Genomic DNA, 57,671 nt, shown 5'->3' with positions numbered 1-57,671 from the left:
AATATCTTTCACCAGCGTTTGCGAACCAAACGAGATAGCCAGACCTAATGCCCCGGCACCTGCCAGCAATGGCGCGATATTGACGCCGATTTCCGACAACACAATCATGATGGTGATGGTACTGATAATCACCGCCAGCGCGTTACGAAACAGCGTAAGCAGGGTACGCGTGCGGGCGCTGGGTAGCGGGCGGCCATGAATATCCGAAGCCAGCCGGTTTTCGATCAAACTGGCGAGCACCGTCCAGCCAACCGCCGAGAAGAAAAGAATGAGTGCGATACGGATCAGGATATCTACGGTTTTCTGCCCCGCGCCGTTTTGCAGCCAGTTCCAGAAATCGAACAATCCCCATGCGCTCAACAGCAGCATTACCGCCACGCAGACGGTCAGAATACGCGCCGTTTTCAGCGCCGCCGAAAGCCAGCCATTCAGCCGTTTTTGCAACTCCGGATAGTTACGCTGAGTATGTGGCGAGAGAGTGATGGTTTTTGCCAGCCAGCGGGAAAACATACCGGAAACAAATGCTGCGATACCAATAATCGCCAGGCTGCGCACTGTTGCACCCATCATAAATTTCAGGCTGTTGCCCGGATCGAACAACGAAAAGAAAAACAGCACGATAAAATAGGCGCTTGCCAGCCAGTGCCACACCAGCGCAAAGGCGCGGATAAACAGGCTGAAAAAGGCCAGCGAATGCTCCGCAAAGTTGAGCAAATGCTGGGTAATCTCTTTTTTATTACGAAAGATCAGGTACAACGCCCAGACGGTCATGCACAGCATAATGATGACGTTCGCCAGCGCACCTATCTGTACATTCACCTGATTAGAGATAATCGGCACGGCCACAATCAGGCCATAACCTATCAAACTGCTTAACCAGCTCAGGCGACGACTCCAGTAACGGGCGCTCTCGTCCTGAATCGTGAACGGGCGCAGTTCCGCCACGTTTGGGCAAAAAATCAGGCGTAGTACGGCTTTGAAAAATTCAATCAGGGCAAAGGCGTTGAGAAACAAACTTTGTTGGAAAGCGATGGTGCGACTGCCTGCATTCAGGTTGTCGCTTAATACCTGGCCGACAAATAATGTCAGGGCCAGTAACAGCAGGTCGATAATAAACGCCCCGATAATCATCGCCGGAAGCTGCAACCAGTTACTGCGCTCACGATTTTTTTGCCGCGCCCACTGGCCCATTTTGCGATACAGCGGCAGTGCGCACAGACGAATCAGCCAGTAAAAACCAAACACTAATACCGCTAACATTGAAAAATGGGTCAGCGCATTACTGAAGGTTTGTGGATTAAACGGCTTATGCGGGGAGCCGGTGATATTGCGATAAAGCTGCCCGAAGCGGGCGGAAAGGGCCTCACCATAATGGCGGCTGAATTCGGTGACCTTTTGCAGCACGGTTTGCTCTTCAACCAGCGTCGGCGGCACGATCTTCGGGACCGGTTCAGCAGGTGGCGTCGCGGCGACGGTGCGCAACTGGTCGATCAACTCTTTACGCGAGGTGTCATTATCCAGCACATCCGCCAGTGCGCCATAGGCCGCTTTTTTTTGTTCGATATCCGGTTCCGGGGCCGGTTCAGTCGTTGAGTCCGTTGTCGTTGTGGTTGTAACGCCGGGTATGGATACCGCGTGGGCAGGTGCGCCCAGCAGGCAGAAGAGGATGAACAGGATCCACCGCATGACTCCTCCAGTGAGAAAACAGAGCAAAAAGATAAGTATAGATGCTGGGGGAGGGGCGATTTTAAATGAGAGGAATCTGGTGTACCTCCCTTTCGGGTGAAAGGGAGGCTGAGAAGTTAAGAGACGTGTTGCAAAAATTCCTGCAAGCGCTGGCTCGGCGGATTTTTGATCAACACCTGCGGATCGCCATCTTCCGCAATCCGGCCTTTGTCGATAAAGATCAGGCGCGAAGCTACTTTCTCGGCAAAACCGATTTCGTGGGTCACGATCACCATCGTCATCCCTTCTTCAGCCAGATCTTGCATAACCTTCAGCACTTCATGGCGCAGTTCCGGGTCAAGAGCGGAAGTCGGTTCATCAAACAGCATCATTTTCGGCTTCACCGCCAGCGCGCGGGCAATCGCCACACGCTGCTGTTGACCACCAGAAAGTTCGGAAGGGTAGTGATGTGCACGTTCTGCCAGACCGACTTTCGCCAGCAGCTCACGCGCCAGTTTTTCCGCCTCTTCTTTGTTCGCGCCACGCACGCGTAGCGGGCCAAACATGACGTTTTCCAGCGCCGTCAGATGCGGGAAGAGGTAAAACTGCTGGAACACCATACCTGCTTCCTGGCGAATCAGGCGCTCGTCAACTTTCGGATCGTTAACCTTCAGGCCATCGACAATCAGATCGCCGGAGGTGATTTCTTCCAGTTTGTTGATGCAGCGCAGCAGGGTCGATTTACCGGAACCGGACGGCCCGATAATCACCACGACTTCGCCCTGGGCAATGTTCAAATCGATATTGTGCAGCACCTGGGTTGGGCCAAAGTGCTTGGAGACGTTTTTAAATTCAATCACAGGATTTTCATCCTTCTTTCCAGACGACGCAGAATAAAGCTCAGCACCAGGGTAATAATCAGATAGAACACCGCCACGGCGCTCCAGATCTCAAGGGCGCGGAAGTTACCGGCAATAATTTCTTGCCCCTGACGGGTCAGTTCCGCCACGCCGATAACAATAAACAGCGAGGTGTCTTTAATGCTGATGATCCACTGGTTACCCAGCGGCGGCAGCATACGACGCAGTGCCAGCGGTAAAATGACGTAGCGAATGGTTTCCCAACGTGAAAGACCGAGCGCCAGTCCTGCTTCACGAAAACCTTTGTGGATAGACAGCACCGCACCACGCGTGATTTCCGCAATGTACGCGCCGGAGTTGATCATGATGGTGACCACCGCCGCAGTAAATGGGTCGATGCGTAAGTCGTTAAACGCCATCGGCAGGGCGAAATAGATAAACATCACCTGGACGACGATAGGTGTGCCGCGGATCACTTCAATAAAGACCAGCGCGACGTGGTTGGCTATCCAACCACCGAAGGTGCGTGCAAAACCTGCCAGCAATCCGATTACCAGACCGCCAGCCAGACCGAGGACCGATATCCACAGGGTCATTTTGGCACCTTCAATCAGAAGCGGAATGGCAGGCCAGATAGCACTCCAGTCAAACTGCATATGTTGTTCCTGTTACCGTGGTGTAAATAATCAAATTCAGGGTAATTAATGGCCCCGGAGCGGGTTTGCGCCCCTCACCCTAATCCTCTCCCCAGAGGGGAGAGGGAACTGCCAGTGCGCTTTACAGGTGTAGCGTTATTATTTCGGTTCAGTACCGAACCATTTTTTGTAGATTTCGTTGTAAGTTCCGTTCTCGCGCAGGGTTTTCAACGCGCCGTTGACTTTGTCACGCAGCTCGTCGCTACCTTTCGGGAACGCAATACCGTATTGCTGCGCTTCCAGAGAGTCACCTACCGCTTTGAACTGACCGTTACCGGCGGTTTTGATGAAGTACAGAATGTTTGGCGTATCGTGCAGAACGGCGTCTGCGCGGTTGGTGCCCAGTTCCATATAGGCGTTATCGATGTTCGGGAACTGACGCAGATCTTTAGTTTTGATGTTTGCTTTCGCGTAATCAACGGAGCCAGTGCCGCTCTTCACCGCAACCACTTTCCCGTCGAGATCTTTCACGCTTTTCACATCGTTATTGTTAGCTTTCACCATCACTAACAGGCCGCTTTTGTAGTAGCCGTCAGAGAAATCGATCGCTTTTTTACGCTCGTCGGTGATGGTAATGCCCGCCAGCGCCAGATCGACGTTTTTGGTTTGCAGTGCCGGAATGATCCCACTGAAATCCATCGGCTTCAGTTCGTAATCCAGCTTCAGCTCTTTAGCGATGGCAGCCCACAGATCAACGTCAAAGCCCACATATTTATCGCCCTGTTTAAATTCAAACGGAACGAAGGCGGTATCCGTCGCGACAACTAATTTTTTATCCGCGGCATGAGAAGAAACCGCAAAAGCCAGGGTCAGTGCAGCCAGTGAAACTTTTAATACAGACTTCATAGCATTTCCTTTTTTCTATCCACGGGACGATCCCCTGCGTGACATTCACATATATGAAAAAATCGTGCCAGTTTTGCAACTCATTGATTTTTCGAGATGCGGCAAAAACGTGATGCACGATTTATAGGGCAATACCCTGAAGATGCACCATTCTGGGGCACCAAACTGGTGCGCTAAAAATGTGCACTCAATACAGTGATTATTTAGCGTAAAACCTGATGAAAAAACAATCTTTATGTAACGATTGTGTGATGATGTGGATACAAAAAATTTACTTAATCAGCTGGGGATAGCAGATGGATGCACTAAATAAGTGCGTTGAGGCGGGCTGCAAAACAAAACGGCCTCCTGTCAGGAAGCCGCTTTTACCGTGTACTAAAGTTCTGCACCATCAGCGATGGATTTATTCGATGTTAGACTCGATAAACCACAGGAATTTATCCAGGTCGCGAGACGCGGCGGTCAGGATATCTGCGGTGTCGTCATCTTTCGCTTCGCCAATCGCTTTGCGTACGTCATTAGCGACGATTGCGTAACGGTCAGCCAGTTCTTTCAGGTGATCCTGAACGTTGTGGATGTCCAGCGGGTAACTTTTCAGCGGGGTTTTGCTGTTGATAACTTGAGTGGTCCCCAGAGCTACACCGCCCAGCTGCACGGCACGTTCTGCCATGGTATCCAGATGATCGATCAGTGCAGTGCGGAAGCCATCCAGCATTTCATGTACGGCAATGAAGTTAGCGCCGCGCATGTTCCAGTGCGCTTGTTTGGTAATCAAAGAAAGATCAATAAACTGGATAACCTGGCGATTCAGCAACTCTACTGTTGCTTTTTTCTCGCTGTCAGAGACATCGTTGCGGGTATAAAGCAGATTGGTCGCTTTTGATTTAACTAATTTAGCGGTACTCATAATTTCATATCCTCTTGATGTTATGTCCCAGTAATTAACGAGACTAAGTATAGCACCGGCTATGTGTTCCGCTATTCTGGCTGTTCCTATCACACTAATAGTGGTAACAAGCGTGAAAAACAAAACTAATAAAGATTCAATGAGTTAGATATATTGATAAGAACAATTCTTATTTATTTACTCGCCAGGAATTTTCGGAATAAATATGCTTTTGCATAATTCGATATATAAAGACGGTGTAGAGGAAAAGTAGCGAGAAATTCTGCATGGTTATGCATAACCATGCAGAAATGTAAATTTAATTAATGTCTAATTCTTTTATTTTGCTCTCTTTGCGTACTGTCAGCGTAGAACCCATTGAAGCGGCGATAATTGCGCCGAGCGCCAGCAGCTGTATGGGTGTCAGTGTTTCTCCGAGGAAAATCATCCCGGAAACGGCAGCCAGCGCCGGTTCCATGCTCATCAGCGTACCAAATGTCCGTGTTGGCAAACGGGTGAGGGCAATCATTTCCAGCGAATAAGGCAGAGCGGTCGAGAGAATAGCGACCGCCAGACCCAATGGAATAACCGACCAGTGCCAGAGTGCTTCACCAGCCTGAAGCGCTCCAATTGGCACGAAAATTAACGCTGCAATCAACGAACCAATTGCCACCGTCGCAGGGCCATGTTCCGCTCCTGCGCGTTGCCCACTTAAAATGTAAATAGCCCAACAAGCCCCGGCCCCCAGTGCCAGCGCACAGCCGGTTAAATCGACATGGGAAACGTCTTGCCCCAGCGGTAGCAGGAACCACAGACCAAGAACCGCCAGCACAACCCAGACGAAATCTACCGGGCGACGAGAAGAGAACAGCGCCACCGCCAGTGGTCCGGTGAACTCCAGCGCCACCGCAATACCCAGCGGTACCGTCTGAATAGAGAGATAAAAAAGATAATTCATCCCACCCAGCGAAACGCCGTAAAACAACAGCGGTAACCGTTGCTCTTTGGCAAAGCGCAGTCGCCATGGCTTAAAGAACGCGATGAGGATCAGCGTTCCTAATGCCAGGCGCAGTGCAGTGACACCCGGTGCGCCCACCAGAGGAAAAAGTGACTTAGCTAACGAGGCTCCACCCTGAATAGACGCCATGGCAACGAGCAATATGACTATTGGTAACCAGACCGGCATTTTACGTAATGAACCAGGCATCCTTTCTCCCACAAATATCTAGACTTAAGTAAAGCGTGGAGTGTACTGGATATACCCAATGCTGGTTGAGCATTTGTTGAAAAAATTTTCCCCCGTTTTGACTAAAATGCGCCAGGATTGATGGAATCATTAGTCTGGTGATTAGGAATAATCTGGATGAATGACAGGGAAAACATGCGTAATACTTACGCAGTTCTCTGAAAAAGTGATTTAAATTTAGATGGATAGCGGTGTATGGAAACGTTCTGTTACATGAAATGGCCCGTTAGACATCACAAATCGCGAAGAGTTTCCCATTAATTTTTGATATATTTAAAACTTAGGACTTATTTGAATCACATTTGAGGTGGTTATGAAAAAAATTGCATGTCTTTCAGCACTGGCCGCAGTTCTGGCTTTCACCGCAGGTACTTCCGTAGCTGCGACTTCTACCGTAACTGGCGGTTACGCACAGAGCGACGCTCAGGGCCAAATGAACAAAATGGGCGGTTTCAACCTGAAATACCGCTATGAAGAAGACAACAGCCCGCTGGGTGTGATCGGTTCTTTCACTTACACCGAGAAAAGCCGTACTGCAAGCTCTGGTGACTACAACAAAAACCAGTACTACGGCATCACTGCTGGTCCGGCTTACCGCATTAACGACTGGGCAAGCATCTACGGTGTAGTGGGTGTGGGTTATGGTAAATTCCAGACCACTGAATACCCGACCTACAAACACGACACTAGCGACTACGGTTTCTCCTACGGTGCTGGTCTGCAGTTCAACCCGATGGAAAACGTTGCTCTGGACTTCTCTTACGAGCAGAGCCGTATTCGTAGCGTTGACGTAGGCACCTGGATTGCCGGTGTTGGTTACCGCTTCTAATCGCTTTGGTGATATAAAAAATCCGCCTCTCGGGGCGGATTTTTTGTTTTAAGGTTTCGGGTCGAAAATATCGGTTCCGAGATGGTTATAATCCACCTTCTGTAACTGGAAGTTGGTGATGTATATTGGCCCGGCTTTCTTCTCAGATATAAACGGGTATTTGATGTTAATTTCCTTCGCTTTAATTCCCGTCCACTGCGAGAAAAAGCCTAAGAAGTCATTGGCTGAGCGGCGGGCTTTAATCACCCGATGCGCTTTATCGTCGCTGGAAATGACCATAAAAGGCACCTGGAAATTTTGCTGATACTTATCATCATGGGCAAGGTATTGCACGTCTTTGCCGCGCTCTTTAAAGGCCAGACCGTGGTCAGAAAAGTAAACCAGCGAGAAGCTGCTGCCGCTGTTGCGTAACTGATCGTACAGCTTGCGCAGTAAATCGTCCGTTTGCGTCATAGTATAGAGATAGCACGACGTTTCTTTCGATTGTACAAAGGTTTCATATTTGCCTTGTGTCCGGTCGCAGGCCTGCGGATGCGAGCCCATCAGATGCAGAACAATCAGCTGCGGTTGCGAGTGCTCTTGCGCCAGCACTTGAGCGGTCATATCCAGTAACGCTTCGTCTTTCGTGTTTTTATCTGCTTCAAAATTACCTTCTTTCAGGAAGTACACTTCATCTGCTCGTTTGGCGATGCTGGCGATAGCGGTATCGTATTCGCCGATTTGACCCTGGTTGGAAAACCACCAGGTCTGGAAGCCCGCGCGATTTGCCAGGGTGACAAAGTTATCCTGAAACTGTGGCTTGCCATCGACAACGCGATTGAGCGTTAAGCCAAGCGATTTCTGCGTGGAGCCACTGGCGGCAATGTAGTCAGCAAATATCAAACCGTTAACGCTGCTGGCAAACGGGGTATTGTCCCAGTGACCGCCAAAGGCACCGAGGGCATCGCGACGCGCGCTTTCACCGATCACCACCACATAGGTCTGATACTTCGGCTTAACGGCAGTGACCGTCCAGGTATCTTTCATTCCGGAAAGTTTTGCCATCCGTTCTTGCTCTTCAATCACCTCGTTATTATTGACGATGACATCCTTAGCAAAACGAAATACCGGATAGCCAGTATCTTTCAGTTTAAATACGCCACCCCAGGCCAGGTTTTGCACGGGAGCAACAAAAAATGTCGCCACACTGAATACCAGACACAGGCTGTCGAAGGTATTCCAGCGCGCTTTTTCATTCTCTTTTTTTCGCCTGATTGCTATTACGCCGAGCGCAAAAATAAATAAGCCGACCAGGTAGCTGTACCACGGAAAAATCGTCAGGATTTCGGTCGACTCTTCCATATTGGTGGAGTGCAATGCCAGCAATGTATTGAAATTAGGCGCGCCGTAGGCCTGAGCAAAAGGGAAATAACAAGCCGCCACCAGCGAACTGACACCGACCAGAACTTTTTGTACGCGAGGCAATGTTCGCCATAGCAAAAGCAAAATAGCCGTAAACGCAGCGGTGTAGAGCAAACTGAAGGGGTAACCTAAGCCGAGGTTAATTAATAGCGACTGTAAAAAGTAGAACGCAGTCCACGGGCTAAATACCCGGCTACGGGTAACAAGCGATTCTTTGAGGGTTAAATTCATATGCCACTATCGTAACAAACGCCATGTGCTTACCCTGGCGTCAAGGGTCAATACCTGCAAGAGTGCGTGAAGAGGGGAAAGGGGTCCGCATCCGCGAGCCGCAATATACGCAGGGCTGCAAGAAGATAGAGCGAGCCGCCGTTCAGGTCAACTACTGACGAACAAATCTTTTGCGAAGGGGATTGCAAATCCGACAAAAAGTGGGGTTTTTCAGACCAAAACGCGTTATGCCTGCATGAAAGCAGGAGGGAAGCGGCGTACCGCGACGCCGCTATTTATCGGAAGGTTTATCTTGCTGCGGTTTGTTGTTGACCATATCGCACAACATAGAGAGCAGCATTAACCGTACTTTAAAGGGAGAATGACTAAACACGCGCATACACCTCTTGAACTCATTCATAAGACCTCCTGACTTGCTAATCCCGTCGATCCTTGAGGGATGATTGCATTACATACAGATATAGCACAGGCTATATTATTTAGCTATTGCTAAAACGTTAATTTTTTGTACCTTCGCAACTCTGGTTTACAATGTGCGCACGAAATGAGAACGCTATGTATGCGTCACCATAATGAGGAAGCACAATGAGTCGTCGCGCAGGTACGCCAACAGCAAAAAAAGTGACGCAGTTAGTGAACGTGGAAGAGCACGTTGAAGGGTTCCGCCAGGTCAGAGAGGCGCATCGGCGCGAGCTTATTGATGATTACGTTGAGCTGATTTCTGACTTGATCAGGGAAGTGGGGGAAGCTCGTCAGGTAGACATGGCTGCTCGTTTGGGAGTTTCGCAACCGACGGTGGCTAAAATGCTTAAGCGACTGGCAACTATGGGGCTGATTGAAATGATCCCCTGGCGTGGCGTGTTTTTAACGGCAGAAGGAGAGAAGCTGGCGCAGGAAAGCCGCGAGCGACATCAGATAGTCGAAAATTTCTTGTTGGTGTTGGGCGTCAGTCCGGAAATCGCCCGTCGCGACGCGGAAGGCATGGAGCACCATGTTAGTGAAGAGACGCTCGACGCTTTTCGTTTGTTTACCCAGAAACACGGTGCCAAATGAGCCTGCCTTTTTTACGCACGCTGCAAGGCGATCGTTTTTTTCAGTTATTAATTCTTGTTGGTATCGGATTAAGTTTTTTCGTTCCCTTTGCACCGAAATCCTGGCCTGCTGCTATCGACTGGCACACCATCATCACCTTAAGCGGCCTGATGCTGCTGACCAAAGGTGTGGAGTTAAGCGGTTATTTTGATGTGCTGGGGCGCAAAATGGTGCGCCGCTTTGCTACGGAGCGTCGGCTGGCGATGTTTATGGTGCTGGCGGCGGCGCTGCTTTCTACCTTTCTGACCAACGATGTCGCGCTGTTTATTGTTGTTCCGCTGACTATCACGCTAAAAAGACTGTGTGAGATCCCGGTTAATCGGCTGATTATTTTTGAGGCGCTGGCAGTCAATGCTGGTTCGCTACTGACGCCAATTGGCAACCCGCAAAATATTCTTATCTGGGGACGTTCTGGTCTTTCGTTTGCCGGATTTATTGCCCAAATGGCACCGCTGGCTGGTGCAATGATGCTGACACTCCTGCTGTTGTGCTGGTGTTGTTTCCCTGGAAAGGCGCTGCAATACCATACGGGGGTGCAAACGCCGGAGTGGAAACCGCGGCTGGTGTGGAGTTGTCTGGGACTGTATATCGTCTTTCTGACGGCGCTGGAGTTAAAACAAGAGCTGTGGGGACTGGTGATTGTGGCGGTGGGCTTTGCGCTGCTGGCACGTCGCGTGGTGTTGAGTGTGGACTGGACGCTGCTGCTGGTGTTTATGGCGATGTTTATCGACGTCCATTTACTGACCCAGCTTCCAGCGTTGCAAGGCGTGTTGGGTAACGTGAGTCATTTATCTGAACCCGGATTATGGTTAACGGCAATCGGTTTATCGCAGGTGATCAGTAACGTGCCGAGTACCATATTGTTGCTGAACTATGTGCCGCCGTCTTTATTACTGGCATGGGCGGTAAACGTAGGTGGCTTTGGGTTATTACCCGGATCGCTGGCAAATTTGATTGCGCTACGTATGGCGAACGATCGCCGCATCTGGTGGCGTTTCCATCTCTATTCAATACCGATGCTGTTGTGGGCGGCGCTGGTGGGATATGTTTTGTTGGTTATGATCCCGGCCTGGTAAGGTCTGGCAAATAAAAAAGGCGGATTATGAGTCCGCCTTTGTTTTACGTTTTGACGATTAATTCAGACGAACCGGCATCCCGGAACGATTTTTGATCGCTTCATCAAGAACAACCTGGTCAACATCTGGCTGACCGGTCACTGTCTGCACGCTCTTCGTCAGGGTAATTGGCACAATTTCCTGACCTTCAAACTGGGCTTCGGTGGTAGACAGCGGATTATGGACTTCAATATAACGGCTGCCGTCTGGCTCGGTGGTCGCTTTTACCGGCTCATCAATAAACTGTACGCGGGTACCGACCGGTACTTTCTCGAACAGGAATTTGATGTCTTCGTTACGCAGACGCACACAACCATGACTTACACGCAGACCGATACCGAAGTTGGCGTTGGTGCCATGGATAGCATACAGGCGACCGATGTAGAGTGCATACAGCCCCATCGGGTTATCCGGACCTGCCGGAACGACAGCCGGAAGCGGTTCGCCCGCAGCGCGGTACTCTGCGTGCATTTTGGCGGTCGGCGTCCAGGTCGGGCCTGCTTTCTTACGCTCAACTTTGGTGGTCCAGTTGATAGGCGTATCTTTGCCTAACTGACCAATGCCGATCGGCAGCACGATAACGGTGTTGGTCCCTTTCGGATAGTAATACAGACGCATCTCTGCACTGTTAATGACGATGCCTTCATGAACGGTATCCGGCAGGATCAGCTGCTGCGGAATGTTCAGTACAGTACCGCCTTTCGGCAGGAAGGTATCCACACCCGGGTTCGCTTCCATCATATTGGAAAGCCCCATCTGGTACTCCGCGGCAAAATACTCCAGCGGCTGAGTGTTACCTTCAGGAATGGTGATCACCTGATTCTGACCAACCAGGCGACTCCCGTCGGTTGGCAGAGGATAAGTTACCGCAGAGGCGGTACTGCAAAAGCCGACAACAGCGAAGGCCGCTGCGAATAATGTTTTCAATTTCATATTCATGTTAAGCGAGATTTTGTGCCTGGCAGGCCATTGGGTTGAGAATATTAGAGTATTGGAAGCGCATTATAAGTTCATTCCAGCTCACAGTGAAATCAGATGTGTACGAAATCACATTTTTTGCCTTTGGCTTGAGTGTAGACCTTAAGCGAGGAGCAGGATCTTCTTTCAGACTTATGGCATAATGCGCGGTTTGTCATATCTCTTTTCAGGATACGCCTGTGTTAGTTTCCAGTAACGTCACCATGCAGTTCGGCAGTAAGCCGTTGTTTGAAAACATTTCCGTCAAATTTGGCGGCGGCAACCGTTACGGCCTGATTGGCGCGAACGGTAGTGGTAAATCCACCTTTATGAAGATCCTCGGCGGCGACCTTGAGCCGACGCTGGGTAACGTTTCCCTCGATCCCAACGAGCGCATTGGTAAACTGCGTCAGGATCAGTTTGCCTTTGAAGAGTTCACTGTGCTGGATACGGTGATCATGGGGCATAAAGAGTTGTGGGAAGTGAAGCAGGAGCGCGACCGTATCTATGCTTTGCCGGAAATGAGTGAAGAAGACGGCTATAAAGTGGCCGATCTGGAAGTTAAATACGGCGAAATGGACGGTTACTCTGCGGAAGCTCGCGCCGGTGAATTGTTGCTTGGCGTGGGAATTCCAGTGGAACAGCACTACGGCCCGATGAGTGAAGTTGCTCCTGGCTGGAAGCTGCGTGTGCTGTTGGCGCAGGCGCTGTTTGCTGATCCGGATATTCTCCTGCTCGACGAACCGACCAACAACCTCGACATCGACACCATTCGCTGGCTGGAACAGGTGCTGAACGAGCGTGACAGCACCATGATCATCATCTCGCACGACCGTCACTTCCTTAACATGGTTTGTACCCACATGGCGGATCTGGATTACGGCGAGCTGCGCGTTTATCCGGGCAACTACGATGAGTACATGACGGCGGCGACCCAGGCGCGTGAACGTCTGCTGGCTGATAACGCCAAGAAGAAAGCGCAGATTGCTGAGCTGCAATCTTTCGTTAGCCGCTTTAGCGCCAACGCCTCGAAATCTCGCCAGGCAACTTCGCGCGCGCGCCAGATTGATAAAATCAAACTGGAAGAGGTGAAAGCCTCCAGCCGTCAGAACCCGTTCATCCGTTTTGAACAGGATAAGAAGCTGTTCCGTAACGCGCTGGAAGTGGAAGGTCTGACCAAAGGGTTTGATAACGGTCCACTGTTTAAAAATCTCAACCTGCTGCTGGAGGTCGGTGAAAAACTTGCGGTACTGGGTACCAACGGCGTCGGTAAATCAACGCTGCTGAAAACGCTGGTGGGCGATCTGCAACCGGACAGCGGCACCGTAAAATGGTCTGAAAACGCGCGCATTGGTTACTATGCTCAGGACCACGAATATGAGTTTGAAAATGATCTGACCGTGTTCGAATGGATGAGCCAGTGGAAGCAGGAAGGCGATGACGAGCAGGCGGTACGCAGCATTCTCGGTCGTTTGCTGTTCAGCCAGGACGACATCAAAAAGCCAGCTAAAGTGCTTTCCGGTGGAGAAAAAGGGCGGATGCTTTTTGGTAAGTTAATGATGCAGAAGCCGAACATTCTGATCATGGACGAACCGACCAACCACCTGGATATGGAATCCATCGAGTCACTGAACATGGCGCTGGAACTGTATCAGGGCACGCTGATCTTTGTTTCACACGACCGTGAGTTCGTAAGCTCCCTGGCGACCCGCATTCTGGAAATCACCCCGGAACGCGTGATCGACTTTAGCGGTAATTACGAAGATTACCTGCGTAGTAAAGGGATCGAGTAAGTTATTATCCGTCACCCCGATACTGTCGGGGTGACGGCGGCTGATGACAAACGCAAGATTGCCTGATGCGCTATGCTTATCAGGTCTACGCAGTACCTGTAATATATTGAATCTGCAGGATTTTGTAGGCCAGATAAGGCGTTAACGCCGCATCAGGCATTAAGAAAGCGCACTTGTCAGCAATCTGAGTAACGTCGAATCGATTTTCTTAATCCCACATCAATTCACTTCCATTAACTCTCAAACATCCATGCCCAACGCTCGCTTACCGTGAATGTTGAGGTCAGCAAGCGTAAAGCGTCCTTCCCAGTTTGTTTCATAGTCCTCGCGCGGGAAGTCGCCCGGCGATGCGCCTTTTTCCAGTGCGGCCTTCACCTTGTGCGCGTAGGCAAGATTTTTCTCGCACATCGGTGCCGCAGGAATGTACATCACGTTGCCCCAACCCTGTTGATTTTCAACGGGGGCAACGGAATGGATGACGTCGCAGTGCCACCAGACGGAGTCTCCGGCCTCGAGTTTTGGAATGCTGGTTAACGCCTCAATTAACAGTGGATGCCATTGCTCTGATACCGGCAACACTCTTCCGGGCGCTACGCCGCACAGTTCATCCTCCGGCACATCATCAAGCAGCGGACGTAACAGTACGTACGCCATGGCTTCAGGAATGGGCACGACGTGCAGCAACCCCTGACTAGGCAGCATATCAGAGAGCGCTGTCCAGCCCTGGAATGTCCGAAACACGGAACATTTGGTGGTGTTGTCCACCGTGTACTCTTCAACTTCCGTACGATGTGCCGCATGCCAGGGATCGTATTTCGCCAGATTGCCATTAAAGACGTTAGCGAAAACGTGCTGATACGCTGGAAGCAGCCAGCGTTCCAGCGCCCCGGAGTCGGTATGCGCTCCAAGACCTTTGGAGGTCGTTCCGGGCGGACGGCGGCGGATACGGTCAGGGTAGATGACGCTCACATCCGGGTTAAACCATTGCTTTCCATCACTTTCAAATGTCCACAGACGATTGAGAAACGACTGCGCATTCGCCATTTCTTCACTCTGGCGGGCCTGCATTTGCGCCTGCGACCAGTAGATGGGGTAAATCTCGGGACGTGAAGCGCTGAGCGTCCCGAAGAAATTATCGCCGGGGCCTTTGTAGACCTCGTCAAAGCGGTTGCGGTCCAGATAGTCCAGCATCGACTGATCCCAGCCTAGCGCTTGTTCGCGGGGGAAATGGCCTTTTATCACCGCACAACCGCGACGTTTAATCTGTTCGCGCTGCTCTGCAGTAACATGACCTGCTTTGATATCGGCATAAGACAGCACCGGCCAGACGGCATCGCCCTGTGCTTTGAGTGCGTTGATTTCAGCCACTCGCGTGGCAATGTCATCGCTTAGCTGATTAAAGATCTGCTGGACGTCGCCAAGCTGCGCCCGCAGCGCGTGCTTCATCTGACGGATAGCTGCTTTGTGATCGGCAGGCAATGTGTCGCTGGTAAAAGTAGAAGCCATAACCACCTCGCATTAACTTTCATTCGAAACTATGCTGATTTGCATGTGACAATATAAGTTATAAATAAGTTAATGCAAGTTTAATGATTTGATGTGATGTACAGGATGTAAAAAGAAGGGATAACCGGAGCGCATGGCTCCGGTAGAGAGGTCAGCTGTTAAAAGGGGATGTGTTATCCAGTACAGCCTGAATCACATTCAGCGCGCCTTCATGATTATTATCATCGGTAGCGTAACGGGCGATTTGTTTAATGTTTTCCGCAGCATTGCCCATCGCAAAGGAATAACGCGCCATTTTCAGCATCTCCGCATCGTTACCGCTGTCGCCAATCGCTACCACATTTTGCGGTGACAGATCCCAGCGTTTCAGTAACCGCGAAATACCGTTTGCTTTATGTAGACCGGGAATAATCAGGTCGATAAAGCCAAAACCACTGGTAACGGGTTTCATAATGCCATCCAGCGCTATGTGCAGTTTGTCGATCACTAACGGGATTTGTTCATCCGGCAGGTTGAGCGAAAACTTGAACAGTACGTCGTCAATTTCCTGATAATCTTTTACAGGTTTCAGGCGATGGTAGTGTTTTGCCATCAGTGCGACGAATGCTTCGGGGGCATTTTCGCTGACATATGCACTTTGCAGACCGCAGGCGACAAAATTGAGTTGCTTATCTTTTAGCAACTCGCCAATAACAATCCGCGATTCATGTCGGGTCAGTTCGCCGTGGAACAGTTGCTTGCCATGTTCGTAAACCAGTGCGCCGTTTTCCGCGACAAAAGAGATCTCATCCTTTAGCTCAGGAAAGAACGAAATAAGCTGGTAATACTGATTACCGCTGGCGACAACGAACTTGATGCCGCGCTTTTTCAGTTCCTGATATTGCGCCATAAAACGTGGTTGGTTGTACGTTTTGGCGTCGTTAAGAAAAGTACCGTCCATGTCTGTGACGATAACTTTTACGCTCATAGGTGTGCTCCTGGCTCGAAAATGAAACCGTAACAGTGTAATAACAATGTGACGCAGAGCACAAATTATATTTCGAATGAAAGTGAGAGTGAAATTGATGGTGTGAATGATTTAGCCCGGCGACGTCTCCGCCGGGCTGAGGGGATTACAGCATATGTTCGGTACGGGCGATGATATCGTCCTGAGCGTCTGGAGAGAGCGCGGTGAAGAAGGCGGAATAACCCGCGACACGCACTACCAGATCGCGATACTGATCGGGATGTTTTTTCGCATCCAGCAGCGTTTCGCGGGAAACGATGTTGTACTGAATATGCCAGCCTTTATGCACCTCGAAGAAGGTGCGCAGCAGGATCATCAGTTTCTGCTTGTCAGATTCGTTCTCCAGTGTGGCTGGATTCAGTTTCTGGTTGAGCAACACGCCGCCGAGAATCGCTGCCGTAGGCAGTTTACCCACCGAGCCAATGACCGCAGTAGGGCCAAGATGATCAGTACCGGAAGCCGGGCTTGCGCCTTCTGCCAGCGGGGTATGCGCTTTACGTCCGTCCGGCGTTGCCATAGTCTGCGCGCCAAACGGTACGTTAGCGGAGATAGACGACGTACCCGCGTAATAGTTGCCGCCAACCGGACCACGACCGTAGCGTGGGTTATGGTACTGTTTCAGTTCGTCGATATAGGTCTGATAAGCGCGAGCCAGCAGCGTATCGACAGTATCATCGTCGTTGCCGTACTTCGGCGCACCGTTAATCAGCCGCTGACGCAGCTGCTCGTGAGTCAGGCCGTCGAAGTCATCTGCCAGTGCGGCAGCAAGCTGTTGCTGACCAATCGCGCCCTGTTCAAATACCAGTTTCTTCACGGCCGCCAGGCTGTTGCCGAGGTTGGCAATGCCAACCTGCAGGCCAGAAACCCAGTCATATTTCGCGCCGCCTTGCTTGATGCTTTTCGCTCGCTCAATACAGTCATCCACCAGCGCCGAGCAGAGAATATCGTGCACGTTCTCTTCCAGCATGGTGTCGACGACATATTCGATTTCGATTGATTTACGCGTGTAGTAACGGATTTGCGTATCCCACGCGTCCATCACTTCATCGAAGTTGTTGAAGTTACCTGCCGACAACGCTTTTTCTTGTGGCAGGAACACTTTGCCGCTGGTGGCATCACGCCCGCCTTCCAGCGCCGCCAGCATCACGCGGGCGAAGTTGATAAAGCTCATGCCGGTACAGCGATAGCCCCATTTGCCACCGACGGCGGTTTCTATACAACCAATCGCTGCGTAGTCGTAAGCGTCCTGCGGTTCAATACCGAGTTTAATAAATTCCGGGATCACGATTTCGTCGTTGTTGAACGCCGGCATCCCGAAGCCGCAGCGGATCACCTGCACACAGGCGTCGAGGAAATCGTTGCTCATTCCCGCGTGGTAGCGCACGCTGAGGTTAGGCTGAGTCGAACGCAGACGGCCGCAGGACTCAAGGATCGCGTAAGAGAGGGGATTCACCGCGTCCATTGGTTGACCATCAACCAGATTTTGTCCGCCAATGGTGACATTCTGATACAGAGGACTTCCCGCAGAGGCTTTCGAGTGCGAGCCGGAGCGGATTTTGTTCACTTCCAGCAATTTCAACCAGCAGCTATGCAGCAATTCGATGGCGTGTTCGCGATCCAGCGTCTGTTTCAGTTCAACATCACGACGATAGTACGGGTAGAGATACTGGTCCATACGACCAAACGATACCGAGTGACCGTTAGATTCGATCTGCAATATCAACTGGATGAAGTAACACAGTTGCAGCGCCTGCCAGAAAGTCTGCGGCGGCTGGTGGGCGATGAGATCGCAGTTTTCTGCTATCGCCAGCAGTTCATCGCGACGGCTTTCGCGGGTTTCGGTCGCGGCCATTTCACGCGCCAGGGCAGCGAAACGTTCAATATGTTCACTGACTGCCACCAGCACGATATCAATCGCTTTCAGGAATTGCTCACCGTGTAAATCTTCCAGCACCGTCAGGTTGATGCGCGAGCGACGTTCCGCTACTTTCTCGCGCAGACCATCAAGCCCTTTTTCCAGCAGCAGCGGGAAATTGACCGCCAGGTGCGCATCGCCGGAGGTCATATTGCCTTCCGCTTTAATGATGCCGGTCGCCAGCAGACCTTTTTGCTCATCGGTAAACATGCCGTAGCAGCGATCCTGTACGGTCTGACCGCGCCACCACGGGCACACTTCATGCAGAACGCGTTTGTTCTCTTCGCTCACCGCAAAGCCAGCACCGGGACGATCTGCCAGATCATCAATCTCTTTTTCGATCCACGAGACGGTATATTCCGGGAAGATCGGCGCGGCGCGAACTTCGCTTGCCTGGTTGCCAATGATCAACTCATCGTGTTTGATCCAGATGGTGCGATTCGCCAGGTGATGTGCCAGCGCCAGCGCGCGTCGTACCGGGATCGGCTTATCGAGATGTTGTTGATACATCTCGGTATAGTGCTGCGCGCGCTCGGTACAAACCGGCGGTTTCACAATATGCACCAGCGCATTTTTGTGCGCTTTAATGCGGTCGCTGAGCGTGTCCAGTTTCAGTGTGGTCATGGTTGTTATCCTCGTAAGGTCGCGGTTAACCCTTTCTGGCAGGCATACTGCTGGGCAAAGTCGAGCAGTTCTGGCGCATCAAGCGGTTTTTCCGGGGCGTCATAGGGCAGATTAAGTAAGTGATATTTGTTGATGCCTAGCGTGTGGTAGGGCAGGAAATGAATTTCGCCAACGTGCAGCTCGTCGGCGGCAAAATCGGTAATGGCTTTTACAGAGGTTTCGTCGGCATTAAAGCCCTGAATCAGCGGCACGCGGATAATGATTTTTTTGCCCGCTGAGGCGAGTTTTTTCAGGTTATCCAGCACTCTGGCGGCGTTACCGTCGGTCCACTGTTTAAACGGCGCGTCGGCAACGTGTTTTAAATCGGCAAGAAACAGATCGATATAGGGCAGAGAAGGGGCGATATATTTCCACGGCACATGCAGACAGGTTTCTACCGCAGTATGAATGCCAGCCTCGTGGCTGGCTTGCAGTAGCGCCATCGCCATTTCCGGCTGCATAAACGGTTCACCGCCAGAAAGCGTTAAGCCGCCGCCGCTGCGATCGTAAAACGGTTTATCGCGCAGAACGGTCGCCATGATCTCCTCAACGCTTTTCACTTCCCCACACACGGTTAACGCCTGTGTCGGGCAGCAGTCGGTTAACGCCGTCAGATGCTCCGGGGTTAACTTTTCCCGATGAATAAGCAAACCATTCAACGCACGCTCAATCACGTCCGGCGCGGCCTTAGCGCACAGCTCGCAGCCTTCCAGACACAGTCGTGCGTCATACAACAGATCCTGCGTGCGGGCGCGGCTTTCCGGGTTCTGACACCAGCGGCAGCCCAGCGAACAGCCTTTAAGAAATACGACCGTGCGGATACCGGGGCCATCATGGGTCGAGTAGCGCTGAATATTGAAAATCATAGTTGCCTCTCTGTTTCGTTCAAGCATTAAAATACTTTCGAATGAAAGTTAGATTGATGTGCGTCAACTGTTCAGAGAGTTTTCCCGTGATAGTCTACATTCAGACAAAAAGTACATTTTGAGGATGGTTATGGAACTGTATCTGGATACTTCAGACGTTGTTGCGGTGAAGGCGCTGTCACGTATTTTTCCGCTGGCGGGTGTGACTACTAACCCAAGCATTATCGCCGCGGGTAAAAAACCGCTGGAGGTTGTGCTTCCGGAACTTCATGAAGCGATGGGCGGTCAGGGGCGTCTGTTTGCCCAGGTAATGGCTACCACTGCTGAAGGGATGGTGAATGACGCGCTTAAGCTGCGTTCTATTATTGCGGATATCGTGGTGAAAGTTCCGGTGACCGCCGAGGGGCTGGCAGCGATTAAGATGTTAAAAGCGGAAGGGATTCCGACGCTGGGAACCGCGGTATATGGCGCGGCACAAGGGCTGCTGTCGGCGCTGGCAGGTGCGGAATATGTTGCGCCTTACGTTAATCGTATTGATGCTCAGGGCGGTAGCGGCATTCAGACTGTGACCGACTTACACCAGTTATTGAAAATGCATGCGCCGCAGGCGAAAGTGCTGGCAGCAAGTTTCAAAACCCCGCGTCAGGCGCTGGACTGCTTACTGGCAGGATGTGAATCAATTACTCTGCCGCTGGATGTCGCACAACAGATGATTAGCTATCCGGCGGTTGATGCCGCTGTGGCGAAGTTTGAGCAGGACTGGCAGGGAGCGTTTGGCAGAACGTCGATTTAACCGGACGTTCTGCATCCTCGTAAATTGCTGATGACGTGGCGGAGTGCCGCGTCTTATCAGGCCTGAAGGTGGCAATTACTGCCCGCACACCTCACACCCCGGATTACTCATCAGTTTCATTTCGCGAAACTGACAGGTCATCGCATCGTACATGACGATTTTCCCGCTGGCCGGTTTACCATAACCTGCCAGCAGTTTGATCGCTTCCATTGCCTGCAATGAACCAATTACGCCGATCAACGGTGCCATCACGCCTGCTTCTACGCAGGTTAACGCGTTCTCGCCAAACAAACGGCTAAGGCAGCGATAGCACGGTTCGCCGTCCTGATAAGTGAAGACCGTGATTTGACCTTCCATACGAATTGCCGCGCCGGAAACCAGCGGCACCTTCGCGGCAAAACAGCCTGCGTTCAGTTGATTACGTACCGCAACGTTATCCGTACAGTCGAGCACCAGATCGTGTTCAGCAATCAATGCTGCAAGTTCTGCGTCATCCAGCAGTGCATTGACTGGCGTAATCGCGATATGTGGGTTGATCCGCGCCAGGGCGTCACGGGCGGATTCCACCTTCGGTTGCCCGACCGTAGCATCACTGTGCAGCGTCTGGCGTTGCAGATTCGAGAGCGAAACCGAGTCGAAGTCGAGCAGCGTCAGGTTGCCGACACCGGCGCTTGCCAGATACTGCGAAGCTGCGCAGCCGAGTCCACCGAGGCCGACTACCAGCACACGAGAATCTTTTAGCGCCTCCTGACCGTCAAAATCAAAACCGCGCAGAATGATTTGCCGGTTGTAGCGCAGCATCTCCTGATCGCTGAGTTCCGCCATTACAGGCCTCCGAACAACGCGTTAAACGGTTCTACTTCCACCCATTCGCCCACTTCCACATTGCCGCGATCGCGTTCCAGTACGATAAAGCAGTTGCCGAGGCTAAAGGAGCTAAATATATGTGAACCCTGATGTCCGGTGGTCGTCACTTCCAGTTCGCCATCGGCGTTGCGGTGCAGCACGCCGCGCTGGAAATCAAGACGTCCTGGCGTTTTTTTCAGGCGGGACGCTGTGCGTACGCGCTGGCGCGCGGGCAGGCCGCTGGCGGTGTTGCCGCTTAGTTTTGCCAGCAAAGGCTGTACCAGTTGATAGAAGGTCAGCGTCGCTGAAACCGGGTTGCCCGGCAGGCCGCAGAACCAGCTATTGCTGAGTTTACCGAACGCGAACGGTTTACCTGGTTTAATCGCTAGCTTCCAGAAGGCGATCTCCCCCAGCTCTTCAAGAATCGTTTTGGTGTAATCCGCTTCACCCACTGAAACACCGCCGGAACTGATCACCACATCCGCCTGGCTGTCGGCTTCAATAAATGCGGCGCGCAGGGCATGGGGATCGTCGCGGATAATCCCTAAGTTGATTACCTCGCATCCCAACTGTTCTAACATCAGGTGTACGGCGAGACGGTTGGTATCGTAGATTTGGCCGTCGCCCAGCGGCTGACCGGGCAACTGGAGTTCATCACCGGTAGAAAAAAGCGCTACACGCACTTTACGAATCACCGGAACTTCGGCAATCCCCAGTGAAGCAATTACTGGCAGCTCTGCGGTAGTCAGGCGAGTTCCCGCCGGGAAAACAACCGCACCTGCAGAGATATCTTCACCGCGACGGCGAATATTTTGCCCGCTACGCACTTCAGCAGTAAAACGCACGCCATTGTCCGTTTGTTCAGTCTGCTCCTGCATCACCACCGCTTCGCAGCCTTCCGGCACCGGCGCACCGGTCATAATACGAATGCAGGTACCCGCAGGCCATTCACCATGGTATGGCTGACCGGCAAAGGATTTACCGGCAACGGGCAGCGGTTGCCCGGAGGCAATATCGGCTAAACGCACCGCGTAGCCGTCCATTGCGGAGTTATCAAACCCCGGAACATCAAGCGGCGAAACGACATCGCTCGCCAGAATACGACCAAAACACTGTACCAGTGGCAGCGTTTCCTGGGCGGTCAGTGGGGTGACGCGAGAAAGCATCTCATTAAGCGCGGTGTCGAGCGACATCAATCCGGTGGTAAATTCCATGAAAACACTCCTGCGGAGGCAAAATCGAATTTGCCTATTATGTCAGAAAAACGCCACAGACTGTATGCCACCTCGGGCGTAGCGCTGGGTCCTGCCTTTACATGCCATATCCATCTTTCTATATTCAAAAATTGAATGAGTAATTCATAAAAATTCTGATATTTATAGCAAAAGTGGCGAGCCACCCTTAATGGACGAATACTATGGGCAAAGCAGTTATTGCAATTCATGGTGGCGCAGGTGCAATTAGCCGCGCGCAGATGAGTCTGCAACAGGAATTACGCTACATCGAGGCGTTGTCTGCCATTGTTGAAACCGGGCAGAAAATGCTGGAAGCGGGCGAAAGTGCGCTGGATGTGGTGACGGAAGCGGTGCGTCTGCTGGAAGAGTGTCCACTGTTTAACGCCGGAATTGGCGCTGTCTTTACGCGTGATGAGACCCATGAACTGGACGCCTGTGTGATGGATGGTAACACCCTGAAAGCCGGTGCGGTGGCGGGCGTTAGTCATCTGCGTAATCCGGTTCTTGCCGCCCGGCTGGTGATGGAGCAAAGCCCGCATGTGATGATGATTGGCGAAGGGGCAGAAAATTTTGCGTTTGCTCATGGCATGGAGCGCGTCTCGCCGGAGATTTTCTCCACGCCTTTGCGTTATGAACAACTACTGGCAGCGCGCGAGGAAGGGGCAACAGTCCTCGACCATAGCGGTGCGCCACTGGATGAAAAACAGAAAATGGGCACCGTAGGGGCCGTGGCGTTGGATTTAGACGGCAATCTGGCGGCAGCCACGTCCACGGGCGGAATGACCAATAAATTACCCGGACGAGTTGGCGATAGTCCCTTAGTGGGGGCCGGATGCTACGCCAATAACGCCAGTGTGGCGGTTTCTTGTACCGGCACGGGCGAAGTCTTCATCCGCGCGCTGGCGGCATATGACATCGCCGCGTTAATGGATTACGGCGGATTAAGTCTCGCGGAAGCCTGCGAGCGGGTAGTAATGGAAAAACTCCCTGCGCTTGGCGGTAGCGGTGGCTTAATCGCTATCGACCATGAAGGGAATGTCGCGCTACCGTTTAACACCGAAGGAATGTATCGCGCCTGGGGCTACGCAGGCGATACGCCAACCACCGGTATCTACCGTGAAAAAGGGGACACCGTTGCCACACAGTGATGAACTTGATGCCGGTAATGTGCTGGCGGTTGAAAATCTTAATATTGCCTTTATGCAGGACCAGCAGAAAATAGCTGCGGTCCGCAATCTCTCTTTTAGTCTGCAACGCGGTGAGACGCTGGCAATTGTTGGCGAATCCGGCTCCGGTAAGTCAGTGACTGCGCTGGCATTGATGCGTCTGTTGGAACAGGCGGGCGGTTTAGTACAGTGCGATAAAATGCTGTTGCGGCGGCGCAGTCGTGATGTGATTGAACTTAGCGAGCAGAGCGCTGCACAAATGCGCCATGTGCGCGGTGCGGATATGGCGATGATATTTCAGGAGCCGATGACATCGCTGAACCCGGTATTTTCTGTGGGTGAACAGATTGCCGAATCAATTCGTCTGCATCAGAACGCCAGTCGTGAAGAAGCGATGGTCGAGGCGAAGCGGATGCTGGATCAGGTACGCATTCCGGAGGCACAAACCATTCTTTCACGTTATCCGCATCAACTCTCTGGCGGGATGCGCCAGCGAGTGATGATTGCGATGGCGCTGTCATGCCGCCCGGCGGTGCTGATAGCCGATGAGCCAACCACCGCGCTGGATGTCACTATTCAGGCGCAGATCCTGCAATTAATCAAAGTATTGCAAAAAGAGATGTCGATGGGCGTTATCTTTATCACTCACGATATGGGCGTGGTGGCAGAGATTGCCGATCGGGTACTGGTGATGTATCAGGGCGAGGCGGTGGAAACGGGTACCGTCGAACAGATTTTTCATGCACCGCAACATCCTTACACCCGTGCGCTGTTAGCTGCTGTTCCGCAACTTGGTGTGATGAAAGGGTTAGATTATCCCCGACGTTTCTCATTGATATCGCTTGAACATCCAGCGAAACAGGAACCCCCCATCGAGCAGAAAACGGTGGTGGATGGCGAACCTGTTTTACGGGTGCGTAATCTGGTCACCCGTTTCCCTTTGCGCAGCGGTTTGTTGAATCGCGTAACGCGGGAAGTGCATGCCGTTGAGAAAGTCAGTTTTGATCTCTGGCCTGGCGAAACGCTATCGCTGGTGGGCGAGTCTGGCAGCGGTAAATCCACTACCGGGCGGGCGTTGCTGCGCCTGGTCGAATCGCAGGGCGGCGAAATTATCTTTAACGGTCAGCGAATCGATACCTTGTCACCCGGCAAACTTCAGGCATTACGCCGCGATATTCAGTTTATTTTTCAGGACCCTTACGCTTCGCTGGACCCACGTCAGACCATCGGTGATTCGATTATCGAACCGCTGCGTGTACACGGTTTATTGCCAGGTAAAGACGCGGCTGCACGCGTTGCGTGGTTGCTGGAGCGCGTGGGCCTGTTACCTGAACATGCCTGGCGTTACCCGCATGAGTTTTCCGGCGGTCAGCGCCAGCGCATCTGCATTGCTCGCGCGTTGGCATTGAATCCAAAAGTGATCATTGCCGACGAAGCCGTTTCGGCGCTGGATGTTTCAATTCGCGGGCAGATTATCAACTTGTTGCTCGATCTCCAGCGTGATTTCGGCATTGCGTATCTGTTTATCTCCCACGATATGGCTGTGGTAGAGCGGATTAGTCATCGTGTGGCGGTGATGTATCTCGGGCAAATTGTTGAAATTGGTCCACGGCGCGCGGTCTTCGAAAACCCGCAGCATCCTTATACGCGTAAATTACTGGCGGCAGTTCCGGTCGCTGAACCGTCCCGACAACGACCGCAGCGTGTACTGCTGTCGGACGATCTTCCCAGCAATATTCATCTGCGTGGCGAAGAGGTGGCAGCCGTCTCGTTGCAATGCGTCGGGCCGGGGCATTACGTCGCACAACCACAATCAGAATACGCATTCATGCGAAGATAACATTCAGGCGGAGAATAAAATGGCAAGAGCTGTACACCGTAGTGGGTTAGTGGCGCTGGGCATTGCGACAGCGTTGATGGCATCTTGTGCATTCGCTGCCAAAGATGTGGTGGTGGCGGTAGGATCGAATTTCACCACGCTCGATCCGTATGACGCGAATGACACGTTATCTCAGGCCGTAGCGAAATCGTTTTACCAGGGGCTGTTCGGTCTGGATAAAGAGATGAAACTGAAAAACGTGCTGGCGGAGAGTTATACCGTTTCCGATGACGGCATTACTTACACCGTGAAATTGCGGGAAGGAATTAAATTCCAGGATGGCACCGATTTCAACGCCGCGGCGGTGAAAGCGAATCTGGACCGGGCCAGCGATCCGGCGAATCATCTTAAACGCTATAACCTGTATAAGAATATTGCCAAAACGGAAGCGATCGATCCGACAACGGTAAAGATTACCCTCAAACAGCCGTTCTCAGCGTTTATTAATATTCTTGCCCATCCGGCGACCGCGATGATTTCACCGGCAGCGCTGGAAAAATATGGCAAGGAGATTGGTTTTCATCCGGTGGGAACCGGACCGTATGAACTGGATACCTGGAATCAGACCGATTTTGTGAAGGTGAAAAAATTCGCGGGTTACTGGCAGTCAGGATTGCCCAAACTGGACAGCATAACCTGGCGTCCGGTGGCGGATAACAACACCCGCGCGGCAATGCTGCAAACCGGTGAAGCGCAGTTTGCTTTCCCCATTCCTTACGAGCAGGCCGCACTGCTGGAGAAAAACAAAAATATCGAGTTGATGGCCAGTCCGTCAATTATGCAGCGTTATATCAGTATGAACGTGACGCAAAAGCCATTCGATAACCCGAAGGTCCGTGAGGCGCTGAATTACGCCATTAACCGCCCGGCGCTGGTGAAAGTGGCCTTCGCGGGCTATGCAACGCCAGCTACTGGTGTGGTACCGCCGAGTATCGCCTACGCGCAAAGTTATAAACCGTGGCCTTACGATCCAGTGAAAGCGCGCGAATTACTGAAAGAGGCGGGATATCCCAACGGTTTCAGTACCACGCTGTGGTCGTCACATAACCACAGCACCGCGCAGAAAGTGCTGCAATTTACCCAGCAGCAGTTAGCGCAGGTCGGGATTAAAGCCCAGGTGACTGCGATGGATGCCGGACAGCGGGCGGCAGAAGTTGAAGGTAAAGGGCAAAAAGAGAGCGGCGTGCGGATGTTCTACACTGGCTGGTCGGCTTCAACCGGCGAAGCGGACTGGGCGCTATCGCCACTGTTCGCCTCGCAAAACTGGCCACCGATGCTGTTTAATACCGCATTTTACAGCAATAAACAGGTGGATGACTTCCTGGCTCAGGCACTGAAAACGAATGATCCGGCGGAAAAGACCCGCTTGTATAAGGCGGCGCAGGATATCATCTGGCAAGAGTCGCCGTGGATCCCGCTGGTGGTAGAAAAACTGGTGTCGGCACACAGTAAAAACCTGACCGGTTTTTGGATCATGCCAGACACCGGCTTCAGCTTTGAAGACGCGGATTTGCAATAAGCAACGCAGGGAGTGGAATGCTTAATTACGTTATCAAACGCTTACTGGGGTTGATTCCAACGCTGTTTATCGTCTCGGTGCTGGTGTTTTTATTTGTGCATATGCTGCCCGGCGATCCGGCGCGATTGATTGCCGGGCCCGAAGCTGATGCGCAGGTTATAGAACTGGTGCGTCAGCAGCTGGGGTTGGATCAGCCGCTGTATCACCAGTTCTGGCACTATATCAGCAATGCTGTGCAGGGGGATTTTGGCCTGTCGATGGTGTCGCGTCGTCCGGTTGCCGATGAGATTGCCAGCCGCTTTATGCCAACGCTGTGGCTGACCATAACCAGTATGGTCTGGGCGGTGATATTTGGTATGGCGGCGGGAATTATCGCCGCCGTCTGGCGTAACCGTTGGCCGGATCGATTGAGTATGACCATTGCGGTGTCGGGGATCTCGTTTCCGGCATTTGCGCTGGGGATGCTTTTAATTCAGGTATTCTCCGTTGAACTGGGCTGGCTGCCTACCGTGGGAGCAGACAGTTGGCAGCACTACATTTTACCCTCCCTGACGCTCGGCGCGGCAGTGGCCGCCGTGATGGCGCGCTTTACCCGCGCGTCGTTTGTCGACGTTTTAAGCGAAGATTATATGCGTACCGCGAGGGCGAAAGGGGTAAGCGAAACCTGGGTTGTCCTCAAACACGGGCTACGCAACGCGATGATCCCGGTAGTGACCATGATGGGCTTACAGTTTGGCTTTTTGCTCGGTGGTTCTATCGTGGTGGAGAAAGTTTTCAACTGGCCCGGACTTGGACGCTTACTCGTTGACTCCGTAGAAATGCGCGATTACCCGGTGATTCAGGCGGAAATTCTGCTTTTCTCGCTGGAATTTATTCTTATCAACTTAGTGGTGGATGTGCTTTACGCCGCCATTAACCCGGCTATCAGGTACAAGTAAGGATGCGACTATTTAACTGGCGACGTCAGGCGGTGTTAAACGCCATGCCACTGGTCAAACCTGACCAGGTACGTACACCGTGGCATGAATTCTGGCGACGATTTCGCCGTCAGCATATGGCGATGACCGCCGCATTATTCGTTATTTTATTGATTGTGGTGGCCATTTTTGCACGCTGGATCGCTCCCTATGACGCCGAAAATTATTTTGATTATGACAATCTGAATAACGGACCTTCTTTGCAGCACTGGTTTGGCGTCGATTCACTGGGGCGCGACATTTTCAGCCGTGTCCTGGTTGGTGCGCAAATCTCGCTGGCGGCGGGCGTGTTTGCCGTGTTTATCGGTGCGGCGATAGGGACGTTGCTGGGCTTGTTGGCTGGATATTATGAAGGCTGGTGGGATCGGCTGATCATGCGCATTTGCGATGTGCTGTTTGCCTTCCCGGGTATTTTACTGGCGATCGCTGTTGTTGCGGTGTTGGGAAGCGGCATTGCTAACGTGATTATTGCAGTCGCCATTTTTTCCATCCCTGCGTTTGCCCGCCTGGTGCGCGGCAACACGCTGGTGTTGAAACAGCAAACCTTTATTGAGTCAGCACGCAGTATTGGTGCTAGCGATATGACCATTTTGTTGCGTCATATCCTGCCTGGGACCGTCTCTTCTATCGTGGTGTTTTTCACCATGCGCATTGGTACCTCGATTATCTCTGCCGCCAGCCTGTCATTTCTCGGCCTCGGTGCGCAGCCGCCGACACCAGAGTGGGGAGCAATGCTCAATGAGGCTCGAGCGGATATGGTTATCGCGCCGCATGTCGCTGTTTTTCCGGCCCTGGCTATTTTTCTGACTGTACTGGCGTTCAATTTGTTGGGCGATGGTTTACGCGATGCGCTGGATCCGAAAATTAAAGGATAGTTACGTTTGAATATTACTTGAAAGAGTAATCACCTCACAGGAAATTATTGCCCTAAGCAAGTGTTGTAACTTTCTGCTGATTTTGTAGAATCGGGTAATTTGGTTAAAAAGCCGCAGCAAGGGACTGTTTTTGCAGCGGCACAGCGTTCAGACAGTTATTTTGTTAAATGTATTAACATGCTGAGTTTATACGAAAAGATAAAGATAAGGCTGATAATTTTATTTTTATTGGCAGCACTGTCATTTATTGGCCTTTTTTTCATCATTAACTATCAACTGGTATCGGAACGCGCGGTAAAACGTGCCGATAGCCGCTTTGAACTTATTCAGAAAAACGTCGGCTATTTCTTTAAAGATATTGAACGTTCGGCCCTGACATTAAAGGACTCACTGTATTTATTAAAAAATACAGAGGAGATTCAACGCGCTGTGATCCTGAAAATGGAAATGATGCCATTTTTAGACTCGGTGGGACTGGTACTTGATGATAATAAATATTATCTCTTTTCGCGGAGGGCGAACGATAAAATCGTTGTTTATCATCAGGAACAAGTAAATGGACCGCTTGTCGACGAGTCAGGGCGGGTTATTTTTGCCGATTTTAACCCATCGAAACGACCGTGGTCGGTGGCTTCAGATGACTCTAACAACAGCTGGAATCCGGCATACAATTGCTTTGATCGTCCGGGTAAAAAATGTATCTCTTTTACGCTACGCATCAACGGCAAAGATCACGATTTGTTAGCGGTGGATAAAATTCATGTCGATTTAAACTGGCGATATCTGAACGAGTATCTTGATCAAATCAGCGCTAATGATGAAGTTCTATTTTTGAAACAAGGCCATGAGATCATTGCCAAGAATCAACTCGCTCGTGAAAAACTGATTATTTATAATAGCGAAGGTAATTATAATATTATTGATTCTGTCGATACTGAATATATCGAAAAAACATCAGCGGTGCCAAATAACGCATTATTCGAAATCTATTTTTATTATCCGGGCGGTAATTTATTGAACGCATCAGATAAACTTTTTTATCTGCCGTTTGCGTTCATTATTATCGTATTGCTGGTGGTTTATTTAATGACCACTCGTGTGTTCCGTCGGCAATTTTCTGAAATGACAGAGCTGGTTAATACGCTGGCGTTTTTGCCTGACTCAACGGATCAGATCGAGGCTCTGAAAATTCGCGAAGGCGATGCGAAAGAGATTATCAGCATCAAAAATTCGATCGCGGAAATGAAAGATGCCGAAATTGAACGGTCAAATAAATTGCTCTCACTGATCTCTTACGATCAGGAAAGTGGTTTTATTAAAAATATGGCGATTATTGAGTCCAACAATAATCAGTATCTGGCTGTGGGGATCATCAAACTGTGTGGTCTGGAAGCCGTGGAAGCTGTGTTTGGTGTTGATGAACGCAATAAAATCGTCAGGAAATTGTGTCAGCGAATTGCTGAGAAATATGCACAATGCTGCGATATCGTGACATTCAATGCCGATCTCTATTTACTTCTGTGTCGGGAAAATGTACAGACATTTACCCGTAAAATAGCGATGGTAAACGATTTTGACAGCAGCTTTGGCTACCGCAATCTGCGCATCCATAAGTCTGCCATTTGTGAACCTTTGCAGGGGGAAAACGCCTGGAGTTACGCAGAAAAACTGAAACTGGCGATTTCCAGTATCCGTGACCATATGTTCTCCGAGTTTATTTTCTGTGATGACGCGAAACTCAACGAAATAGAAGAGAATATCTGGATTGCGCGTAATATTCGCCATGCAATGGAAATTGGCGAACTATTCCTCGTCTATCAACCGATCGTTGATATTAACACCCGCGCCATTCTGGGCGCGGAGGCGTTGTGCCGTTGGGTGTCTGCGGAGCGGGGGATCATTTCACCGCTGAAGTTCATTACCATTGCTGAAGATATCGGGTTTATCAATGAGCTGGGTTATCAGATTATTAAAACGGCAATGGGTGAATTCAGACATTTTAGTCAGCGTGCATCGCTGAAGGATGATTTCTTACTGCATATTAATGTTTCGCCCTGGCAGTTAAACGAACCGCACTTTCATGAGCGTTTTACCACCATCATGAAAGAAAATGGCCTGAAGGCGAACAGCCTCTGTGTTGAGATCACTGAAACCGTGATCGAGCGAATTAATGAACATTTTTATCTCAATATTGAACAACTGCGTAAACAAGGGGTACGGATATCGATTGATGACTTTGGCACCGGTTTGTCAAACCTGAAACGTTTTTATGAAATTAATCCAGACAGCATAAAGGTGGACTCGCAATTTACCGGCGATATTTTCGGTACTGCGGGAAAAATTGTGCGCATTATTTTCGATCTGGCACGCTATAACCGGATCCCGGTGATTGCGGAAGGCGTAGAGAGCGAAGACGTTGCGCGTGAATTAATCAAATTAGGATGTGTTCAGGCTCAGGGGTATCTGTACCAGAAACCCATGCCATTCTCCGCCTGGGATAAAAGTGGAAAATTAGTAAAAGAGTAGTTTACGTATGTCCAGAATCAATAAGTTCGTACTTACAGTCAGTCTGCTGATTTTTATCATGATTTCAGCAGTTGCCTGCGGGATCTACACTCAAATGGTAAAGGAACGGGTGTATAGCCTGAAACAGTCCGTTATTGATACTGCTTTTGCGGTGGCAAATATTGCTGAATATCGGCGTAGCGTGACAATTGATCTTATCAACACGCTAAATCCCACGGAGGAACAGCTGTTGGTTGGCTTACGCACAGCTTACGCCGACTCGGTTTCACCCTCTTATTTGTACGATGTCGGTCCTTATCTGATTTCCAGTGACGAATGTATTCAGGTAAAGGAGTTCGAGAAAAATTATTGTGCAGATATTATGCAGGTTGTGAAGTATCGACATGTCAAAAATACAGGGTTTATCTCTTTTGACGGTAAAACCTTCGTCTATTACCTCTATCCGGTAACTCACAATCGTAGTCTGATATTTTTGCTTGGTCTGGAGCGTTTTTCTTTACTGTCAAAATCGCTGGCGATGGACAGCGAGAACCTGATGTTCTCTCTGTTTAAGAACGGTAAACCGGTGACCGGTGATGAATATAATGCTAAAAACGCCATCTTCACCGTTTCGGAAGCGATGGAGCACTTCGCCTATTTGCCGACCGGATTGTACGTATTTTCGTATAAAAAAGATGTTTATTTGCGGGTTTGTACATTGATTATTTTCTTTGCCGCATTGGTGGCAGTGATATCGGGTGCCAGTTGCCTCTATCTGGTACGCAGAGTGATTAATCGTGGTATTGCGGAGAAAGAAGCCATTATTAATAACCATTTTGAACGCGTACTGGATGGCGGGCTTTTCTTTTCGGCTGCCGATGTCAAAAAACTCTACAGTATGTATAACTCGGCGTTCCTGGACGACCTGACCAAAGCAATGGGTAGAAAATCCTTTGACGAAGATTTAAAAGCGCTGCCGGAAAAAGGCGGTTATTTGTGCCTGTTTGACGTCGATAAATTCAAAAATATTAACGACACCTTCGGTCATTTGCTGGGCGATGAAGTGTTGATGAAAGTGGTGAAAATCCTTAAATCACAGATCCCGGTAGATAAAGGTAAAGTCTACCGCTTCGGCGGTGACGAATTTGCGGTGATTTATACGGGTGGAACGCTGGAGGAGTTGCTATCGATTCTAAAAGAAATCGTTCATTTCCAGGTGGGAAGCATTAATTTAAGCACCAGTATCGGTGTAGCGCATTCAAATGAATGTACTACCGTCGAACGCTTGAAAATGCTGGCGGATGAGCGGCTGTATAAGAGTAAGAAAAACGGCAGGGCTCAGATTAGCTGGCAGTAGAATTAGAATAGTGTTAGTACCCCTGAATCAAGGGGTACTAATGAATGTGGTAAATCATTTGCAAACATTTTACTTTGCAAAAACTTCCGGCCCTTTTATTGCCAATGTATTCAAAATACGTAGTGCCGGGCCGCTCGGTTTTATTTCATTACGTTCCCATTTCGAGACACTTTCTTTTGACATTCCCATTGTATGTGCCAGCACGGATTGTGACATGCCGTATCGGGTGCGGATGGCTTTGATCTCTTCACCCGTCATTGATTTGACTTTGGCTATACGGGCGCTGACTTCACGGGCTTTGACCATGACGGCAATGGCATCAACCTCACTATCAGACATCAGGCCCAGTGCATTCAGTTCCTTTGCATCTTCCAGCATCATTTGTAATTTATCGCTCATTTTTCACCTCAATCAAAAAGCCGGTTTCGATCAAATCCTTTATTTGCTTATTGCTAAAGGCCAGAAATGCATTTGCCATTTTTTTGTAGGCCGCCAGTTCATCATCTTCGATTTCTTTGGTTCCTTTACTGCTTAGACCACTCTTGGACCAACCATCATAAAAAAACACATGATTTGCTGATTTAAAAAAGATAATTGTTCTGGCTCCACCACTCTTTCCTTGTTGGAGGGGTAACCGTTTTTTGATGACACCGCTACCTAAATCAGCCTCCCATATGCCTTGCATCACTTCTTCAGCGGCAGCCATGAGAACTTTATCGTGAATACCAAGTTTTTTCGTGCTTTGGCTGAATCGCCTTTCCTTATACACACCCATACATCCATCCTTGTGGTAATGTTTACTATAGTAAGCATTACGCTTATTTCAAGTAATTGCGATCAAAACTTTAATTTGGTGTGAAAAAGTGAGAGTTGCCTCGAGTACGATTCATTTTTCTCGATTTATGCGTCAGGGGATTTTGTGCGTAAGGGTAGGACATCGGGAAGGGTAGTATAGGCAGATCGAAGAACAATATCCTTGTTAGATCTGCCTTTAGATTAATTAAACCCGGCTACCCCACAAATCATACTCATCGGCGTGCTCGACTTTCACACGCAGGATATCACCCGGCTTAACGTTGGTTTCACCATTGAGATAAACCGCACCGTCGATTTCCGGTGCATCTGCCATGCTGCGACCAATCGCGCCTTCTTCGTCCACTTCGTCGATAATCACCAGAATTTCACGGCCCACTTTCTCTTGCAGGCGCTCGGCGGAAATCTGCTGCTGCAGCTGCATGAAACGGTTCCAGCGTTCTTCTTTCACTTCTTCCGGAACCTGGTCAGGCAGGGCATTGGCGTCTGCACCTTCAACCGGGCTGTATTTAAAGCAGCCAACGCGATCCAGACGCGCTTCTTTCAGGAAGTCGAGTAGCATCTGGAAATCTTCTTCCGTCTCGCCAGGGAAGCCGACAATAAAGGTTGAGCGTAGGGTCAGTTCCGGGCAGATTTCGCGCCACTGTTTGATGCGCGCCAGTTGGCGATCTACAGAACCCGGACGCTTCATCAGTTTGAGAATGCGCGGGCTGGCGTGCTGCAACGGAATGTCCAGATACGGCAGGATTTTGCCTTCCGCCATCAGTGGGATGACGTCGTCCACATGCGGATAAGGGTAAACGTAGTGCAGACGTGTCCAGATCCCCAGTTTCGATAACTGTTCGCACAGGCTGACCATGCTGGTTTTTACCGGCTCGCCGTTGTGGAAGCCAGTACGATGTTTAACATCAACGCCATAGGCGGAAGTATCCTGCGAGATCACCAGAATCTCTTTAACGCCCGCATCTACCAGACGTTTCGCTTCACTTAACACTTCGCCAATCGGACGGCTCACCAGGTCGCCGCGCATAGACGGAATAATGCAGAAGGTGCAGCGGTGATTACAGCCTTCAGAAATTTTCAGATAGGCATAATGACGCGGCGTCAGTTTCACACCTTGTTCTGGCACCAGGCTCAGGAATGGGTTGTGTTTCGGTTTTGGCACGTAGTGATGAACGTGCTCCAGAACCTGCTCATAGCTATGAGGCCCGGTGATTTCCAGCACTTTCGGGTGGACTTCGCGGATCTGATCTTCTTTTGCCCCCAGACAACCGGTCACAATTACCTTGCCGTTTTCATTCAACGCTTCACCAATGGCTTCCAGTGATTCTTGTACCGCGCTGTCAATAAAGCCGCAGGTGTTGACGATCACCATGTCCGCATCGTCATAGCTCGGTACCACGTCATAACCTTCAGTGCGTAGTTCGGTGAGAATACGCTCTGAATCAACAAGGTTTTTCGGACAGCCAAGGGAAACAAAGCCGATTTTCGGCTGGGGAGTTACTTTGCTCATAGCTTAAAAAATATTCAGTTACAGGAAAGGTCAGGGCAGGGATTCTACAGAGTTCTGGATAAAATTTGTATCGCAATCTCATTCGCTGGCGGAGGCGAAGGAAATGTAAATTTTGTTAATTCGGCGTGAAGAATTGATCCTGGACAGCATTTTGCTCAAAAAATAGCCATACTATTTAATTGCAACAAGGCTGGAAAGAGGAGGATCGAAGTATGTTCGTTGACAGACAGCGAATCGATCTGCTGAACCGGTTGATCGACGCACGCGTTGACCTCGCCGCATACGTGCAACTGAGGAAGGCAAAAGGATACATGTCCGTCAGAGAAAGCAATCATCTACGAGATAACTTTTTTAAACTGAATCGCGAACTGCACGATAAATCGCTGCGGTTGAATCTTCATCTGGATCAGGAAGAGTGGAGTGCTCTTCATCATGCTGAAGAAGCATTAGCGACAGCCGCAGTATGTTTGATGAGTGGGCACCATGATTGCCCGACTGTTATTACCGTCAACGCCGATAAGCTTGAAAATTGTCTGATGAGCTTAACGCTGAGTATCCAGAGCCTGCAGAAGCACGCCATGCTTGAGAAGGCCTGAAAACTAAGGGGGAGAAAGCGTCTCCCCCTTCATGTTTAAGTTTTTGTAAAAATGAATTTGTTATCTCCTCCACTGACTACGCTTTAAGCCAGAGTCAATCCGGAGGCGTTATGCATCGACAATCCTTTTTCCTTGTGCCCCTTATTTGTCTTTCTTCCGCTCTCTGGGCGGCTCCTGCAACGGTAAATGTCGAAGTACTGCAAGACAAACTCGACCATCCCTGGGCACTGGCCTTTTTACCCGATAATCACGGTATGTTAATCACTCTGCGCGGCGGCGAGTTGCGTCACTGGCAAGCAGGAAAAGGATTATCTGCGCCGCTTTCCGGAGTTCCGGACGTTTGGGCGCACGGGCAGGGCGGCCTGCTGGACGTGGTTTTAGCGCCTGATTTTGCTCAGTCTCGCCGCATCTGGTTAAGTTATTCCGAAGTTGGCGATGATGGCAAAGCCGGAACTGCTGTGGGTTATGGCCGCTTAAGTGATGATCTCTCAAAAGTGACCGACTTTCGCACCGTCTTTCGCCAGATGCCAAAACTGTCTACCGGCAACCATTTTGGCGGGCGGCTGGTATTCGACGGTAAAGGTTATCTTTTTATTGCTCTGGGCGAAAACAATCAGCGCCCGACGGCGCAGAATCTGGATAAATTACAGGGCAAACTGGTGCGTCTGACCGACCAGGGCGAAATCCCGGATGATAATCCTTTTATAAAGGAATCCGGTGCGCGCGCCGAGATCTGGTCTTATGGCATTCGTAATCCGCAAGGAATGGCGATGAATCCGTGGAGTAATGCACTATGGCTGAATGAACATGGCCCGCGCGGTGGTGATGAAATTAATATCCCGCAAAAAGGCAAAAACTACGGCTGGCCGCTGGCAACCTGGGGAATCAACTATTCAGGCTTTAAGATACCGGAAGCGAAAGGGGAGATCGTCGCCGGGACCGAGCAACCTGTTTTTTACTGGAAAGATTCGCCCGCCGTGAGCGGCATGGCCTTCTATAACAGCGATAAATTCCCCCAGTGGCAGCAAAAATTATTTATTGGCGCGCTGAAAGATAAAGATGTCATTGTGATGAGCGTCAACGGCGACAAAGTGACAGAAGATGGCCGTATTTTAACGGACAGAGGGCAGCGAATTCGTGATGTTCGCACTGGACCCGACGGTTATTTATATGTTCTCACCGACGAGTCCAGTGGGGAATTACTTAAAGTTAGCCCACGCAATTAGCTAACGGGAATCATCACCACTTTGCGCACTGCGGGGCGTTCAGTGAGTTGCTGATACCAGCGTTGCAGATTTGGACGCGGTGTCCAGTTCAGGCCAACGTTAAACAAATTGTAGATGAACGGTGCGATAGCGATATCGCCCACACCAAACTCGTCGCCAGAGAACCATTTTACTTTTGCCAGTTCCGCATCGAGCAGGGCAAACAGGGCGTCGCACTCTTTGCAACTGGCATCAATGGCGGCCTGATCGCGCTCTTCCGGTGGTGTTCTGACTAATCCCATCAGGATCCCGCGATGAGCATTACTGAGTGTCTGGTTTGCCCAGTCCATCCATTTTTCTGCTTCCGCACGACGTGCCGGTGAGTCGATCCACAGGCGTTTTTGCCCGTACTGTGCCGCCAGATAGCGGACAATGGCGTTTGATTCCCAAAGAATGAGATCACTTTCGTCGTCACGTAACAACGGCACCAGCCCGTTAGGGTTCATCGCCAGAAAATCAGCATCGTGATTTATCCCAAACTCACGGCCCGCGAGAATTTGCTCATAAGGTAGTTCCAGTTCTTCGAGCGTCAGCAATACTTTTTTACGTTGGTTGAATTATTCCGACCCCACAGCGTAATCATACTCACCCCTTTTCCGACAGGCAGCCACAGGCTGAACAGGACTCCGATGGTGAAGTAAAGTTAACTTTTAAGCAACAGCTGGCAAAAAAATGACACCAGAAGCAGCGAAGCGGCAGGATATTGCATAAACTTTAAAAACTTTACCAACTTACGGTTTCTTTAAGTTTGTGTGTGCGTTATTAATCACCGAACTTATCATACGGCGATATAACGTATTTTTTTTGAATGGATACTCGGGTGGCATTTATGACGCAATACTCCTCTCTCCTTCGTGGTCTTGCAGCGGGTTCTGCATTTTTATTCCTTTTTGCCCCAACGGCATTCGCGGCCGAACAAACCGTTGAAGCGCCGAGCGTGGATGCGCGTGCATGGATTTTAATGGATTACGCCAGCGGTAAAGTGCTGGCAGAAGGCAATGCGGATGAGAAACTGGATCCCGCGAGCCTGACTAAAATCATGACCAGCTATGTGGTTGGGCAGGCGCTTAAGGCCGATAAGATTAAACTCACCGATATGGTGACGGTCGGTAAAGATGCCTGGGCGACGGGAAATCCGGCACTGCGTGGTTCATCGGTAATGTTCCTCAAACCGGGCGATCAGGTTTCGGTGGCAGACTTGAACAAAGGTGTGATTATCCAGTCCGGTAATGACGCCTGTATTGCGCTGGCCGATTACGTTGCCGGGAGCCAGGAGTCATTTATTGGTTTGATGAATGGTTATGCCAAAAAACTGGGTCTGACCAACACTACCTTCCAGACGGTGCACGGTCTGGATGCGCCGGGGCAGTTCAGTACCGCGCGCGATATGGCATTGCTGGGTAAAGCATTGATCCACGATGTGCCGGAAGAGTACGCCATTCATAAAGAGAAAGAGTTCACCTTCAACAAAATTCGTCAGCCTAACCGTAACCGTCTGCTGTGGAGCAGCAATCTGAATGTTGATGGCATGAAGACAGGAACCACGGCAGGCGCGGGATATAATCTGGTTGCTTCGGCTACCCAGGGCGATATGCGTTTAATCTCCGTAGTGCTGGGGGCGAAAACTGACCGTATCCGTTTTAATGAGTCTGAGAAATTATTGACCTGGGGTTTCCGCTTCTTTGAAACCGTGACGCCAATTAAACCTGATGCCACCTTTGTGACTCAGCGAGTCTGGTTTGGTGATAAGAGCGAAGTGAATCTCGGGGCAGGTGAAGCGGGCTCAGTGACCATACCGCGTGGGCAGCTGAAAAACCTGAAAGCGAGTTATACGTTAACGGAACCGCAGCTTACCGCACCGCTGAAAAAAGGTCAGGTTGTCGGGACCATTGATTTCCAGCTTAACGGTAAATCCATTGAGCAGCGTCCGCTGATCGTGATGGAAAATGTGGAAGAGGGCGGATTCTTTGGTCGGATGTGGGATTTCGTGATGATGAAATTCCATCAGTGGTTCGGCAGCTGGTTCTCTTAATCTTCTGATAACCGGATGGCGCGAAACGTCATCCGGTTATACGTCATTAATACATCAACTTAATACGCTGCGTCTGCGCGTACTTCACATACTCATCTTCCGGGCAACAATCACTCACCACAATATCAAAGCGTTTCAGGTCACCCATGCGCGCCGGACGCACCTTGCCAAATTTACTGTGGTCGACAACCAGCACATGCTTTTGCGCCATCGACATGGCCCAGTGTTTTACCGGCAACTCTTCAAGATTAAAACAGGTAGCGCCTTTACTGACATGCACGCCCGCCGCGGAATAAAAAGCGATATCCGGGCAAAAATTATTCAACGTTTGCTGAAAATCGATGGGTTTGAAAATGGCGTTGCTGGCGTGAAATTCACCACCGCACAGAAATGCGCGGCAATGGGGTTTCTCTTTCAGCGCCAGAAAGGTATTTAGCGAATAACAAACGGCGGTGAAAGGTATTTCATTATCAATCGCTTCAATAATCCACGGCGTGGTGGTGCCACAGTCAAAAAAGAGGGTCTGATCGGGTTCTACTAGCGTCGCAGCCAGTTTTGCCGCCCGGCGTTTTTCTTCCACCAGGCGGGATTTTTGATCGCTTAACAGGTAATGGCTGGCACTGCGCGGTTCCAGAACAATATAGCCGCCGAGCAAAACGACGGGCGCACTGTGGTTGTTCAGATCGCGACGAATCGTCATCTCCGAAACCCCAAGCAGGGCGGCGGCGTCTTTAAGATGTAACTTATCGCTGCGTTTTAATTCTTGCAGCAGCTGCCCGATACGCTCTTCGCGACGTGTTTCCATAATCCCTCTGAATAGTTATTGAAGCGAGCCGCTCAATACTACACTTTTTAGCAGAGATCAGTCACGCACCCAGCCTTTGCGGATCGGTAATGCAAAACAGAAGCGATACCACGATTGCAGACGTTGATAGAGTTTATGCCCCATCGCTTGCCAGATAATCTGGGCACTAAGGCAGCCAATCATACCTGCCAGCAATCCACCGAGCATATCCAGCGGCCAGTGGACGCCAAGATAAACGCGCGACCAGGCAATGACGACGGCCAGCACCATTAAAAGTGAGCCGGACCACAGGCGATGCCAGCATAAAAATGCCAGTGCAAAGGTGAAAATCACCGTACCGTGATCGCTCGGGAATGAGTCATCCGCCGCATGATGCAGGAAGTTATAGCCGATATTTTCGACAAACGGTCGGTCGTGCGGAAAAAGATGTCCCATCGTCCAGGACACAAACAGGCTGACCGCCAGCGCGATAGCGATTTTTATCACCAGTTGCCGTTGTGCTGTAAGCCCCCACAACCAAAGTACCGCGGCCAGCAACGGCACCACGGTAATCAAATCTTTAGCAATAAAAATCGCCAACGAGATCATCCACGGAGCCGAGTCTGGCGTCGCGTTAATAAGAGAGAATAGAGAGAGATTCAAATTTTCCAGCATAACTTCCCGACGCAAAGTGATTAAAAGGGAGCCAATACAGGCAACTCGTTGAGAATAAAGTGCAGGTTAAACTGGGTAAAGCGGCATCGTCTTATTTCCCTCAAGCGGCCTGTTTACGGTGGGTGATTGTAACGGGCATAGGTTAAATAAAACTTAAAGAAAGCGTAGCTATACTCGCAATAATGTAAGAATGTGCTTAACCGCGGTTTCAGCTACAAAATTCGCTTTCTCGTTAGCTGCGCTTTTATTAAACTTTGCGCGATTATTATTGGCGAAGAAATTGCATGCAAAATAAATTAGCTTCCGGTGCCAGGCTTGGACGTCAGGCGTTACTTTTCCCTCTCTGTCTGGTGCTTTACGAATTTTCAACCTATATCGGCAACGATATGATTCAACCCGGTATGTTGGCCGTGGTGGAACAATATCAGGCGGGCATTGATTGGGTTCCTACTTCGATGACCGCGTATCTGGCGGGCGGGATGTTTTTACAATGGCTCCTGGGGCCGCTGTCGGATCGTATTGGTCGCCGGCCGGTGATGCTGGCGGGTGTGGTGTGGTTTATTGTCACCTGTCTGGCAATATTACTGGCGCAAAACATTGAACAATTCACCCTGTTGCGCTTCTTGCAGGGCATAAGCCTCTGTTTCATTGGCGCTGTGGGATACGCCGCAATTCAGGAATCCTTCGAAGAGGCGGTTTGTATCAAGATCACCGCGCTGATGGCGAACGTGGCGCTGATTGCTCCGCTACTTGGTCCACTGGTGGGCGCGGCGTGGATCCATGTGCTGCCCTGGGAAGGGATGTTTGTCTTGTTTGCCGCATTGGCAGCGATCTCCTTTTTCGGTCTGCAACGAGCCATGCCTGAAACCGCCACGCGTATAGGCGAGAAACTGTCGCTGAAAGAACTCGGTCGTGACTATAAGCTGGTGCTGAAGAACGGTCGCTTTGTGGCGGGGGCGCTGGCGCTGGGATTCGTTAGCCTGCCGTTGCTGGCGTGGATCGCCCAGTCGCCGATTATCATCATTACCGGCGAGCAGTTGAGCAGCTATGAATATGGTTTGCTGCAAGTGCCTATTTTCGGGGCGTTAATTGCGGGTAACTTGCTGTTAGCGCGTCTGACCTCGCGCCGCACCGTACGTTCGCTGATTATTATGGGCGGCTGGCCGATTATGATTGGTCTGTTGGTCGCTGCTGCGGCAACGGTTATCTCATCGCACGCGTATTTATGGATGACCGCCGGGTTAAGTATTTATGCTTTCGGTATTGGTCTGGCGAATGCGGGACTGGTGCGATTAACCCTGTTTGCCAGCGATATGAGTAAAGGTACGGTTTCTGCGGCGATGGGAATGCTGCAAATGCTGATCTTTACCGTCGGTATTGAAATCAGCAAACATGCCTGGCTGAACGGGGGCAACGGACTGTTTAATCTCTTCAACCTTGTCAACGGAATTTTGTGGCTGTCGCTGATGGTTATCTTTTTAAAAGATAAACAGATGGGAAATTCTCACGAAGGGTAAAAAAATGCCTGATTGCTTTGTGCGATCAGGCATTCTCGAATTAATGGTGATGGTCGTCAATCTGGTGTTCGATAACCATCCCTTCACCTACGCTGGCAAGATGGCGAACATAAGGATGCGGGCGGTAAGCCGGAGCTGGCGCAGGAGCCACATAGACGGTTTGCGGCACAGTCGCGACGCTGACCGCTTGTGGAACGCTGACTGAATCAGGAACCACAACCACTTTGTATCCACTCGGCACATCGACGGTGACACTTTGCGCCATCGCCACACCAGTAAAGCCCATTAAAAGCGCGCCCAACAGTAGACAATTTTTCATAAACATTTCGCCTGAAATAATGCAGCGGGTTAATTTCCGCGAATTATGCAGCCTTCATTCAGGTATTGTGTTGCCGGGCGTGCTGCCGTTTTTATTGGTCAAATGGCGCTTCGTGTTTAAGAACTTTATCGATCACATCCAGTACGCCTTCACGGTTATTGGAGCCTGCCCGGTATTTTGCCGCTGCGACGACCGCGTTGCCGGCATTTTCCATTGCAAAACTAAAGCCTGCCTGACGCAGCATCTCAATATCGTTACCGCCATCGCCAAAGACCACCACTTCGCTGTCGTCTATTCCCCATAATTTCTGCAGTTGGCGAAGGCCATTGGCTTTATGTACGCCGGGGATAATCAGATCGATGCTGCCGTTGCCGGTGTGGACCGGCACCATAATATCGCCGATGGCCTCATGTAATGTTTTTTGTACTTGTGGAATCAGTTCATCGGAAAGATTCAGGCCAAACTTAAAGAAGATATCTTCTAAGTTGTCAAAGTTATCGACGTATTCCAGACGGTGATAATACATTTCCGCCACCGTTTTCATGGCATCGTCATATTTTTTGAGCGTATAGGCGCTATTTTTTCCGCAGGCAATAATTTCCACTTCCGGGCGCGTCAGCAAATGTTCCACGACAGTAGTAAACGCATCCTTCGACAGCTCGCCATTAAAAACATCTTTGCCTTCACTCACTACCCAGCCGCCGTTTTCAGCCACAAAGGCAATTTCATTAGCAATTTCAGGGAAGAAAGAGATCAACTGATAATATTGATTCCCGCTGGCGACCACAAAGCGAATGCCTTGTGCTTTCATTTGCTGATACTGAGCCATAAACCGCTCACGGTTATAGGTTTTTTGATCGCTTAAGAAAGTACCATCCATGTCTACCGCAATTAATTTAATGCTCATCAACTATTCTCCATCGCCGTCTGCGTTTTGGTATCGGGTTTGGCGACGGCTTTCGCGACAATAGCCGCGAGAATAACCAGCGCCAGTACAACCAGCATTGCACTACGTAATCCATAATGTTCGCCGAGATAGCCCAGCAGCGGCGGCCCGACGAGGAAAGCCAGATAACCGGTCGTTGCTACCACACTGACGCGGGTTGGTGCATCGGGGCCGGTATCGCTGGCAGCAGAAATAGTCAGCGGGAAGCCCAGCGAGGCACCCAGTCCCCAGAGTACAACAGACACCCCAGCGACCCAGGCGCTATCGACAAAAATAATCAGCCCAATACCCAACGCCCCCATTAGCGCACTGGCCCGAACCACGGCAACGCGACTGTAACGGTCGATGAACCAACCGCCAGTGAAGCGTCCAACGGTCATCCCCAGGGTAAAACCGGCATAAATCAGCGAGCCGGAAGTGGGGCTAAAACCGTGACCGTCAACCATTAATAAGGGTAACCAGTCGTTGGCAGAACCTTCGGCAAAGGCCATCGCCAGCACCACAACACCAATCAGCAGCAACTGGATATCGCGATAAAAAGGTACGCCTTTTTCGCCATGCTGGGTGCCATCGGCAGCATTTTTGCCCGTACCGTCAGGGATTGCCTGAATGGCGATATATATAGGCGCGATGCCTACCAGCGCCGCCAATAAAATGTGCACCGTTGCCGGAACGCCAAAGGCCGTCAGTGCCATCCCGACACCAGCGCCTGCCAGCGTGCCCAGGCTATAAAAACCGTGCATCATCGGCAAAACCGTTTTATTCATTTCTCGCTCAACGGCGGCACCTTCAACGTTTATCGCCACTTCCGCAGAACCAAAACTTGCCCCAAAGACGCCGAGACCAACGGCAAAGAGCAGGGGCGATGTCAGCCAGAGTGCCAGACTTAATATCATCATCCCGACCAATGCGCAGGACATGGTGACCAGGATGACATTACGTGTCCCAAAGCGTTTCACTAACCACGCCGAGCAGAGAATACCGCTCATCGAACCGATCGACAGACCAAAGAGAACACCGCCCATTTCAGCGATCGAGACAGAGAGAATATCGCGGATAGCAGGCGTACGGGTTGCCCAGGACGTCATTAACAGGCCCGGCAAAAAGAAGAACATAAACAGCGCCCAGGTTCGGCGTTTCAATGCATTACGTGAAGAATTTACGGTCATAGATCACGTCAAAATAAGAAGAGGGAAGACAACATTAGCAAGGTTGTGTACATTTGTACACAATTGCAGACAGAGGAAATGACATGCGTCGCGCTAACGATCCGCAACGGCGAGAAAAAATTATCCAGGCCACGCTGGAGGCGGTGAAACTTTACGGAATACATGCTGTTACGCACCGCAAAATTGCTACCCTTGCCGGGGTACCGTTGGGATCGATGACCTACTATTTTTCAGGAATTGATGAGTTGTTGCTGGAGGCGTTCAGCAGTTTTACTGAGATCATGTCCCGGCAATATCAGGCATTTTTTAGCGATGTTATTGATGCTCAAGGCGCATGCCAGGCTATCACCGATATGATCTACAGCTCACAGGTGGCAACGCCGGATAACATGGAGTTGATGTACCAGCTCTACGCGCTGGCTAGCCGAAAACCGCTATTAAAAACGGTAATGCAAAACTGGATGCAGCGCAGTCAGCAAACGCTCGAACAATGGTTTGAACCCGGAACCGCCCGCGCGCTTGATGCGTTTATTGAGGGGATGACGCTGCATTTTGTCACCGACCGTAAGCCGCTATCGCGCGAGGAGATTTTGAGGATGGTTGAGAGGGTTGCTGGGTAGTAGATAAATTTTAGGCAACAAAAAACCCACCAACCTTGAACCGAAATGGCGGGGTTGATGGGCTCCACAAAATGGGGACATCAAAGAAAAGCAGTGGCACTAATTAAGACTGATGCCCTGCGGAAAAGTTCTGCGGTTGTGCAAAAAAATTTCATTTTCAGGGCAACTTCAGTTTTATCCTAATCCTGGCCATACCATGACGATGATTGTCCCTGCCAGCGTCAGCAGGACGTTGGCGATTGCATAGGTGCCCGCATAGCCCAGCGCCGGGATGTTACTGCGAGCTGTATCACTGATGATCTCCATTGCCGGCGCGCAGGTGCGTGCGCCCATCATTGCGCCGAACAACAGTGCGCGGTTCATTCGCAATACATAAGCACCGAACAAGAAACAGATAACTACGGGCACCAGACTGACAATCAATCCGGCAATCAACATCTGGCCGCCAATCGCGCCCAGGCCGTTATTAATACCGCTACCGGCGCTCAGACCAACGCCTGCCATAAACACCATCAAGCCGAACTCTTTCACCATGCTTAATGCACCTTGCGGAATGTAACCGAAGGTCGGGTGGTTAGCACGCATAAAGCCCAGCATAATTCCGGCGAATAACAACCCGGCAGCGTTCCCCATGCCGAAACTGAATGTGCTGAACTGGAAGGTGATCATCCCGATCATCAGCCCAATAACAAAGAAGGCGCAGAATGCCAGCAGGTCAGTGACCTGGCTGTGAATCGAGATAAAGCCGATGCGATCGGCGATGGTTTTTACGCGGCGGGCATCGCCGCTGACTTGTAAAACGTCACCTTTGTTAAGCACGACGTTGTCATCTATCGGCATCTCAATCTGGCTACGAATGACGCGGTTAAGGAAGCAACCGTGATCGGTCAACTTCAGTTGTGCGAGACGTTTGCCAACGGCGTTATGGTTTTTAACGACCACTTCTTCAGTGACGATACGCATGTCGAGAAGGTCACGATCGAAAACTTCTTTACCGTTACGGAAGCTGGGATCGAGTCGGGCATGGGCGTCGGGATAGCCTACCAACGCTATTTCATCGCCCATTTGTAGCACGGCATCACCGTCTGGATTTGCCAGAATCCCGTTACGTCGAATACGTTCAATGTAGCAGCCGGTTTGTCGATAAATACCCAGTTCACGCAGATTTTTGCCGTCGGTCCAGGCCACCAGCTCCGGGCCGACGCGGTAGGCGCGGATCACCGGTAAATAAACTTTACGGTTGGCATCAGTGTCCAGGCCACGTTCGCGGGCGATTTGCTGGGCGCTGGTCTGTAAGTCCTGATGCTGCAATTTCGGCAAGTAACGCGCACCAACAATCAAACTCACCAGACCGATTAAATAGGTTAAGGCATACCCGAGGCTCAGATTATCCAGTGCCAGTGCGAGCTGCCTGCTTTCCATACCGGAATGACGCAGTGTATCGCCAGCACCGACCAGAACCGGTGTCGACGTCATAGAGCCTGCTAACATACCGGCCGTCAGGCCAATATCCCAGCCAAACAGCTTACCTAACCCTAAGGCGATCACCAGCGCACTGCCAACCATCACCAGTGCTAACATTAGGTAATTTTTCCCATCGCGAAAAAAAATGGAAAAAAAGTTCGGTCCGGCTTCGACCCCGACGCAGAAAATAAACAGCATAAAGCCAAGATTAAGCGCATCGGTGTTAATGCTGAAATGTTGTTGGCCTAATAACAGCGATACGACTAAAACGCCAATGGAATTACCCAGTTGGATCGAACCAAGTCGTAACTTTCCGAGACATAGCCCAAGCGCGAGGACCACAAATAATAACAGAATGTAATTCCCATTTAACAATTCGGCGACGTTTATATTCACGGAGGCTAACTTCTTGTTTACTAGTAAGCTGTTGAAAGAAATGGTAATTTACGATAATGTTTTTTACCAGAATTCAGGGCGCAGATTCATTCAGCGCACCTAAACGATAGTAAAGTAACAATATATTTTACTAGTGTAATCACATTAGGTATCAACGGCTATATGAATTGCGTTGGCCTATATTAGCATGGAATGCGAAGCGGCTTTATCTTACTGAACGCCACACTGGCGAAAAATGTGTTCGATAGACGCAGTGTCAGGAGGAACGAGTGAAACATAAACAACGTTGGGCGGGGGCAATCTGCTGTTTTGTCCTCTTCATTGTGGTGTGCCTTTTTCTGGCGACGCACATGAAAGGCGCTTTTCGGGCTGCCGGGCATCCTGAAATCGGCTTGCTGTTTTTCATTCTTCCTGGAGCAGTTGCCAGTTTCTTTTCACAGCGTAGAGAAGTCCTGAAACCTCTATTTGGCGCAATGCTGGCGGCACCCTGTTCAATGCTTATTATGCGGCTGTTTTTTTCACCGACCCGCTCATTCTGGCAAGAGCTGGCATGGTTACTAAGCGCGGTGTTCTGGTGTGCGCTGGGGGCACTGTGTTTCTTATTTATCAGTAGTTTGTTTAAACCACAGCACAGAAAAAATCAGTAAAGCCCTCAACGTGAGGGCTTGTCAGACGATCAGGCGTCCAGATTTTCTTTCACCCATGCAGCAAAATCGGTATAGCCGCCGATATGTTGCTGATCGACAAAAATCTGCGGCACGGTTTCTACGGGTTTACCTGCCTTTTGTTGTAGATCTTCTTTAGTGATCCCTTCCGCACGAATATCTACATACTGATACTGAAAATCATCGCGTTCATTGCTCAATTTCTCAGCCAGATCTTTTGCACGCACACAGTAAGGGCAACCCGGACGACCAAAAATAACGGTTTGCATTATTTCTCTCCTCATAGATTTATGCCTGTAATGATCACGCTAAAATGTATTCGCTGAAAGTAGGTTTAACCTGTTGCATTAATTGCTAAAAGCTATAACTGTTAAACACAATACAGTGAAAAGTTTTAGACTGAAGGCTCACTTTGCAGAGGGAAGCGTATGCGCGCGATCGGTAAATTGCCTAAGAGCGTGTTGATACTGGAATTTATCGGAATGATGTTGCTGGCGGTGGCGCTGCTGTCGGTAAGCGACTCCCTGTCGCTGCCTGAGCCATTTTCTCGGCCAGAAGTGCAGATTCTGATGATTTTTCTCGGTGTTTTGCTCATGCTTCCCGCTGCGGTGGTGGTTATTCTTCAGGTGGCAAAACGTCTTGCCCCACAGCTGATGAACCGTCCACCGCAATATTCACGTTCAGAAAGAGAAAAAGATAATGACGCCAACCATTGAACTTATTTGTGGCCATCGCTCCATTCGCCATTTCACTGATGAACCCATTTCCGAGGCGCAGCGTGAGGCGATTATTAACAGCGCCCGTGCGACGTCCAGTTCCAGTTTTTTGCAGTGTAGTAGCATTATTCGCATTACCGACAAAGCATTACGTGAAGAGCTGGTGACGCTGACCGGCGGGCAAAAACACGTAGCGCAAGCGGCGGAGTTCTGGGTGTTCTGTGCCGACTTTAACCGCCATTTACAGATCTGTCCGGATGCTCAGCTCGGCCTGGCGGAACAGCTGTTGCTCGGTGTCGTTGATACGGCAATGATGGCGCAGAATGCATTAACCGCAGCGGAATCGCTGGGATTGGGCGGCGTATATATCGGCGGCCTGCGCAATAATATTGAAGCGGTGACGAAACTGCTGAAATTACCGCAGCATGTTCTGCCGCTGTTTGGGCTGTGCCTTGGCTGGCCTGCGGATAATCCGGATCTCAAGCCGCGTTTACCGGCCTCCATTTTGGTGCATGAAAACAGCTATCAACCGCTGGATAAAGACGCACTGGCGCAGTATGACGAGCAACTGGCGGAATATTACCTCACCCGTGGCAGCAATAATCGCCGGGATACCTGGAGCGATCATATCCGCCGAACAATCATTAAAGAAAGCCGCCCATTTATTCTGGATTATTTGCACAAACAGGGTTGGGCGACGCGCTAAAACCGCCACGTCGATGTATGATACGCGGGCTTTTGACCAGGTCTGACAGAGAGGTGCAGGGTGAAAATTGCCATATTGTCCCGGGATGGAACGCTCTATTCGTGTAAGCGGCTGCGTGAAGCCGCTATACAGCGCGGTCACCTGGTTGAAATTCTTGATCCGCTTTCTTGCTACATGAACATAAATCCTGCGGCGTCTTCTATTCACTACAAAGGCCGCAAGTTACCCCATTTTGACGCAGTGATCCCGCGTATTGGCACCGCCATTACCTTTTATGGGACGGCGGCACTGCGCCAGTTCGAGATGCTGGGGAGCTATCCGCTCAATGAGTCGGTCGCCATTGCCCGGGCGCGTGACAAATTGCGTTCCATGCAACTGCTGGCGCGTCAGGGCATCGACCTGCCTGTCACGGGCATTGCGCATTCGCCGGATGATACCAGCGATTTAATCGACATGGTCGGTGGTGCGCCGCTGGTGGTCAAGTTGGTTGAAGGCACGCAGGGAATTGGCGTCGTGCTGGCGGAGACGCGTCAGGCGGCGGAAAGCGTGATTGACGCTTTCCGCGGTCTGAACGCGCATATTCTGGTGCAGGAATATATCAAAGAGGCGCAAGGGTGCGATATCCGCTGTCTGGTTGTTGGCGATGAAGTGGTCGCTGCGATTGAACGGCGGGCGAAAGAGGGCGATTTTCGTTCCAATTTGCATCGTGGCGGCGCGGCAAGCGTCGCCAGTATCACACCACAGGAGCGTGAAATCGCGATAAAAGCCGCGCGAACGATGGCGCTGGACGTTGCTGGTGTGGATATTCTGCGTGCTAATCGCGGGCCGTTGGTGATGGAAGTGAATGCGTCGCCGGGGCTGGAAGGAATAGAAAAAACCACCGGTATCGACATCGCGGGTAAAATGATCCGCTGGATCGAACGCCACGCTACGACAGAATATTGCCTGAAAACGGGTGGTTAGTCGCAATCACATTACTGATCATGGTTTTGCCTGCGCTTTTTGCGTAAGCTGTGCCGGTCTTTTTATCGAAAGAGGTTGTACAAAATTATGACATCGCTGGTCGTTCCTGGTCTGGATACGCTGCGTCAATGGCTCGATGACCTGGGGATGAGTTTTTTTGAATGTGATAACTGTCAGGCTCTGCATCTGCCCCATATGCAGAATTTCGACGGTGTCTTTGATGCCAAAATCGATTTGATCGATAACACGATCCTGTTTTCTGCCATGGCGGAAGTCCGACCTTCAGCCGTATTGCCGCTGGCGGCGGATTTATCTGCCATCAATGCCAGTTCGCTGACCGTGAAAGCATTTCTTGATATGCAGGATGATAATCTGCCAAAACTGGTGGTTTGCCAGTCTTTATCCGTTATGCAGGGCGTAACCTATGAGCAGTTTGCATGGTTCGTGCGTCAGAGCGAAGAGCAGATTTCGATGGTCATTCTTGAAGCTAATGCCCATCAACTGCTGTTACCGACTGACGATGAAGGGCAAAACAACGTTACCGAAAACTATTTCCTCCACTGATAACTCCTTTCGAGCACGCAGTCGCTGCCGCAGTGACTGCGCGCTGCAATATTATCTGCTGTTTTTAACCTTTTCTTAAAGATTATTTCACTTCTCTTGTGTCGATTTGGCTTTATCACATAGAGCAAATACGCATAAAAATTTGTTAAATACCGTTTTTTAATCCGAGCTATAGTCTCAAACCCTGGCTAAAGTTATTCTTGCGATGCTTTTATATAGCGAGCAGTGCTGGCCGGGAGAGAGTTCTCTTTTCTTACACCGCGCCGATAAAAAATATGCACGTTTATTGCATATCTTTCAGTGTGACAACTTTTGTTCGTTTGTTAACGAACTTTCAGAAGGAAAGAGATATGACCGCCTTAAATAAAAAATGGCTTTCGGGTCTGGTTGCGGGTGCTCTGATGGCCGTCTCTGTCGGCACGCTCGCGGCTGAACAAAAAACACTCCACATTTATAACTGGTCTGATTATATCGCCCCCGACACGGTGGCTAACTTTGAAAAAGAAACCGGTATTAAAGTCGTCTACGATGTTTTCGACTCTAACGAAGTACTGGAAGGCAAATTAATGGCCGGGAGCACCGGCTTTGACCTGGTGGTGCCGTCAGCAAGCTTTCTTGAACGCCAGCTGACAGCGGGAGTTTTCCAGCCGCTGGATAAAAGCAAATTGCCGGAGTGGAAGAATCTCGACCCGGAACTGCTGAAGTTGGTCGCCAAACACGATCCCGACAATAAATTTGCTATGCCCTATATGTGGGCGACGACCGGGATTGGCTATAACGTCGATAAAGTCAAAGCGGTGCTGGGCGAAAACGCGCCCGTCGATAGCTGGGACTTGATCCTCAAGCCTGAAAATCTGGAAAAACTGAAAAGCTGCGGTGTATCTTTCCTCGATGCGCCAGAAGAAGTTTTTGCTACCGTGCTGAATTATCTCGGCAAAGATCCCAACAGCACTAAAGCGGATGATTACACCGGACCGGCTACCGATCTGCTGTTAAAGCTGCGCCCGAACATTCGTTATTTCCATTCATCTCAATACATTAACGACCTGGCAAACGGCGATATTTGCGTCGCTATCGGCTGGGCAGGTGATGTCTGGCAGGCGTCAAACCGCGCGAAGGAAGCGAAGAATGGCGTGAATGTCTCGTTCTCGATTCCAAAAGAAGGGGCGATGGCGTTCTTTGATGTATTCGCCATGCCTGCGGATGCCAAAAATAAAGACGAAGCCTATCAGTTCCTGAATTACCTGCTGCGTCCTGATGTGGTGGCACATATCTCTGACCATGTGTTCTATGCTAACGCCAATAAAGCAGCCACGCCGCTGGTGAGTGCGGAAGTCCGTGATAACCCGGGTATTTATCCGCCTGCGGATGTCCGCGCGAAGTTGTTCACTCTGAAAGTACAGGATCCGAAAATCGACCGTGTGCGCACCCGCGCGTGGACCAAAGTGAAGAGCGGAAAATAATCCGCAGCCTTAGATGCCGGGCGGGCGCACCACACCCGCCGGCAATTCGCACCATCATGGTGCGCTTGCACACATTCAATGCCGGAGAGCAGCCGTGAATGACGCTATCCCTCGCCCGCAGGCGAAAAACCGTAAGGCGCTGACGCCGCTATTAGAAATCCGCAACCTCACCAAATCCTACGATGGTCAACATGCGGTGGATGATGTCAGCCTGACCATCTACAAAGGTGAAATCTTCGCGCTGCTGGGCGCATCCGGCTGTGGCAAGTCCACGCTGCTGCGTATGCTGGCAGGTTTCGAACAACCTTCTGCCGGACAGATAATGCTTGATGGCGTCGATTTGTCACAGGTTCCGCCTTACCTGCGCCCCATCAATATGATGTTTCAGTCTTACGCGCTGTTTCCGCATATGACCGTGGAACAGAACATCGCTTTTGGCCTGAAACAGGACAAACTACCGAAAGCGGAAATTGCCAGCCGGGTCAATGAGATGCTCGGCCTTGTGCATATGCAGGAGTTCGCCAAACGCAAACCGCATCAGCTTTCCGGTGGTCAGCGACAGCGTGTGGCCCTGGCCCGAAGCCTTGCCAAACGCCCGAAACTATTACTGCTCGATGAGCCGATGGGCGCGCTGGATAAAAAGCTGCGTGACCGGATGCAGCTTGAAGTGGTGGATATTCTGGAGCGCGTCGGTGTGACCTGCGTGATGGTTACTCACGATCAGGAAGAGGCGATGACCATGGCGGGGCGTATCGCCATTATGAATCGTGGGAAATTTGTCCAGATTGGCGAACCGGAAGAGATCTACGAGCATCCGACTACCCGCTATAGCGCCGAATTTATTGGCTCGGTTAATGTCTTTGAAGGTGTACTCAAAGAGCGTCAGGAAGATGGTCTGGTGCTTTATTCGCCGGGGCTGATGCATCCACTGAAAGTCGATGCGGATGCTTCAGTGGTCGATAACGTGCCGGTACACGTAGCGCTGCGCCCGGAAAAAATCATGCTTTGCGAAGAGCCGCCCGCCAATGGTTGTAACTTCGCGGTGGGGGAGGTGATACACATTGCCTATCTCGGCGATCTTTCGGTGTATCACGTTCGTCTGAAAAGTGGGCAGATGATTAGCGCCCAGCTACAAAACGCCCATCGTCATCGTAAAGGGTTACCGACCTGGGGCGACGAAGTGCGTTTGTGCTGGGAAGTGGACAGCTGTGTGGTGCTGACGGTTTAAGGAGCAAAGATGAGTACACTTGAACCTGCTGCCCAGTCGAAACCGCCGGGCGGATTTAAGCTGTGGTTGTCGCAGCTGCAAATGAAGCATGGGCGCAAACTGGTCATTGCGTTGCCGTATATCTGGTTGATCTTGCTGTTTCTGCTGCCATTTCTGATTGTCTTTAAAATAAGCCTGGCGGAGATGGCGCGCGCTATTCCACCTTATACCGAACTGATGGAGTGGGCTGACGGGCAACTGTCCATCACCCTTAATTTCGGTAATTTCCTGCAACTGACCGACGATCCGCTCTATTTCGATGCTTATCTCCAGTCGTTACAGGTGGCGGCGATTTCGACATTTTGCTGTTTACTGATCGGCTATCCGCTGGCGTGGGCGGTGGCGCACAGTAAGCCTTCGACCCGTAATATCTTATTACTACTGGTGATCCTGCCGTCGTGGACCTCGTTTCTGATTCGTGTCTACGCCTGGATGGGAATATTAAAAAACAACGGTGTGCTGAATAATTTTCTGCAGTGGCTGGGGGTTATCGATCAACCGCTGACCATTCTGCATACCAATCTGGCAGTTTATATTGGCATTGTTTACGCCTACGTGCCGTTTATGGTGCTGCCGATTTATACCGCGTTGATTCGTATTGATTATTCGCTGGTGGAAGCAGCGCTGGATCTCGGTGCACGACCGCTGAAAACGTTCTTTACTGTGATCGTGCCGCTGACTAAAGGTGGGATTATTGCCGGATCGATGCTGGTGTTTATCCCGGCTGTGGGCGAGTTTGTGATCCCGGAACTGCTCGGTGGCCCGGACAGCATCATGATCGGGCGCGTGCTATGGCAAGAGTTTTTCAATAACCGCGACTGGCCGGTGGCCTCGGCGGTAGCGATCATCATGTTGCTGCTGCTAATTGTGCCGATAATGTGGTTCCACAAACACCAGCAAAAAAGCGTGGGAGAACACGGATGAATAATTTACCGGTAGTTCGTTCGCCCTGGCGGATTGTGATTTTGCTGCTGGGCTTTACCTTTCTCTACGCGCCAATGCTGATGCTGGTTATCTATTCGTTTAACAGCTCGAAGCTGGTGACGGTGTGGGCCGGCTGGTCAACGCGCTGGTATGGCGAATTATTGCGCGATGACGCGATGATGAGTGCGGTTGGTTTAAGTCTGACAATTGCGGCCTGTGCGGCGACGGCGGCGGCGATCCTCGGAACTATTGCGGCGGTGGTGCTGGTGCGCTTTGGCAGGTTTCGCGGATCAAATGGCTTTGCCTTTATGATCACCGCGCCGCTGGTAATGCCAGATGTCATCACGGGCTTGTCGCTGTTGTTATTATTCGTCGCGCTTGCTCATGCCATTGGCTGGCCTGCGGACCGCGGTATGCTTACCATCTGGCTGGCGCATGTCACTTTCTGTACGGCTTATGTGGCAGTCGTTATTTCGTCGCGTCTGCGGGAACTGGATCGCTCGATAGAAGAAGCAGCGATGGATCTCGGTGCGACGCCGCTGAAAGTGTTTTTCGTCATTACGCTACCGATGATCATGCCCGCGATCATTTCTGGCTGGTTACTGGCTTTTACTTTGTCGCTTGATGATCTGGTGATCGCCAGCTTTGTTTCCGGGCCGGGAGCCACCACGTTACCGATGCTGGTCTTTTCCAGCGTGCGGATGGGGGTGAATCCGGAAATCAACGCCCTGGCAACATTGATCCTTGGTGCGGTCGGAATTGTCGGATTTATCGCCTGGTATCTGATGGCTCGCGCAGAAAAACAGCGGATACGCGACATCCAGCGTGCAAGACGTGGCTGAAGACACTAAAATTTGCCAACCTGGCTACATAATGCCGCGTATGTCGCGGCATTGTTTTCATGGAAGACGAAACGTTGGGATTTTTTAAGAAAACATCTTCATCTCATGCTCGCCTGAATGTGCCTGCGCTGGTGCAGGTGGCGGCGCTCGCCATTATTATGATCCGTGGCCTCGACGTGCTGATGATTTTCAATACGCTGGGCGTGCGCGGTATTGGCGAGTTCATTCATCGCAGCGTACAAACCTGGAGTTTAACGCTGGTCTTTTTAAGCAGTCTGGTGCTGGTTTTCATTGAGATCTGGTGTGCGTTTTCACTGGTGAAAGGGCGTCGCTGGGCGCGCTGGCTATATCTGCTGACACAAATCACCGCCGCAAGTTACTTGTGGGCGGCTTCGCTGGGGTACGGTTATCCGGAGCTGTTCAGCATTCCCGGTGAATCAAAACGTGAAATCTTCCATAGCCTGATGCTGCAGAAGCTGCCGGATATGCTCATCCTGATGCTGCTGTTCGTTCCCTCGACCAGTCGGCGGTTCTTCCAGTTGCAATAATGTGTATAATCGTCGCCCCTGATGATGTGAAGGTCAATGTATGCAGTGCGCACTTTACGACGCGGGTCGCTGTCGTTCCTGTCAGTGGATAACGCAGCCGATTCCAGAGCAACTCTCCGCTAAAACCGCCGATCTTAAAAATCTGCTCGCCGATTTTCCGGTTGAGGAATGGTGCGCGCCGGTGTCAGGCCCAGAACAAGGGTTTCGTAATAAAGCCAAAATGGTGGTGAGTGGTAGCGTTGAAAAACCCCTGCTCGGTATGCTGCATCGCGACGGCACACCGGAAGACCTTTGTGACTGCCCGCTTTATCCTGCCTCATTTGCGCCCGTTTTTGCGGCGCTAAAACCGTTTATCGCCCGAGCGGGGTTAACGCCCTACAACGTGGCGCGTAAGCGTGGCGAACTGAAATACATTCTGCTGACCGAAAGCCAGAGCGATGGCGGCATGATGCTGCGCTTTGTACTGCGTTCTGATACCAAGCTGGCGCAACTGCGTAAGGCGCTGCCGTGGTTACACGAACAACTACCGCAGCTGAAAGTTATTACCGTCAATATTCAGCCGGTACATATGGCGATTATGGAAGGGGAGACGGAGATCTACCTGACCGAACAACAGGCGCTGGCAGAGCGTTTTAACGATGTGCCGCTGTGGATCCGTCCGCAAAGTTTCTTCCAGACTAATCCGGCGGTCGCCAGCCAGCTGTACGCTACCGCGCGCGACTGGGTACGACAGCTGCCGGTTAAACATATGTGGGATCTGTTCTGCGGTGTGGGGGGCTTTGGTTTACACTGCGCGACGCCTGACATGCAGTTAACCGGGATCGAAATTGCGCCAGAGGCCATTGCCTGTGCAAAGCAGTCAGCTGCTGAACTGGGCTTAACGCGTTTGCAATTTCAGGCGCTGGACTCCACTCAGTTTGCCACCGCTCAGGGGGAGGTGCCGGAGCTGGTGCTGGTTAACCCGCCGCGCCGCGGCATTGGTAAACCGCTGTGTGATTATCTCTCAACGATGGCACCGCGTTTTATCATCTACTCCAGCTGTAACGCCCAAACTATGGCGAAAGATATCCGAGAACTGCCTGGTTATCGCATTGAACGGGTGCAGCTTTTCGATATGTTCCCTCACACCGCGCATTATGAAGTGTTGACGCTGCTGGTAAAAATGTAAATACATCATTCAAATCAATATCACCTCGGCATACATCCATCCAAAATAATAATCGTGATCGATCGATTAATAATAACCGATCGATCACGGTTATATATTGCTCTATTTTTGCAAATCAAATCACAAATAATCAAATAAGATCTTTAATTGAACTGTTTTGATTACTACAGTGCACTTACCGAATACATACAGAGGCATTGCTTAGCGAAACACAAAATTTCCTGAGACATTATTAACGTCAGCAGAAGGTTCATGCATTGACAACGGAAATGTACGCTTATGGAGGGCGTTCCGACGATGTTTGCCAAATTCATAGATGTTATTCAAACGTTTTTAACTGAACCGGCAATTTTAATTGGTTTGCTGGTGGGTATTGGTTATGCCCTTGATAAGAAATCGCCAATAAAAATTATTACCGGCATGGTCAGCGCCATGGTGGGATTAATGATGGTGTTATTTGGTGGTTTCCAGTTTTCCGCAACATTTAAACCGGTAGCAGAAGCCGTAAGTAAAGCCTATGGTGTTCACGGATATTTAATGGATTCCTACGCAATGAAAGCGGCAACGCAAATTGCATTGGGGGATAATTTTGGTTATGTCGGGTATGTATTTGTACTGGCGTTTTTTACCAACCTGCTGCTGGTATTATTTGGTCGGTATACTGGTGCCAAAGGGATATTTTTGACAGGGAATACCGGTGTTTCACATTCTCAGGCGGTATTATGGTTGATTGTCTTTTGGCTGGGTTTTAGCTGGACTACATCCATTATTATTGCCGGAATATTAACGGGTGTATTCTGGGCGTTCTCCACCACGCTCATTGTTAAGCCCATTGCCAAAGTTACCAAAGATGCCGGTTTTACCATTGCTCATAACCAGATGTTGGGATTGTGGTTTTTCTCCAAATTCGCCCATAAATTTGGTGACCCTGAAAAGGGTAATGACTCCAACTTATTGATAGTGTTTTATGTTCAGATAATGCCCGATGACTTTGTCATGCAGCTCCACCGAT

General features: G+C 50.6%; 54 protein-coding genes and 2 pseudogenes (1 of these 56 running past the window's edge). 30 read left to right on the top strand and 26 right to left on the bottom strand.

Going from position 1 to position 57,671, the window contains the following annotated elements:
• The 6 genes from ybiO to rhtA all read right to left on the bottom strand — a co-directional run.
• Positions 1-1,686, bottom strand: partial view of a mechanosensitive channel protein gene (gene ybiO, locus OQV04_RS10705; protein ID WP_001267214.1) — the 5' portion only. 540 nt of this gene lie to the left of the window's left edge; the window shows 1,686 of its 2,226 coding nt (coding positions 1-1,686); it begins with the start codon at positions 1,684-1,686; its stop codon lies beyond the left edge, outside the window.
• Between the two features lie 116 nt (positions 1,687-1,802).
• A complete protein-coding gene (gene glnQ, locus OQV04_RS10700; protein WP_000569080.1) occupies positions 1,803-2,525 on the bottom strand; it encodes a glutamine ABC transporter ATP-binding protein GlnQ in 723 nt (240 codons plus the stop codon).
• Positions 2,522-3,181, bottom strand: a complete 660-nt coding sequence (gene glnP / locus OQV04_RS10695) for a glutamine ABC transporter permease GlnP (protein ID WP_001159065.1) — start codon at positions 3,179-3,181, stop codon at positions 2,522-2,524. The genes glnQ and glnP overlap by 4 nt, the downstream gene beginning before the upstream one ends.
• Positions 3,182-3,319: 138 nt before the next feature.
• Positions 3,320-4,066: a glutamine ABC transporter substrate-binding protein GlnH gene (glnH, locus tag OQV04_RS10690; RefSeq protein WP_000843866.1), complete on the bottom strand. Its 747-nt coding sequence runs from the start codon at positions 4,064-4,066 to the stop codon at positions 3,320-3,322.
• A gap of 403 nt (positions 4,067-4,469) precedes the next feature.
• On the bottom strand, positions 4,470-4,973 hold the full coding sequence (dps, locus tag OQV04_RS10685) for a DNA starvation/stationary phase protection protein Dps (protein WP_000100800.1): 504 nt from the start codon (positions 4,971-4,973) through the stop codon (positions 4,470-4,472).
• Between the two features lie 298 nt (positions 4,974-5,271).
• A complete protein-coding gene (rhtA, locus tag OQV04_RS10680; RefSeq protein WP_001295297.1) occupies positions 5,272-6,159 on the bottom strand; it encodes a threonine/homoserine exporter RhtA in 888 nt (295 codons plus the stop codon).
• Between the two features lie 234 nt (positions 6,160-6,393).
• Between rhtA and OQV04_RS10675 the strand changes: the two genes are divergently transcribed.
• Both OQV04_RS10675 and ompX read left to right on the top strand, forming a co-directional pair.
• Positions 6,394-6,459, top strand: a complete 66-nt coding sequence (locus tag OQV04_RS10675) for a protein YliM (RefSeq protein WP_120795379.1) — start codon at positions 6,394-6,396, stop codon at positions 6,457-6,459.
• Positions 6,460-6,511: 52 nt separating this feature from the next.
• Positions 6,512-7,027 (top strand): outer membrane protein OmpX, encoded by a 516-nt coding sequence (gene ompX / locus OQV04_RS10670; protein WP_001295296.1) that lies wholly within the window; start codon positions 6,512-6,514, stop codon positions 7,025-7,027.
• 48 nt (positions 7,028-7,075) lie between these two features.
• Here ompX and opgE read toward each other — a convergent pair whose 3' ends face one another.
• Positions 7,076-8,659, bottom strand: coding sequence for a phosphoethanolamine transferase (opgE, locus tag OQV04_RS10665; protein WP_001054678.1), 1,584 nt, complete (start codon positions 8,657-8,659; stop codon positions 7,076-7,078).
• A gap of 271 nt (positions 8,660-8,930) precedes the next feature.
• Entirely contained in the window at positions 8,931-9,059 is a 129-nt protein-coding gene (mntS, locus tag OQV04_RS10660) for a manganase accumulation protein MntS (protein ID WP_001001761.1), read from the bottom strand.
• 185 nt (positions 9,060-9,244) lie between these two features.
• On the opposite strand from mntS, the gene mntR reads away from it, so the two are divergent.
• Positions 9,245-9,712 carry a manganese-binding transcriptional regulator MntR gene (gene mntR / locus OQV04_RS10655; RefSeq protein WP_000091016.1) on the top strand — a complete coding sequence of 156 codons (468 nt, stop codon included), beginning with the start codon at positions 9,245-9,247 and terminating at the stop codon, positions 9,710-9,712.
• Entirely contained in the window at positions 9,709-10,827 is a 1,119-nt protein-coding gene (locus OQV04_RS10650; RefSeq protein WP_000056453.1) for an anion transporter, read from the top strand. Before mntR ends, OQV04_RS10650 begins: the two co-directional genes overlap by 4 nt.
• A gap of 57 nt (positions 10,828-10,884) precedes the next feature.
• On the opposite strand, the gene ldtB is transcribed toward OQV04_RS10650, so the two are convergent.
• Complete coding sequence (gene ldtB, locus OQV04_RS10645; protein WP_001056384.1) at positions 10,885-11,805, bottom strand: L,D-transpeptidase; 921 nt, start codon at positions 11,803-11,805, stop codon at positions 10,885-10,887.
• A 218-nt stretch (positions 11,806-12,023) separates the two neighbouring features.
• Here ldtB and OQV04_RS10640 point away from each other — a divergent pair, with 218 nt between their 5' ends.
• Entirely contained in the window at positions 12,024-13,616 is a 1,593-nt protein-coding gene (locus OQV04_RS10640; protein WP_000961458.1) for an ABC-F family ATPase, read from the top strand.
• A gap of 240 nt (positions 13,617-13,856) precedes the next feature.
• Here OQV04_RS10640 and OQV04_RS10635 read toward each other — a convergent pair whose 3' ends face one another.
• From OQV04_RS10635 to OQV04_RS10620, 4 genes are all read right to left on the bottom strand, one after another.
• Positions 13,857-15,122: a DUF1479 domain-containing protein gene (locus OQV04_RS10635; protein ID WP_000168788.1), complete on the bottom strand. Its 1,266-nt coding sequence runs from the start codon at positions 15,120-15,122 to the stop codon at positions 13,857-13,859.
• 151 nt (positions 15,123-15,273) lie between these two features.
• Positions 15,274-16,089 (bottom strand): sugar-phosphatase YbiV, encoded by an 816-nt coding sequence (ybiV, locus tag OQV04_RS10630; RefSeq protein WP_000114270.1) that lies wholly within the window; start codon positions 16,087-16,089, stop codon positions 15,274-15,276.
• A gap of 145 nt (positions 16,090-16,234) precedes the next feature.
• Positions 16,235-18,667, bottom strand: a complete 2,433-nt coding sequence (locus OQV04_RS10625; RefSeq protein WP_000209324.1) for a glycyl radical protein — start codon at positions 18,665-18,667, stop codon at positions 16,235-16,237.
• Between the two features lie 5 nt (positions 18,668-18,672).
• Positions 18,673-19,572, bottom strand: coding sequence for a glycyl-radical enzyme activating protein (locus tag OQV04_RS10620; RefSeq protein WP_032280573.1), 900 nt, complete (start codon positions 19,570-19,572; stop codon positions 18,673-18,675).
• A 130-nt stretch (positions 19,573-19,702) separates the two neighbouring features.
• Here OQV04_RS10620 and fsa point away from each other — a divergent pair, with 130 nt between their 5' ends.
• Complete coding sequence (gene fsa / locus OQV04_RS10615) at positions 19,703-20,365, top strand: fructose-6-phosphate aldolase (protein ID WP_001424155.1); 663 nt, start codon at positions 19,703-19,705, stop codon at positions 20,363-20,365.
• A 75-nt stretch (positions 20,366-20,440) separates the two neighbouring features.
• Here the strand turns inward: fsa and moeB are convergent, their stop codons facing one another.
• Complete coding sequence (gene moeB, locus OQV04_RS10610; RefSeq protein WP_032280574.1) at positions 20,441-21,190, bottom strand: molybdopterin-synthase adenylyltransferase MoeB; 750 nt, start codon at positions 21,188-21,190, stop codon at positions 20,441-20,443.
• Entirely contained in the window at positions 21,190-22,425 is a 1,236-nt protein-coding gene (gene moeA / locus OQV04_RS10605) for a molybdopterin molybdotransferase MoeA (protein ID WP_000397360.1), read from the bottom strand. The genes moeB and moeA overlap by 1 nt, the downstream gene beginning before the upstream one ends.
• Before the next feature lie 203 nt (positions 22,426-22,628).
• Between moeA and iaaA the strand changes: the two genes are divergently transcribed.
• The 7 genes from iaaA to OQV04_RS10570 all read left to right on the top strand — a co-directional run bounded on the left by iaaA (position 22,629) and on the right by OQV04_RS10570 (position 32,724).
• The gene (iaaA, locus tag OQV04_RS10600) at positions 22,629-23,594 is read left to right on the top strand and encodes a beta-aspartyl-peptidase (protein WP_000513761.1); all 966 of its coding nucleotides are present in this window, start codon (positions 22,629-22,631) and stop codon (positions 23,592-23,594) included.
• Entirely contained in the window at positions 23,581-25,452 is a 1,872-nt protein-coding gene (gsiA, locus tag OQV04_RS10595; RefSeq protein ID WP_032280575.1) for a glutathione ABC transporter ATP-binding protein GsiA, read from the top strand. Before iaaA ends, gsiA begins: the two co-directional genes overlap by 14 nt.
• A gap of 19 nt (positions 25,453-25,471) precedes the next feature.
• Positions 25,472-27,010, top strand: a complete 1,539-nt coding sequence (gsiB, locus tag OQV04_RS10590; protein ID WP_032280576.1) for a glutathione ABC transporter substrate-binding protein GsiB — start codon at positions 25,472-25,474, stop codon at positions 27,008-27,010.
• 17 nt (positions 27,011-27,027) lie between these two features.
• Positions 27,028-27,948: a glutathione ABC transporter permease GsiC gene (gene gsiC, locus OQV04_RS10585; RefSeq protein ID WP_000936043.1), complete on the top strand. Its 921-nt coding sequence runs from the start codon at positions 27,028-27,030 to the stop codon at positions 27,946-27,948.
• 2 nt (positions 27,949-27,950) lie between these two features.
• Positions 27,951-28,862 (top strand): glutathione ABC transporter permease GsiD, encoded by a 912-nt coding sequence (gene gsiD, locus OQV04_RS10580; RefSeq protein ID WP_001236044.1) that lies wholly within the window; start codon positions 27,951-27,953, stop codon positions 28,860-28,862.
• A gap of 177 nt (positions 28,863-29,039) precedes the next feature.
• Positions 29,040-31,388, top strand: a complete 2,349-nt coding sequence (locus OQV04_RS10575; protein ID WP_028132100.1) for a sensor domain-containing phosphodiesterase — start codon at positions 29,040-29,042, stop codon at positions 31,386-31,388.
• Positions 31,389-31,395: 7 nt separating this feature from the next.
• Positions 31,396-32,724 (top strand): GGDEF domain-containing protein, encoded by a 1,329-nt coding sequence (locus OQV04_RS10570; RefSeq protein ID WP_032280577.1) that lies wholly within the window; start codon positions 31,396-31,398, stop codon positions 32,722-32,724.
• Positions 32,725-32,793: 69 nt separating this feature from the next.
• Here the strand turns inward: OQV04_RS10570 and OQV04_RS10565 are convergent, their stop codons facing one another.
• From OQV04_RS10565 to rimO, 3 genes are all read right to left on the bottom strand, one after another.
• Positions 32,794-33,123 carry a helix-turn-helix domain-containing protein gene (locus tag OQV04_RS10565; RefSeq protein WP_001280945.1) on the bottom strand — a complete coding sequence of 110 codons (330 nt, stop codon included), beginning with the start codon at positions 33,121-33,123 and terminating at the stop codon, positions 32,794-32,796.
• Positions 33,113-33,499, bottom strand: a complete 387-nt coding sequence (locus tag OQV04_RS10560) for a type II toxin-antitoxin system RelE/ParE family toxin (RefSeq protein ID WP_032280579.1) — start codon at positions 33,497-33,499, stop codon at positions 33,113-33,115. Before OQV04_RS10560 ends, OQV04_RS10565 begins: the two co-directional genes overlap by 11 nt.
• 225 nt (positions 33,500-33,724) lie before the next feature.
• Entirely contained in the window at positions 33,725-35,050 is a 1,326-nt protein-coding gene (rimO, locus tag OQV04_RS10555; protein ID WP_000049367.1) for a 30S ribosomal protein S12 methylthiotransferase RimO, read from the bottom strand.
• Positions 35,051-35,262: 212 nt separating this feature from the next.
• Between rimO and bssR the strand changes: the two genes are divergently transcribed.
• A complete protein-coding gene (gene bssR / locus OQV04_RS10550) occupies positions 35,263-35,646 on the top strand; it encodes a biofilm formation regulator BssR (RefSeq protein ID WP_274446634.1) in 384 nt (127 codons plus the stop codon).
• Positions 35,647-35,756: 110 nt separating this feature from the next.
• Positions 35,757-36,872, top strand: a complete 1,116-nt coding sequence (gene yliI, locus OQV04_RS10545) for an aldose sugar dehydrogenase YliI (protein WP_032280599.1) — start codon at positions 35,757-35,759, stop codon at positions 36,870-36,872.
• On the opposite strand, the pseudogene gstB reads toward yliI, so the two are convergent.
• A pseudogene (gstB, locus tag OQV04_RS10540) lies at positions 36,869-37,494 on the bottom strand (glutathione S-transferase GstB). The gene yliI and the pseudogene gstB overlap by 4 nt on opposite strands.
• Before the next feature lie 246 nt (positions 37,495-37,740).
• Here gstB and dacC point away from each other — a divergent pair.
• Complete coding sequence (gene dacC, locus OQV04_RS10535; protein WP_000195961.1) at positions 37,741-38,943, top strand: serine-type D-Ala-D-Ala carboxypeptidase; 1,203 nt, start codon at positions 37,741-37,743, stop codon at positions 38,941-38,943.
• A gap of 46 nt (positions 38,944-38,989) precedes the next feature.
• Here the strand turns inward: dacC and deoR are convergent, their stop codons facing one another.
• Both deoR and ybjG read right to left on the bottom strand, forming a co-directional pair.
• On the bottom strand, positions 38,990-39,748 hold the full coding sequence (deoR, locus tag OQV04_RS10530; protein WP_000450121.1) for a DNA-binding transcriptional repressor DeoR: 759 nt from the start codon (positions 39,746-39,748) through the stop codon (positions 38,990-38,992).
• A 57-nt stretch (positions 39,749-39,805) separates the two neighbouring features.
• Entirely contained in the window at positions 39,806-40,402 is a 597-nt protein-coding gene (gene ybjG, locus OQV04_RS10525) for an undecaprenyl-diphosphate phosphatase (protein ID WP_000892317.1), read from the bottom strand.
• A 284-nt stretch (positions 40,403-40,686) separates the two neighbouring features.
• Here ybjG and mdfA point away from each other — a divergent pair, with 284 nt between their 5' ends.
• The gene (gene mdfA / locus OQV04_RS10520; RefSeq protein WP_001180089.1) at positions 40,687-41,919 is read left to right on the top strand and encodes a multidrug efflux MFS transporter MdfA; all 1,233 of its coding nucleotides are present in this window, start codon (positions 40,687-40,689) and stop codon (positions 41,917-41,919) included.
• Positions 41,920-41,959: 40 nt separating this feature from the next.
• Here mdfA and ybjH read toward each other — a convergent pair whose 3' ends face one another.
• From ybjH to OQV04_RS10505, 3 genes are all read right to left on the bottom strand, one after another.
• Positions 41,960-42,244, bottom strand: a complete 285-nt coding sequence (gene ybjH, locus OQV04_RS10515; RefSeq protein ID WP_000480892.1) for a protein YbjH — start codon at positions 42,242-42,244, stop codon at positions 41,960-41,962.
• 85 nt (positions 42,245-42,329) lie between these two features.
• Positions 42,330-43,145 carry a 5-amino-6-(5-phospho-D-ribitylamino)uracil phosphatase gene (ybjI, locus tag OQV04_RS10510; protein WP_032280602.1) on the bottom strand — a complete coding sequence of 272 codons (816 nt, stop codon included), beginning with the start codon at positions 43,143-43,145 and terminating at the stop codon, positions 42,330-42,332.
• Positions 43,145-44,353 (bottom strand): MFS transporter, encoded by a 1,209-nt coding sequence (locus tag OQV04_RS10505; protein ID WP_032280603.1) that lies wholly within the window; start codon positions 44,351-44,353, stop codon positions 43,145-43,147. The genes ybjI and OQV04_RS10505 overlap by 1 nt, the downstream gene beginning before the upstream one ends.
• Before the next feature lie 83 nt (positions 44,354-44,436).
• On the opposite strand from OQV04_RS10505, the gene rcdA reads away from it, so the two are divergent.
• Positions 44,437-44,973, top strand: coding sequence for a DNA-binding transcriptional regulator RcdA (rcdA, locus tag OQV04_RS10500; protein ID WP_028132104.1), 537 nt, complete (start codon positions 44,437-44,439; stop codon positions 44,971-44,973).
• A 174-nt stretch (positions 44,974-45,147) separates the two neighbouring features.
• On the opposite strand, the gene OQV04_RS10495 is transcribed toward rcdA, so the two are convergent.
• On the bottom strand, positions 45,148-46,833 hold the full coding sequence (locus tag OQV04_RS10495; RefSeq protein ID WP_032280606.1) for an aspartate:alanine antiporter: 1,686 nt from the start codon (positions 46,831-46,833) through the stop codon (positions 45,148-45,150).
• Between the two features lie 269 nt (positions 46,834-47,102).
• Here OQV04_RS10495 and OQV04_RS10490 point away from each other — a divergent pair, with 269 nt between their 5' ends.
• On the top strand, positions 47,103-47,480 hold the full coding sequence (locus tag OQV04_RS10490) for an inner membrane protein YbjM (protein WP_000681108.1): 378 nt from the start codon (positions 47,103-47,105) through the stop codon (positions 47,478-47,480).
• A 29-nt stretch (positions 47,481-47,509) separates the two neighbouring features.
• Here OQV04_RS10490 and grxA read toward each other — a convergent pair whose 3' ends face one another.
• Positions 47,510-47,767: a glutaredoxin 1 gene (gene grxA / locus OQV04_RS10485; protein WP_001195231.1), complete on the bottom strand. Its 258-nt coding sequence runs from the start codon at positions 47,765-47,767 to the stop codon at positions 47,510-47,512.
• Positions 47,768-47,926: 159 nt separating this feature from the next.
• On the opposite strand from grxA, the gene OQV04_RS10480 reads away from it, so the two are divergent.
• From OQV04_RS10480 to OQV04_RS10430, 11 genes and pseudogenes are all read left to right on the top strand, one after another.
• Entirely contained in the window at positions 47,927-48,214 is a 288-nt protein-coding gene (locus OQV04_RS10480) for a DUF1418 family protein (protein ID WP_001201576.1), read from the top strand.
• Positions 48,198-48,920 (top strand): nitroreductase NfsA, encoded by a 723-nt coding sequence (gene nfsA, locus OQV04_RS10475; protein ID WP_000189169.1) that lies wholly within the window; start codon positions 48,198-48,200, stop codon positions 48,918-48,920. Before OQV04_RS10480 ends, nfsA begins: the two co-directional genes overlap by 17 nt.
• 60 nt (positions 48,921-48,980) lie before the next feature.
• A complete protein-coding gene (gene rimK, locus OQV04_RS10470; RefSeq protein ID WP_000684321.1) occupies positions 48,981-49,883 on the top strand; it encodes a 30S ribosomal protein S6--L-glutamate ligase in 903 nt (300 codons plus the stop codon).
• 87 nt (positions 49,884-49,970) lie between these two features.
• Positions 49,971-50,447, top strand: a complete 477-nt coding sequence (locus OQV04_RS10465) for a YbjN domain-containing protein (protein ID WP_000203025.1) — start codon at positions 49,971-49,973, stop codon at positions 50,445-50,447.
• Positions 50,448-50,797: 350 nt separating this feature from the next.
• Positions 50,798-51,910, top strand: a complete 1,113-nt coding sequence (gene potF, locus OQV04_RS10460) for a spermidine/putrescine ABC transporter substrate-binding protein PotF (protein WP_000126069.1) — start codon at positions 50,798-50,800, stop codon at positions 51,908-51,910.
• A 94-nt stretch (positions 51,911-52,004) separates the two neighbouring features.
• Positions 52,005-53,138: a putrescine ABC transporter ATP-binding subunit PotG gene (potG, locus tag OQV04_RS10455; RefSeq protein WP_099145236.1), complete on the top strand. Its 1,134-nt coding sequence runs from the start codon at positions 52,005-52,007 to the stop codon at positions 53,136-53,138.
• 9 nt (positions 53,139-53,147) lie between these two features.
• A complete protein-coding gene (gene potH, locus OQV04_RS10450) occupies positions 53,148-54,101 on the top strand; it encodes a putrescine ABC transporter permease PotH (RefSeq protein ID WP_032280609.1) in 954 nt (317 codons plus the stop codon).
• Complete coding sequence (gene potI / locus OQV04_RS10445; protein WP_001061658.1) at positions 54,098-54,943, top strand: putrescine ABC transporter permease PotI; 846 nt, start codon at positions 54,098-54,100, stop codon at positions 54,941-54,943. Before potH ends, potI begins: the two co-directional genes overlap by 4 nt.
• A 59-nt stretch (positions 54,944-55,002) precedes the next feature.
• Entirely contained in the window at positions 55,003-55,491 is a 489-nt protein-coding gene (locus tag OQV04_RS10440) for a YbjO family protein (protein WP_000389260.1), read from the top strand.
• Positions 55,492-55,531: 40 nt separating this feature from the next.
• Positions 55,532-56,659, top strand: coding sequence for a 23S rRNA (uracil(747)-C(5))-methyltransferase RlmC (gene rlmC, locus OQV04_RS10435; RefSeq protein WP_023307816.1), 1,128 nt, complete (start codon positions 55,532-55,534; stop codon positions 56,657-56,659).
• Positions 56,660-56,938: 279 nt separating this feature from the next.
• Positions 56,939-57,637 (top strand): annotated as a pseudogene (locus OQV04_RS10430) (PTS transporter subunit IIC); the annotation flags it as partial.
• Between the last annotated feature and the right edge of the window lie 34 nt (positions 57,638-57,671).

This window comes from Escherichia sp. Lx600-2, from assembly GCF_036662595.1.
GTDB classification, from domain to species: Bacteria; Pseudomonadota; Gammaproteobacteria; order Enterobacterales; family Enterobacteriaceae; genus Escherichia; species Escherichia coli.
The sequence above is the reverse complement of the archived record's forward strand: the minus strand, read 5'-3'. Positions and strand labels throughout refer to the sequence as shown.

Coding starts and splice junctions, on each gene's coding strand:
- iaaA (WP_000513761.1), top strand. CDS start 22,629: ATGGGCAAAGCAGTTATTGCAATTCATGGTGGCGCAGGTGCAATTAGC.
- potH (WP_032280609.1), top strand. CDS start 53,148: ATGAGTACACTTGAACCTGCTGCCCAGTCGAAACCGCCGGGCGGATTT.
- potI (WP_001061658.1), top strand. CDS start 54,098: ATGAATAATTTACCGGTAGTTCGTTCGCCCTGGCGGATTGTGATTTTG.
- gsiB (WP_032280576.1), top strand. CDS start 25,472: ATGGCAAGAGCTGTACACCGTAGTGGGTTAGTGGCGCTGGGCATTGCG.
- yliI (WP_032280599.1), top strand. CDS start 35,757: ATGCATCGACAATCCTTTTTCCTTGTGCCCCTTATTTGTCTTTCTTCC.
- ybiV (WP_000114270.1), bottom strand. CDS start 16,089: ATGAGCGTAAAAGTTATCGTCACAGACATGGACGGTACTTTTCTTAAC.
- OQV04_RS10505 (WP_032280603.1), bottom strand. CDS start 44,353: ATGACCGTAAATTCTTCACGTAATGCATTGAAACGCCGAACCTGGGCG.
- ybjI (WP_032280602.1), bottom strand. CDS start 43,145: ATGAGCATTAAATTAATTGCGGTAGACATGGATGGTACTTTCTTAAGC.
- OQV04_RS10635 (WP_000168788.1), bottom strand. CDS start 15,122: ATGGCTTCTACTTTTACCAGCGACACATTGCCTGCCGATCACAAAGCA.
- rimO (WP_000049367.1), bottom strand. CDS start 35,050: ATGAGCAAAGTAACTCCCCAGCCGAAAATCGGCTTTGTTTCCCTTGGC.
- dacC (WP_000195961.1), top strand. CDS start 37,741: ATGACGCAATACTCCTCTCTCCTTCGTGGTCTTGCAGCGGGTTCTGCA.
- ybjG (WP_000892317.1), bottom strand. CDS start 40,402: ATGCTGGAAAATTTGAATCTCTCTCTATTCTCTCTTATTAACGCGACG.
- rhtA (WP_001295297.1), bottom strand. CDS start 6,159: ATGCCTGGTTCATTACGTAAAATGCCGGTCTGGTTACCAATAGTCATA.
- grxA (WP_001195231.1), bottom strand. CDS start 47,767: ATGCAAACCGTTATTTTTGGTCGTCCGGGTTGCCCTTACTGTGTGCGT.
- deoR (WP_000450121.1), bottom strand. CDS start 39,748: ATGGAAACACGTCGCGAAGAGCGTATCGGGCAGCTGCTGCAAGAATTA.
- gsiC (WP_000936043.1), top strand. CDS start 27,028: ATGCTTAATTACGTTATCAAACGCTTACTGGGGTTGATTCCAACGCTG.
- OQV04_RS10575 (WP_028132100.1), top strand. CDS start 29,040: ATGCTGAGTTTATACGAAAAGATAAAGATAAGGCTGATAATTTTATTT.
- nfsA (WP_000189169.1), top strand. CDS start 48,198: ATGACGCCAACCATTGAACTTATTTGTGGCCATCGCTCCATTCGCCAT.
- ompX (WP_001295296.1), top strand. CDS start 6,512: ATGAAAAAAATTGCATGTCTTTCAGCACTGGCCGCAGTTCTGGCTTTC.
- OQV04_RS10480 (WP_001201576.1), top strand. CDS start 47,927: ATGCGCGCGATCGGTAAATTGCCTAAGAGCGTGTTGATACTGGAATTT.
- mntS (WP_001001761.1), bottom strand. CDS start 9,059: ATGAATGAGTTCAAGAGGTGTATGCGCGTGTTTAGTCATTCTCCCTTT.
- mdfA (WP_001180089.1), top strand. CDS start 40,687: ATGCAAAATAAATTAGCTTCCGGTGCCAGGCTTGGACGTCAGGCGTTA.
- OQV04_RS10650 (WP_000056453.1), top strand. CDS start 9,709: ATGAGCCTGCCTTTTTTACGCACGCTGCAAGGCGATCGTTTTTTTCAG.
- OQV04_RS10560 (WP_032280579.1), bottom strand. CDS start 33,499: ATGGGTGTGTATAAGGAAAGGCGATTCAGCCAAAGCACGAAAAAACTT.
- OQV04_RS10570 (WP_032280577.1), top strand. CDS start 31,396: ATGTCCAGAATCAATAAGTTCGTACTTACAGTCAGTCTGCTGATTTTT.
- rlmC (WP_023307816.1), top strand. CDS start 55,532: ATGCAGTGCGCACTTTACGACGCGGGTCGCTGTCGTTCCTGTCAGTGG.
- OQV04_RS10440 (WP_000389260.1), top strand. CDS start 55,003: ATGGAAGACGAAACGTTGGGATTTTTTAAGAAAACATCTTCATCTCAT.
- glnH (WP_000843866.1), bottom strand. CDS start 4,066: ATGAAGTCTGTATTAAAAGTTTCACTGGCTGCACTGACCCTGGCTTTT.
- OQV04_RS10465 (WP_000203025.1), top strand. CDS start 49,971: ATGACATCGCTGGTCGTTCCTGGTCTGGATACGCTGCGTCAATGGCTC.
- dps (WP_000100800.1), bottom strand. CDS start 4,973: ATGAGTACCGCTAAATTAGTTAAATCAAAAGCGACCAATCTGCTTTAT.
- rcdA (WP_028132104.1), top strand. CDS start 44,437: ATGCGTCGCGCTAACGATCCGCAACGGCGAGAAAAAATTATCCAGGCC.
- opgE (WP_001054678.1), bottom strand. CDS start 8,659: ATGAATTTAACCCTCAAAGAATCGCTTGTTACCCGTAGCCGGGTATTT.
- ybjH (WP_000480892.1), bottom strand. CDS start 42,244: ATGTTTATGAAAAATTGTCTACTGTTGGGCGCGCTTTTAATGGGCTTT.
- mntR (WP_000091016.1), top strand. CDS start 9,245: ATGAGTCGTCGCGCAGGTACGCCAACAGCAAAAAAAGTGACGCAGTTA.
- moeA (WP_000397360.1), bottom strand. CDS start 22,425: ATGGAATTTACCACCGGATTGATGTCGCTCGACACCGCGCTTAATGAG.
- potF (WP_000126069.1), top strand. CDS start 50,798: ATGACCGCCTTAAATAAAAAATGGCTTTCGGGTCTGGTTGCGGGTGCT.
- OQV04_RS10625 (WP_000209324.1), bottom strand. CDS start 18,667: ATGACCACACTGAAACTGGACACGCTCAGCGACCGCATTAAAGCGCAC.
- gsiD (WP_001236044.1), top strand. CDS start 27,951: ATGCGACTATTTAACTGGCGACGTCAGGCGGTGTTAAACGCCATGCCA.
- ldtB (WP_001056384.1), bottom strand. CDS start 11,805: ATGAATATGAAATTGAAAACATTATTCGCAGCGGCCTTCGCTGTTGTC.
- OQV04_RS10565 (WP_001280945.1), bottom strand. CDS start 33,123: ATGAGCGATAAATTACAAATGATGCTGGAAGATGCAAAGGAACTGAAT.
- bssR (WP_274446634.1), top strand. CDS start 35,263: ATGTTCGTTGACAGACAGCGAATCGATCTGCTGAACCGGTTGATCGAC.
- OQV04_RS10620 (WP_032280573.1), bottom strand. CDS start 19,572: ATGATTTTCAATATTCAGCGCTACTCGACCCATGATGGCCCCGGTATC.
- glnP (WP_001159065.1), bottom strand. CDS start 3,181: ATGCAGTTTGACTGGAGTGCTATCTGGCCTGCCATTCCGCTTCTGATT.
- fsa (WP_001424155.1), top strand. CDS start 19,703: ATGGAACTGTATCTGGATACTTCAGACGTTGTTGCGGTGAAGGCGCTG.
- moeB (WP_032280574.1), bottom strand. CDS start 21,190: ATGGCGGAACTCAGCGATCAGGAGATGCTGCGCTACAACCGGCAAATC.